We start from the raw sequence: 56,877 nt of genomic DNA on the forward strand, positions 1-56,877 counted from the left end.
AGGATTACCGAGTGGTTCTATTTATTATGCGATAGATGATGATGCGAATTTTTCTTTAATGAGTGAGAGAGATAAAGATGTTAAGACCGAGCTTTTTGCAGGTTATGAATTTAAATATTCGAATGAAAATAGTGAAGAACAGCTGAGTGAATTTGTATTTCAAGCGAACGCTTTGTCAAGGGAATCTTATGAAAAAGAAATTGGAAAGTTTTTGCATGTAGACAAATATTTAAGGTGGTTAGCTGGCGTCATTTTTACGCAAAACTTTGATGGTTTTGTTCATAACTATGCACTATATCATAACGATGAAACGAACTTATTTGAAGTGATACCGTGGGATTATGATGCGACTTGGGGGCGAGATGTACAAGGGAGACCACTTAATCATGAGTATATTCGTATTCAAGGTTATAACACATTAAGTGCAAGATTGTTAGATATACCTATATTTAGAAAACAATACCGAAGTATTTTAGAAGAAATATTAGCAGAACAATTTACCGTTTCATTTATGATGCCGAAAGTAGAAAGTTTGTGTGAATCGATCCGTCCTTATTTACTACAAGATCCATATATGAAAGAAAAATTAGAAACATTTGATCAAGAAGCTGATATGATTGAGGAATATATAAATAAAAGAAGAAAGTATATACACGATCATTTACATGAATTGGATTAATTTTGAAAGAGATTGGAACATTATCAATCTCTTTTTTTGTATAATAAAGATGTATTGGTAGAATTGATGTAATATGTACTTAATAAAGAATGGGGATGTGGAAACATGACAGTAAAATGGATTGAGTGGGCAAAACAAATACAATCTATAGCTCAAGCGGGTTTAACGTATTCTAAGGATGTGTATGATATAGAACGTTTCCAACAATTACGGGATATTTCCATTTCGATGATGTCACATTACACTAAGACAGATTGGGAAGTTGTAGAGAAGTTATTTGCAAGCGAGACAGGCTATCAAACACCTAAAGTTGATATAAGAGCAGTCGTTTTTCAAAATGAAAAGTTATTATTTGTGAAAGAAAAAAGTGATGGGAAATGGGCATTGCCAGGTGGATGGGCTGATATCGGTTATACGCCGACAGAAGTAGCAGCAAAAGAGGTTTTAGAGGAGACAGGATATGAGGTAGATCATTTTAAGTTACTCGCTATATTTGATAAAGAAAAACATCAACCATCGCCTTCAGCAACGCATGTATATAAAATTTTTATTGGCTGTAAAATTATTGGTGGTGAAAAGAAAACTAGTATTGAAACAGATGATGTGGAGTTTTTTGGTGAGGATGAATTGCCTAATTTATCGATTGCTAGAAATACAGAAGAGCAAATTAAACAAATGTTTGCCTACATAAAAGAACCGCAGAAAGAAATAGTAATAGATTAATAATGCTTATGCCGATAATAATGTTGGAATGAAGATATTGGCAGAATGCAACCTTTATGTAATAATGGGATGGTATGTGAAGAAAAAAGGAGATAGAAAATAAAATGTTAGCAAGCATAATAGATCAGTTATTGCAGTTCTTTGCAAGCTTAGGTTATTTTGGGGTAGCGCTCGGTTTAATGATTGAAATTATCCCAAGTGAAATTGTACTTTCATATGCCGGTTTTTTAGTGGCAGAGGAGAAAATTAGTTTTGTTGGTGCTGTTATTGCAGGAACGATCGGTGGTACGCTAGCACAGATTTTTTTATACTGGCTTGGATACTACGGAGGACGTCCAGTTGTAGAGAAATATGGGAAATATCTGCTTATTAATAAACACCATTTAGACATAGCAGAAAATTGGTTTAAGCGTTACGGAGCAGGAGTAATCTTTTCGGCACGTTTTATCCCAGTCGTACGTCATGCAATTTCTATTCCAGCAGGATTAGCTAAGATGCCATTAAAACTATTCACACTGTATACAGTAGTTGCGATTATTCCGTGGTCAATACTATTTATATATTTAGGTGAAAAGCTTGGTGGAAATTGGCGACATATTAAAGAATATGCATCTGATTACACACATTACATAATTATAGGAGCGATTCTCTTTATTGCTCTATACTTCGGTTTAAAGTATTTCAAAAAGAAAAAAGCAGCGCGTTAAAGTCAATGATTTTTCATTGGCTTTTTTTACTTGTTTCGGTTCTAAAAAAAAAGAGTTGTCCATAATGTGTAATAATAAAGTGTAGCGGGGGAATGTGATGAAAGGGTCACCGTTTATACGTGGAACGATATTTTTAACAATGGCAACGATGATATCTAAAATGTTAGGGTTTATATATGTTATACCATTTACAGCTATGGTCGGTACGAGTGGGTACGTTTTATACACGTATGCTTATCGTCCATATACAATTATGCTCAGCATTGCGACGATGGGACTACCACTTGCAGTTTCAAAGATGGTATCAAAATATGATCAACTAAATGATTATCATACGGTTAAGAGAGTGCTGAAAAGTGGAATTGTTTTTATGTTTATAATGGGAATTATTTCGTGTTTTACGTTGTATATGCTAGCTCCGCATTTGGCTAAACTTGTAATCGATGGAAATGATCAAACGGGGAATAGTATAGCGGCGGTCACTACTAATATTCAAATTGTAAGTTTTGCGTTAATACTTGTACCAGTCATGAGTTTATTAAGGGGCTTTTTTCAAGGGTTCCAATCGATGGGGCCTTCTGCTCTAAGTGTAGTTGTAGAGCAATTTTTTCGGGTATTAACCATCTTGATAGGAAGCTTTGTCGTTATATATATTTTAAAAGCTTCTATCTCACTAGCTGTTGGTATTTCAACATTCGGTGCTTTTATGGGAGCGATAGGTGGACTAACTGTTTTAAGTGCGTATTACATAAGGAGGAGAAAGCACTTAAAGAAAAAAGAAATGGCAAGTATACCACAAACAACGAAATCTTTTTTCTCACTCTATAAGGAGCTCTTTACATATTCAATACCATTTGTTGTGGTTGGTTTAGCAATTCCGTTGTATCAGACGATTGACACATTTACAATTAATAAATTGCTTATACAAATGGGATATATGCAAGGAGAAGCAGAGAAGATTAATGCAATAATTGGACTTGTTCAGATGGTTGTACTTATCCCAGTTTCCGTTGCGACTGCTTTTAGTATGTCACTCGTACCTGAGATGACAAAAGCTTATACAGCAGGAAATGTGAAGTTGCTGTACAAACATTTTACGAGGACGAATCTATTAGTAGTAGGTATTACGGTACCAGCGGCGATTGGAATGATGATGTTAGCAAAACCGGTATATACTCTTTTATTCGGCGCCGGAAATGATCCAGAGATGGGAAGTATTATTTTACAGTATTACGCTCCTGCCTGTATACTATTTTCGCTTTTTACAGTAACAGCTGCGATGCTCCAAGGAATCAATCAGCAACAGAAAACGGTGCTAGGGTTAGTGATTGGCATTATTGTAAAGATAGTTTTAAATATTGTATTGCTTCCGTATTTCGATTATGTAAGTTTTATTATTTCAACATACGCTGGTTACACGATTTCAGTTGGCTTTAACTTGTGGATGCTTTCTAAATATGTTATAAAGGCAACATAAGCTTTTTAAGGCAGAGAGCGCTCTGTCTTTTTCTTTGTTTAAAATATTTTTCTTGTAAAAACGTTTTCAAAATAATTTTTCTATTGAAATTTAAACGTATGTTTCATATGCTGAGAATGGCGGTTCAAAAACTGTTATGTAAGAGAGGTAGATTCCTACATGTAAAAAGAATCGGGGTGATAGTATGTTAAATATTTATTTAACAGACCGAAACGGAAAACTACAAGAGATTGAGGAAATGCAAAAGGGTTGCTGGATTAATGTACTTCATCCAACGGAAGAAGAAATTCAATATCTAGTACAAACTTTAAATGTAGACTTAGATTTCATTAAAGACCCTTTAGATGATGAAGAACGTTCTCGTATTGAAAAGGAAGACAGTAATACTTTAATAATCGTGGATATTCCAACAGTTAGACATGATGAAGAAGGAAATTCGATTTATGACACGATTCCAATAGGTATGATTGTTATGCCAGATTGTTTTGTGACAATTTGTTTAGAGGAAAACCCAATATTTGAACGTTTTATTAATCAACGTATTAAAGAATTTTATACGTTTAAAAAGACACGATTTGCACTTCAGCTCTTATATACGATTTCTACTTATTATTTAAGATACTTAAAGCAAATTAACAGAAAAACAATTGATTTAGAGCATCAATTAAATCAGTCGATGAAAAATAAAGAGATTTTCACATTGCTAGGTCTTGAAAAAAGTTTAGTTTACTTTACAACATCATTAAAGGCGAATAAAATCGTAATTCAAAAGTTAATGCGTAACAGTACATTTTTAAAAATGTATGAAGACGATCAAGATTTATTAGAAGATGTATTAATTGAAAATAAACAGGCTATTGAAATGGCGGAAATATATAGTCACATTTTAAGTGGAATGATGAATACTTTTAGTTCCGTTATATCAAATAACTTAAATAGTGTTATGAAACTGTTAACGTCTATTACAATCATTTTATCGTTACCAACGATGGTTTCTAGTTTCTTTGGAATGAACGTAAAGGTTCCGTTTGAAGGGGAAGCGCACGGTTTTGTAATTGTACTTATAATATGTGTAACACTATCTTTCACATTAGCATTTGTTTTTTGGAAGAAACGTTACTTTTAACGATAAGAAAGCTGCTCTAGCATAGTTATATAACTGCGCTAGAGCAGCTTTTTTGCTATGAAATCGAAAGTTTTGAATAGAATATAGCTTATGAAATGTAATGTATATGATAGAGGGGAATTTCGTATAAGTCTTGTTCAATTAATGAAATAGGGTTAAAATTACATATTGTTAATGAAAAGTTGGAGGAAATACATCATGGAATTGTTTCAATTACCGAAAGCATTCCTGCAAATGAATACAATCTTTATCTCCATATTGATCGAAGCACTTCCTTTTGTGCTCATTGGTGTATTTATTTCAGGATTCATTCAAATGTTTGTTACAGAAGATATGGTAGCAAAATGGATGCCGAAAAACCGATTTCTGTCTGTTTTAATGGCTACTTTTTTAGGGATGATGTTTCCAGGCTGTGAATGTGGAATCGTTCCGATTGTAAGGCGATTAATCGGAAAAGGGGTTCCGCCATATGCCGGGATTGCATTTATGTTAACTGGACCAATCATTAATCCAGTCGTATTATTTGCAACATACGTTGCCTTTGGAAGTAGTATGCACATGGTATGGTATCGTTCTATTGTAGCGATTATCGTAGCAATTATCGTTGGAATTATATTATCATTTATGTTTAAAGAACATCAATTACGAGATGATCACTTCCCAGAAGTGAATCATAAGCGTCCATTACGTAAAAAAATGTGGGATGTATGTACGCATGCTGTTGAGGAATTTTTCTCAATGGGGAAATATTTAGTATTAGGTGCGTTAATTGCAGCAGCAGTTCAAACGTTCGTACAAACTTCAACACTTCTTGCTATAGGACAAGGGCCGTTTTCTTCGCCAGCTGTTATGATGGGACTTGCTTACATTTTATCACTTTGTTCAGAAGCAGATGCATTTATTGCTTCGTCATTCCAAAGTACATTTTCAACAGCGTCACTTGTCGCGTTCCTTGTATATGGACCGATGGTGGATATTAAAAATATGTTTATGATGCTTGCGACATTTAAAACAAAATTTGTAATTGTCGTTACAGTTACAGTTACACTTGTTGTTTATGCAAGCTCACTACTCATTTATGCGATGGGGTGGTAGGTTATGTTTCGAGCATATATATTATTAGGTTTTACAATCTTAATCGCGCAGCTTCATATTTCAGGTAATATTACGAAGTATATTAATATGAAGTATGCCTACTTATCAAAAACAGCAGCTATTATATTAGGTTTTTTAACTGTTGTTCAAATTATAATCGTTTTCCAAAAAGAACATCAAAAAGAAAGAGAACAGCATAATTGTGGTTGTGATCATAGCCATTGCGGACATGACCATTCAAAAGATGAAAACACATGGTGGAAAAAAGCATTTTCGTACACATTGTTTTGTTTTCCAATTGTCTCAGGTTTGTTTTTCCCGATTGCAACGTTAGATTCAGATATTGTTAAGGCGAAAGGATTTCATTTTCCTGTTGCGCAAGCAGAAAGTAAAGATCCATTTATGACAAGGCAATTTCTAAGACCTGACACGAGTATATATTACGGAAAAGAAGGATACCGTGGTGTAATGGAAAAAGGAAAGAAAGAGTTTGTTACGAAAGATAGTATTGCTTTAAAAGATGAAGATTTCTTAAAAGGGATGGAAACAATTTATAATTATCCTGGCGAGTTTACTGGGAAGAAATTATCTTTTAAAGGGTTTGTTTTCAAAGATGATTCTTCTAAAAAAGAACAATATTTCTTATTCCGTTTCGGTATTATACATTGTGTAGCGGATTCTGGTGTATATGGTATGTTAGTGAAAAAGCCAGAAGGGGTAGAATGGACCAATGATGATTGGATTCAAGTTGAAGGAGAAATATCAACGGAATTTTATCAGCCATTCCATGCGAATATTCCTGTTTTAGAAGTAACGAAATGGAATAAAGTTGAACAACCGAAAGAGCAATATGTATTTAGAGGAGCCGATTGATAACATCGGTTCTTTTTTATGGACTAAGAGTTCTGAATGTTGTTAATATTAAACGTGTAGTTCATTTAGTATAGTGATTATTGAGATATTAGGGATACATCATTAAAGGGGTGATAACAATGACAGAAGTAAAGGGGAAAACGGCCAATGAATCAAGGGTGTTCAAAACGAGCCGAGTATTTCCAACAGATTTAAATGATCATAATACGTTATTTGGTGGAAAGATATTAGCCGAGATGGATATGGTTGCTTCTATTTCAGCGACGAGGCATGCAAGAAAAGAATGCGTCACAGCATCTATGGATTGGGTAGATTTTTTACATCCTGTTCGTTCTACCGATTGTGTGAGTTATGAATCCTTTGTAATTTGGACGGGTAGAACGTCTATGGAAGTATTTGTGAAGGTAGTAGCAGAAGATTTAATTTCAGGTGAGAAGCGCATCGCAGCAACGTCATTTGTTACTTTTGTTGCACTTAGTAAGGAGAACAATCCAGTTCCAGTTCCTCGAGTAATTCCTGAAACAGAAGAAGAGAAAGAATTACATCGCATTGCTGTATTGCGTGCAGAACAACGTCATATACGTAAGGCGGAGAGTAAGAAAGTAGCCACATTACTAACTTTTTAAGTTGAATATTAAGTCGTTAAAGGTATTATAACGGACTGAAATGTTTTTCATATGAAAAGCGGACACCTAACAATAGGTGTCCGCTTTTATAGTTTTTTCATCCACATATCATATGACTGTAACTACTTAGCAGAAGCAAGCAGCACCGACGATGATTAAGAGGATAAATAATACGACTAATAGCGCGAATCCATTACCATGTGCGAAGCCCATTGTTATTTCCTCCTTTTATTTTAAGATACAACATACAATATGCAAATGAGCTATCGTTTGATATGGACATATATCATGCAATGACATATTTTCTTGAATGATATTGTATTAAAAAAGGGAAGATATAGAAATAACAGTAAGTGGAGAAAGGAAAATATCCATGAAACACTTTTTCGTTGTAATCCTTTGTGTAATAGGTGTATTCATTTGGATGAACATCGATGTGGAAATGGGGAAAAAAATGGCTAGTGAATATGAAGTAGGACAAGTTCGATTAGGTGAATTTCAACTGTATACGAACGGTGAAGAGTTATATACGAATTTATTTGAGGATATACGTAATGCGGAGAAGTACATATATATCCATTTTTATATTGTAGGTAAAGATGAAATAAGCAAAGAGTTTTTGCAGTTGCTCGAGAAAAAGGCATCTAGCGGAGTAGAAGTGAAATTGTCAGTCGATCGAATAGGTGGATATAAGCTGAAGAAAAAGACAATTCGTCAACTACAAAGCAACGGTGTCCAGTTTACGTTTAGTAAAAAACCTAAATTGAAACATTTATTCTATTCGTTGCATCAGCGAAACCATAGACGAATTGTTACGATAGACGGAAAAGTATCATATATCGGCGGCTTTAACATCGGAAAGGAATACCTTGGACAAGATCCGAAATTTGGCCCGTGGCGTGATTATCATGTGCGAGTCATTGGGAATGGTGCCACGGATATGGAAAGACAATTTGCTGCTGACTGGAAAGAAGATACAGGAGAAAAAATGCCTGTACATGAAAGTCTACCTGCAATTGGGAATGTAAAATATCAATATTTATTTTCAGATGGAAAAGGGTTATGGGAAAAATATGGAGCGCTTTTAAAGCAGGCTAAAAAGTCTTTAATTATTGCTACACCATATTTTGTACCAAGTAAAGAAATGATGAAAGAGTTAAAAGGTGCATTAAACCGCGGTGTCAATGTGAAAATTCTCGTACCATTTAAAAGTGATGCAGTATTGTTAAAACAAGCTGCCTACCCGTATTTGAGAGAGATGAACCATGCTGGAGCGGAGATTTATCAATATCGGAATGGTTTTTTTCACGGGAAAGTAACAATCATTGATGGAGAAATTGTTGATATAGGTACAGCGAATTTTGATAATAGAAGTTTTTATTTAAATTGTGAATCTAATTGTGTCGTATATGATAAAACAGTTGTTGCTGACGTATGGGATCGACTAAAAGAAGACTTCCATAAATCAAAAAGATTTTCGGAAGAAGATTTTGAGAAAATTAGTAAATGGGATTGGTTTTTAGCAAGAATAGCAAATGTTATAGCATCATATTTATAGCATATAGACAAAAAGTAGGGAGGCACTTTCATGGATTGTATGAAAGAATTGATGAGGTATAGTTATATGCTTATATATAAGGTTGGGGAGTATACAGGACAGGTAAGAGACGAAGAATTAAAGGAGCTATTACAGCATCATTTACCATATATGTTGCAAGCATATAATGAACAAGTGAATTTTCAAGAAGGAGAGAATGTACAGCATATAACTTGTGAACCAATTCCATTTCATTTTCATGAAATGGAAAAGGAAACTGATAGTAAATATACAGGTGATATTTATATTGCAACTTGTTATATTTCGCATTTGAAACGGTTAGCGTTAAAGTTTGCTCAAGTGGCAGTTGAAGTTGCAAATCCAGAATTTCGCTCGTTTTTAGAAAACTGCTTCCTGAAAATGAATCGTTATGCCTATAGTGTATGGCAATATGTCGTGAAGAAAGAGTATAAGATTAAACATGTATATGAAAAGGAGAAGTTTGCATAAGAAACTAAGGCGGAAAGATAGGCGCCTTAGTTTTTTACTTTTTGTGGAGAAAAAATGACTATATATATTATCAGAAAATTTACAAATATTTACCGTTTATTTACTATTTTTCAATCTTTCCTTTAAAAATAGAGAGTAATATGGGATTGTACATATTCTATCAAAAGGAGGAAACGCAAATGAACAAATGGGTTAAATCATTAACTGCTATGGCACTTGCAAGTTCTTTATTAATGGTAGGTTGTAGTAAAGGTGAGGACAAGAAGAAAGAAGACGATACAACAACACAACAAGAGGATAAAAAGGATAAAGAAACAAGTGGAACTGAGAAGTCTACGGATTCTAAAGAAAAGAAATAATGTAAGAATAGAGTTTCCTCTTTTATGTGAGGAAGCTTTTTTGTTGTAAATTGATTGAGATTATTGAAAAATAGAGAAAGAATGAAAGAGGGGGAAAACAAATGAAAGTATGCATATTGGGAGCAACAGGGCGAGTAGGTTCAAACATAATTAAATTAGCATTAAAAGATTCAGCAGAAGTGACTGCATTAGCGCGTGATTCAAGTAGAGTAGAAATAAACCATGAAAGATTACGAGTTATAGAAGGTAATGTATTAAATGAAAATGATATAAAGAAAGCGATAGAAGGAAGCGATATAGTAATTAGTGCACTTGGAACGGATCAAAATGGGACGTTAGCGAAGAGTATGCCACAAATTATAAAGAAAATGGAAGAAGAAGGAGTTCGTAAAATCATTACAATAGGAACAGCCGGTATTTTACAAGCAAGAACAAATCTAAATTTATATCGTTTTCAATCAACGGAATCAAAGAGAAAGTCGACAACAGCAGCAGAAGATCATTTAGCTGCATATAAGATACTTAGTAGTAGTAATTTATGCTGGACGGTCGTTTGTCCGACGCATTTAATTGACGGTGATGTGACAGGTATATATCGAACTGAAAAAGATGTATTACCAGAAGGAGGAGCAAAAATAACAGTTGGTGATACAGCGCAATTTACGTGGAATCTATGTAGTAAAAACAAATATGAGAATAGCCGAGTAGGTATTTCCTATTAAAAAACCATCCCGCAATTGGGATGGTTAAAAGACGATATAACATACAAATATGATAATCATAATGATTTGGAGAATGGCTTTCGCTACTGTGCTGCTTAAAAAACCAACTACAGTAGCAACTCCTACTAGAAAGGCGTCTTTTGGCGCCTTTTTATGCATGAGTTCTGTAATAAATACAGATAAGAACGGTATGATAATTAAACCGAATGGTGGGAAGAAGAAAGATCCGACAATGATAGAAATCATACCGACACGTTCTCCCCATTTAGAACTTCCATATTTTTTTAAGAAATATCCATTTGCAATAAAATCAGCAACGAAAATGAATAGTGTGAAAATGACTTGAATAATCCAAAAGGAAGTTGTTAGTTCTCCACCATTTATACCGAAATGGTAAATGAAATATCCAGCCCAGACAGCGAGGATGCCTGGAATGATAGGGTAAATAAAGGCAAGAAATGAAACAATAAAACAGGCAATGATACAGATTGTTAATAATACTGTCACTTTATAGCTCCTTCTTCGTGTCTAATTTATGTACCGCAATTTTTTTCACTTGATGTCCATCAAGTTCTAGTGCTTTAAACTGAAAACCGGCAAATTCAATGGAATAACCAGCCTCAATATTTAAGTCCACTGCTTGAGAGAGGAGCCAGCCTCCAATTGTATCTAAATCACTATCATCAATATGTAGGCCAAACATATCATTCACTTCAGAAATGAGCACCTTACCGTCTAAAACAGTAAGCTTCGGCGTACGCTTTTCAATCATAGGTGATTCATCCGCATCAAACTCATCTTGAATTTCTCCAATAATTTCTTCGAGAATATCTTCCATTGTTAAAAGTCCAGCCGTACCACCATATTCATCCATAACGATTGCCATCTGAACGCGATTCTTTTGTAGATGAACTAACGTTTTGCGAATTGGAACAGTTTCAAATACAGTTAGTACTGGATGTATGTAAGATTCAAGTGGCTTATGAATGCCTTTCGTTTGATCATGAAATACTTCTTTCGTATTGATCATACCGATAATATCATCTTTATCTTTTTCGATGATAGGGTAGCGTGTATACTTTTCAGTTGCGACGATATCCATATTTTCTTCTAACGTATTTTCAGTAGATAAGCAAATCATTTCTGTACGAGGGACCATAATTTCTTTCGCAACTCGATCATCAAATTCAAAAATATTATTTACATATTTATATTCGGCTTGATTTATTTCGCCGCTTTTGAAACTTTCACCTAAAATGAGTCGTAGTTCCTCTTCAGAATGGGCCAGTTCATTTTCTTTCGCAGGTTCTAAACCGAGTAGTTTTGTGAAAAAGATAGCCGTACTATTAAGTAACCAAATGAACGGGTACATAATTTTATCAAATAAAATAAGTGGTCGTGCAAACTTAAGTGTGATTGCCTCTGCTTTTTGAATTGCAAAAGACTTTGGAACTAATTCACCTAATACAACATGGAAAAATGTAATCACGCTAAAAGCGATAATAAAGGATAAAGTATTTGCCATTGTTCCAGTAATATTAATCTTTTCAAAGAGCGGTCGTAGTAAATGTTCCACAGTCGGTTCACCAAGCCAACCAAGCCCTAAAGAAGTAATTGTAATCCCGAGCTGACAAGCTGATAAATAAACATCTAAATTAGATATGACACTTCTTGCAGCTAAAGCTTGTTTATTGCCTTCATTTGCAAGCTGGTCAATTCGACTTTTTCGTACTTTTACAACAGCGAATTCTGATGCAACGAAAAAGCCGGAAATAAGGATAAGTACAATGATGAGAAAAATATTTAATATGTCCAAGTGTATTCTCTATTCCGTCGCTTGGAATAAAGATGTCACCTCCTGCAATTATGTTATACTTTTATAATAAATCCAAATGAAAAGAATAGTCAAAGAAAAAGGGTAAATATTGGTATGTTTCTGCAATGGTTTTTGAATTTGCTGTTATTTTGTCCGCTATACAAAAGGAATAACCCTCTACTTTCAGATTCTAGAGGGTTATTTCAAATTAAGGTTTTGGAATACTTCTCGTTAAAGCGTATGATTGTTGTTTAAAGTGGTTTGTCGTCCATAGCGTTTGAAGGAATGAGAGTATACAATACGGGATATACAAAAGTAATAAGCTAATTGTAACAATAATAGGTGCATTTCCGCCGAATTGAACGATAAATTGCAATAGTCCACTTGCGTGAAAAACGCATTCCATAAAAACGAATGAAAGAATAATGGAACCTAAAATAGATTTATGATTCGAAGTAAGCGCTAAAAACAATGTATCTACAAGGAAAGAAGCTTGTTTTATTTCATATTCATTTGTATTACTTAAGAAAGGAATCCATTTTTTTATTGCTTGCATAACGATAATCATGGAAGTACTACAAACGGTGATAAAAGATGAGTAGTAAGGAATCTTTATAAATTTTGTGATGTATAGGAGTAGTAATAAGACTGCGCATTGTAATAATACAGTACATAAAGAATAAGGAATCCATCTTAATAACGAAGCGAACTTTTTAACCGATTGAGGTGCTTTAAAAAATAAATGGCCAATCCCTAAGCTGATGAAGAATCCGATTGCAAGAGTAAAGGTAAAACGAACAATCGATAAAAAATATATTTCCCACATGTAAGGGAATAACGGTGTTGATTGATTAGCAGTATGTACCATCTGATTTGCTGAGAAAAAGATAGATTCGTGCATCCAATCAATCTTTGGAATTGTCATCGAAGAAAGTTGTGCGAAGTTATGGAAAATGCTTATAAAGCCGGTGATGTATGAGTATTTATGTGTAATGAATAAAGCTGGAATAGGACTAATGATAAATATAATGAGAACACCAACGATAAATTTATATATATGTGAGCGCAATAAAGACATGTAACCACCTACTCTTTGAATATTCAGAAAATTCTTATTCTTATTTTAGCTTTTTTCGGAGTAAGTTACAATATATTTTTCTTAAAGAAGTTTAGTATTGTAGTGGATAGAATTGAATGAAACGTGAATAAATTATGACAAGAAAATGAATAATTTTCAGAAAAATAAAATAAATTATTTATTTTTTTCTGAAAATATAATATAGTTATGGCACAGAAAGTATTTTAACATAAGGAGGCTGTTTATGAGGATTAAAGGGAATTATGTGCCGAAAAGGGAAGTTTTATTTTGCTCAAGTTCAATTACGATAGGGGAAGCGCTAGAGCATTTAAATAAAACTGGTTATCGTTGTGTACCAGTTTTAGATGAAAAAAAAGAGAAATATTTAGGGAATATATATAAAGTAGATATTTTAGAATATAAAGGTTCTCTGGAAGAAAATGTATTACGATTATTAAACGATAAAGAAGGATATGTCAGAGAAGATTCTTCGTTCTTTAAAGTATTTTTTACAATAAAAAAATTACCTTATTTATCAGTAGTTGATGAAAAAGGAGCCTTTCTTGGGATTTTAACGCATAAAAAGGTTTTTGAGCTATTAGAAGATGCCTGGGGCGTTCATTCTAGTAAATATTCTGTCATGATTGGGACACAAGATTATAATGGGGCTATTCAAAAATTATCGACAGTATTAAAAAAATATACAGGTATCCAAAGTTTAATGACTTTTGATAATGATGCCTTATTAGTTCGTAGAATTATGTTTACATTAGGAGAAGAGTTTAACGATGGGGAATTAGAGACGTTATTGAAAGATTTAGAAGATCACGGATTTAGAGTGGTTTATGTGGAAGAGATGAAAAATCCACGTGAAGTTGAAACGATAGAATAATATGCAAAAGCCGTCTAATTATGTTGGATGGCTTTTGTTATGTTACGTGTATAAAGTTATTTGAAAATAACGATAGGATAATAAGTGAGTCTGAAACAATATTTGTGCAAAAGAATAAAAAATGTAGATAATTTTGATTTTCAAAAAAGTCAATTTGAAAATATGTTTTTATTTTTCAACTAAATATGTTACTATATGTGTGATAAAAACAAAGAGGTCTGACAACTATACTCCACGCAATACCACTCTAATGATTTAAAAATTCAAAAAAATCAAAAAATAACAATTAGAGTAAAAATAAGGGGACTGGAGAAAATATGGAGAAAGACACTGCTTTGTAAGGGGCATATTTTATTAGCTTGAACAGAGAGGAGGATGCATAGCATATTGTGAAAATAGAGATAAACAATGAAAAAGTGCTATGCAAATGAAAAGCATGAAGGGACGTTTAAGGCCAGGTGATACGGTAGCAATTGGTTTAATGTTATTTGCACTATTTTTAGGAGCAGGAAATTTAATTTTCCCACCAGTTTTAGGACAACAAGCTGGAGAGAATGTTTGGGTTGCTACAATTGGATTCCTTGTAACGGGAGTCGGATTACCTCTATTAGCTGTAACAGCTGTCGCGTTTGTAGAGGGGGACTTGAAAGCGTTATCTTCTAGAGTTCACCCTATATTTGCGTTTGTTTTCCCATTGATTAGTTATTTAGCGATTGGACCTTTTTTCGCGATTCCGCGTACGGGAGCCGTTTCATTTGAAATGGGTATGAAGCCATTTTTATCAGAAGCATTAGTTTCCGAATGGTACATGCTATTTCTTTTCACTATAATTTTCTTCGGAATAACTTGGTATTTATCTTTAAATCCATCAAAATTAGTGGATTGGTTCGGGAAATTTCTTACACCGTTGTTAGTATTAATTGTTGCTGTAATTGTCGGAAAGGCAATTGTTGATCCGATTGGAGAACCAGCTGCACCGCTAGAGGCATACAAGGAAAATGCTTTCTTTGGTGGATTTATTCAAGGATATTTAACGATGGATGCAATTAGTGCGCTTGTATTTGGAATTGTAGTTGTACAAGTTATCCGCTCTAAAGGAATAAAAGAGAGTAATCAAATTGCAAAAATAACAGTAGTATCAGGTATTATCGCTGTACTTGGTTTAACGTTAATCTATTTATCACTTGCTTATCTTGGTTCAACAAGTACATCACTTGGGGTATCAGAGAATGGTGGACTTATTTTAACGAATGTTGTAAATGAGTTATATGGAACAAGTGGTAAAATTTTATTAGGACTTGTTATTGTACTTGCTTGTTTAACAACTTCTGTTGGATTAACATCAGCCTGTGCTGGCTTCTTTACAAACTTATTCCCAAAACTTTCGCATAAAACGATTGTAACAATGGTATGTGTATTTAGTTTAATTGTATCTAACCTAGGTTTAACACAATTAATCGCAGTTACTTTACCAGTATTAATGATCATTTATCCAGTTGCAATCGTATTAATTGTACTTTCTTACTTCCATAAATGGATTGGGAAGCGTAATACCATTTATATTGGAGCTATTTTAGGTGCGTTGTTAATTAGTTTCTTTAACGGTTTAGAAAGTGCGAAGATTAAAATTGACGCGATTTCTAACGTACTACAAATGTTACCATTATATAAAGAAGGAATAGGATGGTTAATCCCATCATGTATTGGCGGGATCCTCGGTTTCTTCTTCTATAAATCAAATGAATCAAGTGAACTACAAAAGAAAGGTGCTTAGGCGCCTTTCTTTTTTTAAAGGGGATTTTTTTGTTTTGTCTAAGTAATAAATGAAAGGAGTGATAAAATGGCTAATTTTGAAGATTTTTTAACTTTGGATTTACGGATTGGGACTGTAACACATGCAGAGGAATTTAAAGAAGCGAGAGTTCCAGCGATTAAACTAGAAATTGATTTTGGAGAGCTTGGAATGAAGCAGTCAAGTGCTCAAATTACGAAGAGATATACCCCAGAAGATTTAATCGGTCAGCAAATCGTTGCTGTTGTAAATTTTCCGCCAAAGCGTGTAGCGGGATTTAAATCAGAAGTGCTTGTTTTAGGAGGAGTACCTGAAGCGGGTGATGTTGTATTACTGCAGCCTAATATGGAATTACCAAATGGAACAAAAATTAGTTAATGTAAAGGCGGGGGAACATGGATATTGGACGCGAATACGTACAGTGTGCCATTTCGAATTTTGAAGCAACAAAGAAACAAGGGGAACGGGTGCTTTCACAATTATCATATGAACAGATTGAATGGTCTTCTCATGAAGCAACAAATAGCATAGCAATTATAATTAAGCATCTGCACGGTAATATGCGTTCTAGATGGACGGATTTTTTAACATCTGACGGTGAAAAAATAGATCGTAACCGAGATGCTGAATTTGAAGGTGGTTATTCTTCTAAGAAAGAGGTACTCGCAGCATGGAATGAAGGTTGGGAATATGTTTTTAAAACGATGAATGCGCTAACGCCAGAACATTTATTGCAGACGGTATATATTCGCGGTGAAGCACATACTGTCATGCAAGCAATTGAAAGACAAATTTCTCATTATGCTTTGCATATTGGACAAATGATTTACATCGGTAAAATGTTAAAAGAAAATGAGTGGGAATGTTTAAGTATTCCTAGAGGAAAGTCTAACTTTCATTTAGAGAAAAAGCGTTCAACATAATAATAGGAAAGAAACCGATATAAAATTGGAAGTAAGAAAACAAGCCAAATGATAGATGGCTCTGCAGTCATAAGAATGCTACCAACAATCAGCCCATATATAATAAGAAAGAAATTAATAAGTGTATTCACAGGGATAAATCGTGAGATAAAAACTTGCTGTCGTTTAAAACAATCACTATGAAATACATAAAAGCGGAAGTACCATGTGGTAGTAATAAGATCTTTCTTTCGCGTAATTCTTTTTTGGCATGTATGACAGATGAACGGTGGTTGCATTTCATTGCGCTCCATTTTTTATATTTGTAATAATGTAGGACAAAAGTAGGTACAAAGTGTATATCCCTATATACGCTCCTGATATAAGAAAAAATGGATTTAGTAAAATCCCATGAATACTTGTCATAAAAACTAAGTCTTGTATTAAAACATCATATATATGAATAGAAATGATTGTACCGAGTACATAAAGTGCTAGATATGCTGAAATATGTAACGCAACACGGATGGTAGGATGCTTAGCAAGCCAATAAAAAATAAATGATAGTACAACGGGTAGTGTTCCTATTAGTAGTTTCAATTCATTTCACCTCATTAACAATATAGCCTGAATTTAGACGGTCTATTCTCTCGAGCTTGTACATAACTTGAAATAGAGAGGTGATAGTATGAATCGAGGCTTTTTTTATGTGAAATTCACGAGTGTACGTAAGTTAGTATTATTTATTATTGCTACAGTACTAGCGACTTTTTTTCTTATTAGTATGATGGTAACCTCTATGAAAGAGACGAAGTCAACGTATTTATATAATTGGTTAAATGAGTTATCAATGAATGGTTACATGTACGTTCTTGGGAAAGAGAATCATTATTTTACACAGGAATATCGAAATTTAAATCAAGATTTTTCAATATCTTCGTTTCTCTTTTCTATGGCTACGAATATTCGTTTTAACGATGTACGCAGTTTTGTCGGCAAAGAGCTACCTGGTTTCGGTAAGTACGATACAGAAATTGTTATTGCGGGTGAAGGAACAAATTATTCTAACTTGCCTATAGAGTCGAGCGTTCCACTTGAAGAAGTAGTAAAAGAACGGACTGGAGAAGGTGGACAGGCTCAAAAGCCGGATGCGAATAAAGAGAAAAAGCAACCAGCTCAAACGACAGGAAAACGACAAGTTGCATTTATTTATCATTCGCATAGCTGGGAATCTTATTTACCATTATTGAATTTAACAAATGATCCAAATCCGAACAAAGCCACAAGTTCCGTAACGAATATTTCAATAGTCGGCGACCGATTTCGTGAACAATTAGCAAATGAAGGAATCGGAGCAACTAACGACAAGACTGATGTTGGTCAAAAGTTGATTAGTAAAGGGTTAAATAGTAATAGTTCTTATAAAATGTCACGGGAAATTGTACAAGAAGCAATGGCCGGCAATAAAGAATTACAATACTTCTTTGATTTACATCGTGATAGTGCTCGGAAAAATGTCACGACAAAAATAATCGGTGATAAATCATATGCGAAGCTTGCGTTTGTAGTAGGGAAAGGTAACAAAAACTATGAAAAAAACTTGCAATTAGCAACGGCTTTACATGAGACGATTAGTAAGAAATATCCAGGCGTTAGTCGTGGTGTCATTCAAAAAGGATTCCAAACAGGAAATGGTGTCTACAATCAAGATTTGTCAGGACAAGCGATATTAATTGAAGTTGGTGGCGTAGATAATACAGAGGAAGAACTAAATCGATCGATTGATGCGCTAGCTAAAGCGTTTGGTGAATATTTCTGGCAGGCAGAAAAAGTGAATGGATAAAGTGAAACAGAAATGAATACGAGAGTCTGAAAAAACGTGAGTGTAATGCTTGCGTTTTTTTGTAATTAATGATGCGTCACAGAATAGACATAATTTGTCGATGTTATAGTAATATCGAAATTTGTCAAATTATACTGGGAGATTTACAAAGGGATTTTCGGGAAAGTAGAGAAAATCTTTTTACAAGGAAAGCTTTTTATTATGAAATTGGTAGGGTGATTGAAGTGATTAGGGAAATCAAAGTAGAAGATGCAGCATCATTTTTGCAATTAAGTAAGCAACTAGATGAAGAAACGAAATTTATGTTGTATGAACCAGGAGAAAGGAAATTCACAGCCGAGCAACAAGAGCAAATGATTCAGCGCTTTGTAGAAAATAAATATGCAACAATATTGGTAGCAGTTGAAGAAGAGAGAATAGTAGGGTTTATTTTAGTGAATGGAAATCATATTCAAAGAAAGAGACATGTAGCAAGTATTGTAATTGGGATTTTGCAAGAGTATAGTGGGCGAGGTATTGGGACTAGATTGTTTAAAGAGGTCGAGAAGTGGGCAAGATTACATGATGTATGGCGTTTAGAATTAACGGTAATGGCCCACAATACAAGAGCTCAGGCACTATATAAAAAAGCTGGATTTGAGAAGGAAGGTGTCAAAAGAGCTGCTCTTATTATCGATGGAGAGAACATCGATGAGTATGAAATGGCCAAATTATTAAAATAAGAGGTCGTTATATGAAAAAAAGATGGATACTACTTGGTATCGTAGCGGCGATACTCATTGTTGGAGTAGCGGGAATCAATTATAAAATGTATAAGGATAAGCAAGCGCGCGAGGTGAATGTAAATAACATATTTCCGAAAGCGAAAGAAACGATTGCGAATATGGATGGAGATATTGCGGTAATTAGTAATCCGAATTCAATGCTTGTGCTTGTGAATAAAAGTAGGCGTTTACCAGATGGGTATAGACCGCCAGATTTAGTTATTCCGAAAGTGCGCTATTCTAGTGAAGGTGATCAAGAAAAGAAAAAAATGAGGAAAGAGGCGGCCGGTGCGCTTGAGGAAATGTTTCAGCAAGCGGATAAGGAGCGTGTTTTCTTATTTGCAGTCTCTGGATTTAGATCTTTTGATCGGCAAAAAGCGTTAAATACAATGTATAAAAAACAAGATGGAGAAGCAAAAACAGCGATGTCGAGTGCAGTTCCTGGAACGAGTGAACATCAAACTGGACTAGCTATGGATATCACATCACAATCTGCTAAGTTTCAGTTAGAGACAATTTTTGGTGAAACGAAAGAAGGGCAGTGGCTTTCTGAAAATGCCCATAAATTTGGTTTTGTCATTCGATATACAAAAGAGAAAGAATCGATTACGGGCTATCGATTTGAACCATGGCACGTGAGGTATGTGGGAAATCCACAAGCTACATATTTATATGAAAATCAACTGACACTTGAAGAAGTAGCGCAGTGAACAATTGAGGGGAGAGAAGGATTATGACGGTGTTATATAAGAAAAAAGTACACGCATATGTGACAAGAGAAAAAGAAGGAGTTATGCAACTGCTTGTTTTTAAACATCGTGATATACCTGAAGCTGGTATACAAGTGCCAGGGGGAACAGTTGACGAAGGGGAAACGCTAGAAGCAGCGATTTTACGTGAAGTACAAGAAGAGTCTGGGTTACGTCATTTATGCATAGAACGATTCCTAGCTGATTACATCATACATGTGAAAGAAAAAAAGGAATATCAAAAACGTCATTTCTTCCACGTAACATTACTAACAGATGTAAAAGATAGTTGGGAACATATTGTCAGTGCCGGTGAGGAAGATGAAGGCTTAGTATTTTGCTACGAATGGATTGATATTGCAAAATGCCCTGAATTAGCGGGGAAACAAGGTGAGTTTTTACATTTGTTAGATGAGGTATATGTAAAATAATAAAAGAGTCTGAAGCGGAAGTTAATTCGTTTCAGACTTTTTTTATTTTTTAGGAAATAAAAGGTTTTTACATCGGTAAGTTGAATTCTTATAGAGGGATTGTAGTTGTATATGTGAGGAGCGGAGAAAATGAAAAAGTAATAGAGACATGCTATCAATAAAGGTTTATAGAAGGAGAATGAAAATGGAGATTCAGTTCAATACACTACTACAAAAAGAATTAACAATTCATGATATACAAAGAGCGATGGAAGATGGAAAGTTAACTTCAAAAGAACTAGTTATGTATTACCTTCATAGAATCGCAAAGTATGATCAAGATGGACCGGAAATTAATTCTATTTTAGAAATCAATCCAGATGCCATCTTTATTGCTGAAGCGTTAGATTATGAAAGAAAGATTAAAGGTATAAGAGGTCTATTACATGGTATACCGGTTTTACTTAAGGATAATATTGAAACGAATGACTCTATGCATACAAGTGCAGGTACGATTGCGTTAGAACAAAATATAAGTAGTGAAGATGCATTTCTCGTTACGAAGCTGCGAGAAGCAGGAGCAGTGATAATAGGGAAAACAAATATGACAGAATTAGCAAATGCAATGTCATTTGAAATGTGGGCTGGATATAGTGCGAGAGGTGGGCAAACAATAAACCCTTACGGTACGGGTGAGGATGATATGTTTGTTGGTGGCTCAAGTACAGGATCTGCCATAGCAGTTGCTGCTAACTTTACAGTAATATCGGTTGGAACAGAAACGGATGGTTCTATTTTGAGTCCAGCTGTTCAAAACTCTGTAGTCGGTATTAAACCGACTGTTGGTTTAATTAGTCGTAGAGGTATTATTCCGTTCACATATTCGCAAGATACAGCCGGCCCATTTGCTAGAACAGTAACAGATGCCGCTATTTTACTAGGGGGGCTAACTGGGGTAGATGAGAAAGACGTAGCTACTTATAAAAGTGAAGGGATAGCAGAGCATGATTATACAAAATACCTTGATGTTAATGGTTTAAATGGAGCGAAAATTGGTGTATATAGCAATGCACCAAAAGATTATTATGAATCTGGTGAGTATGATGAGAAATTGTTTAAGGAAACAATTGAAGTATTACGTAGTAAGGGTGCGACAGTAGTAGAGGATATTAATATTCCGTCTTTTCATAGAGAATGGAGCTGGGGTGTATCACTCTATGAATTAAAGCATAGTTTAGATAACTATCTTTCCAAATTGCCTTCTACTATACCAGTACATTCTATTTCAGAGTTAATGGAGTTTAATGAAAACATAGCAGAAAGAGCTCTGAGATATGGACAAACTAAGTTAGAAAGAAGAAAAGATTTTCCTAATACGTTAAGAAATCCACAATATTTAAATGCAAGATTAGAAGATATATATTTTTCACAAGAACAAGGCATTGATTTTGCACTGGAAAAATATAATCTTGATGCAATTCTGTTCCCTTCTTATATAGGCTCCACTATATGTGCGAAAGCAGGTTATCCGTCTATAGCAATACCTGCGGGATATATGGATAACGACGGGAGACCATTTGGAATTACGCTTGCAAGCACTGCTTTTTCTGAGGGGACTTTAATTAAACTCGCATACGCTTTTGAACAAGCGACAAAGCATCGGAAATCTCCTAACTTATCATAAATAAAATAAATAGGGCAGGAAATCCTGTCCTATTTATTTTGTTCATTAAAGTGACATGTTTTTTTGCTTTGTCTTATCATATTTTAATAAGTTAAATGATAAACAAGCAGAGCACAATATAAGGATTGAAGCGAGAATATAAATCGTACGAACACCGAACAAATCGGTAATAATGCCAACACTCAGCATAGAAAGACCAGAAGCTGTCGAAAGAAGAGCACCATGAGCTGTATACATTTTTGATAGTAAAGAAGGAGCGACACTTGATTGTAGAACTGTTGTTTGAGAAATATCTCTAATTTGATAACATGGTCCCATTAGAACGCACAGAAAAAGCGCAATAAAGCCGCTACTTGTTATACCATATAAAAATGTAAGAATACTAAACAGAAGAGAGCCTACCGCCATAGAGCGTATTAAATTGTTTTGAATGTATGTACTCATTTTCCACGCTAATAGACCGCCAATTAACGTCCCAACATAATAACTTGTATTAATAAATCCCCACCATTCTTCTCTTTTATGAAGGACAGTTGTTACATAAGCCATCGTAATAGCACCCATCCATATCGTCCCTGCAAAAGTTTCAATTAAGTCCATACATGTAACAGTACGGAGAGAAGGGTTTTGAAATAAGAGCTTCCAACCTTCCAATAAAGTATCACCTTTTGAAGAAGAAGGCTCTATTACTCGTTCAGTATGTATGGAACGTAATGAAAAGTGTAGTGCAACACATCCGAAAATCATCAAAATATTATTCATCATGAGTGTAGAAGAAGCACCGATAAGAAGCACAATAACACTTGTAAATGAATAAGCAGCGGCTTGCGCAATTTGTGTGGAAAAGGAAAAAATGCTATTTACTTTTACTAATTTTTCTTTCGGTGTAAGGCGCGGAAGAATACCGTATAGTAATGGAGCGCTCCAGCCACTACATAATGAAATGAAAAAAATGAAAATGAATAGTACTACAATGTTTGTGGAAAGGATCGGGAATAATATCATTAATAAAAATAATAGAGCAGTTTTTATCCACTGCAGTGTAAAAAGTAATGAATAAGATGGAAAACGATTCATTATAAGTGGTGCAGATGTATTTGCTATAAGATTAGTTATGACTTGTAATAATGGAAAAAGAGCAGTTAATGTAGCTGATTTCGTTGTGATATACATATGAGTTGTAATAATCATTACGTATACGATGTCAGCGAGAGTAATGCATATTTTCGATCCTAGATAGTAAGTCAATGAACGTTTTTGCAATAAGCACACAACCTTTCTGGGGAAAATGTGACAGTAGTTATAATAATTATAATTTAAAAAATAAATTTTGAAAGAATTAAATTTTTTGTCATTTTTTGAAAGGGATTTTCATGTATAATGAAGAATATATTAATATAGTATTTTAATAATACTCATTGTAACAGTGAAAATGTACAATAGCGTGTAGTAAGCGCCCACGTATGAGAAAGGGCGGATAAACCATTCTTTTCTTCATATACATATAGAAAATGAGAAAGAAAGTGGGGGTTGCATATGGCTGCTTGGGTAATTTGGTTTATAATAGCTGGTATTTTATTTATTGCGGAAATGCTGTCGATTACATTTTACATGCTTTGGCTTGGAATTGGAGCTGTTGTCGGAGGTCTTATTGCTTTGTTTGTTCCTGAAGCACTACTGTTACAAGTTGTTGCTGGTGCGATTGTAAGTTTAACATTGACTTTCTTTACGAAAAGAATATCAAAAAACTTTCGGGAAGCAAAAGGTTTTACTGATACAGTAGATATGCTTGCAGGTAAAAAAGGGATTGTTATGCAAGCGATTACAAACGAGGCGAACGGCATTGTGAAAGTGGATGGAGATACTTGGACAGCTATTGCAGATGATCCAATTGATGCCGGAGAAAAAGTTATTGTTATAAAGAGGCATAGTACTATATTACAAGTAAAAAAGGAGAGTGAATAAATATGGTAGCATTAACGTTAACGATTATTTTCGCACTAATTGTTGTTACATTTATCGCATTAACAATCAAAATTATTCCACAGCAAAAAGTTGGAGTCGTTGAAAGATTTGGTAAGTTTCAGCGTGTTATGCAGCCGGGATTAAATTTATTAATTCCGATTGTGGATCGCGTTCGCGTATATCACGACTTGCGTATTCAACAAACGAATGTACCACCGCAGAAGGTAATTACGAAAGATAATGTACAAGTGGAAATTGATACAATTATTTTCTATCAAGTCGTTGAACCGGAACTTGCGACATATGGTATTTCGAACTATGAATACGGTGTACGTAACATTACTTCAGCAACGATGCGTCAAATCATTGGTAAAATGGAACTGGATGAAACGTTATCTGGTCGTGAAAAAATTTCAACAGAAATTCGCTTAGCACTTGATGAAGCTACAGAAAAATGGGGCGTTCGCATTGAACGTGTTGAAGTTGTCGATATTAATCCGCCGAAAGATGTGCAAGCATCAATGGAAAAACAAATGAAAGCAGAGCGTAATAAACGTGCGATCATTTTAGAAGCTGAAGCTGCAAAACAAGATAAAGTCCTTCGTGCTGAAGGGGAGAAGCAAAGTAAAATCTTAATGGCTGAAGGGGATAAAGAAGCACGTATTCGAGAAGCTGAAGGTATTAAAGAAGCAAAAGAATTAGAAGCGCAAGGGGAAGCAAGAGCGATTGAGGAAATTGCGAAAGCAGAACAAAATCGAATTGAATTACTTCGTGAAGCAAATTTAGATGAGCGTATACTTGCTTACAAATCATTTGAATCATTAGCTGAAGTTGCGAAAGGGCCAGCAAATAAAGTCTTTATTCCATCTAATGCAATTGAAACACTTGGTACTCTTGGGGCAATTGGTGAAATTTTTAAAGAAAAACAGGCGAAGAGATTACCTTCTTCAGATACACCAAACGAACAATAAGAGTGGAAAGAGAAATGGGAAGCCGTTTCTCTTTTTATTTTTTAGCATGGTTTTATAGATTACATGTGTGTGGGACGGAAAAGCGTTCTTTTGCATATTTACTAAAAAAATTTAAAAATTTCATAATATGAAATCAAAGAGAATTTGTAAGAAATAAAATTGATATAATAATTGAAAATTCAGTCATCTAATGAAGTTTCTAAACTTTTTATTATATTATTATGGGAAATTGGAGGGGAAAGAATGGGCATTAGAACAGGGGAACAGTATATTGAAGGATTGCGAAAAAGAAATCCTGAAATTTGGATTGGCGGGAGAAAAGTAACGGATGTAGTAAATGAAGATGTTTTTCGTGAACCGATTTTACAAATTGCGAACTTATATGATATGCAGCACCATCCAGAATATCAAGATAAAATTACTCATATATGCGAAGAGACAGGGGAAAGAGTATCAAATGCATTTTTAGTTCCTAAAAATTATGAGGACTTAAAGGCACGCCGTGAATTATTTGAAGTATGGGCAAAAGCTACTTTTGGTTTAATGGGCAGAACACCTGATTTTTTAAATGTAACGGTTACCTCGATGGCAAGTAATTCGTGGTTTTTTGAGAAGTTTAATCCAGAATGGGGAGCGAATATAAAAAATTACTATAAACATATAAAGGATAATGATTTGTTTTTAACACATGCAATTATTAATCCACAAAATGATCGGAGTAAGGCTTCCCATCAACAAGAAGATGAAACAATGCATTTAGGGGTAGTAAGTGAAACAGCAGAAGGGATGTACGTGAGTGGTGCTAAAATGTTAGCGACACTGGCGCCGATTACGGATGAGGTAATTATATATTCATATCCGAGTTTTAAACCAGGTGATGAACGTCATGCGATCTCTTTTGCAGTTCCGATTGATGCGCCAGGACTCAGGGTTCTATGTCGTGAGCCGATGCAAGATGGAAAACGTTCTTTATTTGATCATCCTCTTGCATCAAGGTTTGAGGAAATGGATGCATTACTAGTATTTCATAATGTGTTTATCCCGTGGGATAAAGTATTTATTTATCAAAGTGTAGAAGCTGGTAATCAATTGTACCCAAAAACAGGAATTGGTCATCAACCAGCGCATCAATCTGGAGTAAGAGGATTAGTAAAACTATCATTCGCTGCTGAAGTAGCTATGAAAGTAGCAGATTCGATAGGAGTAGATGGGTTTTTAAATGTACAAAATCAGTTAGCAGAGCTGATGCAAGATGTCGAAACGATACGTGCACTCCTGCAAGTAGCTGAATATGAGTATGAAACAAATTCATATGGAGAAGTTATTCCTGCGAGGCTACCGCTTGATACCATTCGTAGTTTATTACCAAAGATGTATCCACGTGCTATTGAGATTATTCAAACCATTGGTGCGGGTGGATTATTAATGTCACCAACAGGTGCAGATTTTATGACCCCCGAGATCCAAGATGATATGCAAAAGTATTATATCGGGCGTGAAGGCGTATCCTCTGAGGAACGAGTTCGTTTGTTTAAATTAGCGTGGGATTTATGCGGTGAAGCTTTTGGGCAACGATTATTACAATATGAGCGTTATTATTCTGGAGATCCGGTGCGTAAAATGGGAATGTTTTATAATGCGTATAAAAAACAACAAACTTTTTCACTTGTGAACAATGCGTTGCAATCGAGTTCATCTGAAGAAGCCTTAAGTTAAACGAAAATGTTTACGCTTACATTTATATTTAAAAAAGGAAGGAGCAATAGATGATAAAAAGAATTTTACTGTTAGGATGTAATTCTTCTTATATTTTTAATAATATCTAGAACTTTGGGATTGTAACTGGAATAGGGGAGGTAAATGATTTGATCGCTTCTATCAGTAAAATTTGTAAAATTCTAAATTGTTTTACTAGTGAGGAGCCGGTACTAGGAAATTCTGAAATAGCTGAAAAGTTAAAGATGAATGCTAGTACAGTTCACCACCTTGTTCGTACGTTGTGTGCAGAAGGAATGCTCATACAAGATGAGCAAAGAAAATATAGATTAGGTTGGAAATTGTTAGAGTGGGGAAATCAAGTCATGTTTCAGCAAGAGATTTATAGTGGAGCAATTCCGCTTGTTGAAGAGCTAGTAAGAAATTTTAGCGGTACTGTGCATATCGGTATGTTTGATCGTGGTGATGTTGTATTTATATTGAAAGTTTCATCGAAGGAGTCCGTTCAAATTTCAACACATGTTGGATCAAGAGAACCTGCATATTGTACAAGCACAGGGAAAGTGCTGCTTTCATTTCATTCATCACCCTTAGAATATACTTCAGAAAAAGGGCTTTTACGACGAGCACCCAATACCATTACATGTGTCAAACAATTCCAAACAGAGTTACAGAAAATTCGTAAGCAAGGTTATTCAATTAGTGATAACGAAAATGAGCATGGACTATATGGAATTGCAGCTCCTATTCGATCTTATACTGGGAGAACTATTGCGGCGCTTAATATTGTTGGACCTATATCGTATATGCAGGGAAGTAATCGTGAAATCATAATTCAAAGTGTGATGAATACAGCAAATTTGATTTCCAAGGAATTTGGTTATTTGGAAATTTAATTTTAGAAGAAAAGAGATGAGTATCATTTATATACATGAGCAGTGTATACCTGAATTAACGAAATCTATTGTTTCAATTGGAGCATTTGATGGTGTGCATAAAGGTCATCAAGCTGTAATTAAAAATGCAGTTGAGAAGGCAAAGGTATTAAGGATAACAAATGTTGTGTATACATTTGATCCACCACCACGCTCATACTTTCAAGGGGCGAAAGTATTAACACCTATTGATGAGAAGGTGAAACGTATTCAAAGTCTTGGTGTTGAACATGTGATTGTAATTCGGTTTGATGAGTCTTATATAACAAAAAGTGCGAGTTGTTTTATTCAAGATATAAAAAGACTAAGCCCTGTAGAAATTTTTGTTGGCCAAGATTTTAAGTTTGGAAAAAATCGGGAGGGCAATATAGATTTGCTAAGAGAGCACTTCAATATTTCTATAGTGAAAGATATTTGCTGTGATGAAGGTGAGCGAATATCTTCAACGAGAATTAGAGATTATGTTTATCAAGGAGATTTACAAAAGTCTAACTCTTTGCTCGGTTGGTCTTTTAAAACAATATAACTAAAAAGGAATTATGAGGAGGAAATAATATGTCTAAAACATTGCAATCTTTTAATTTACTAAAATGGATTGATGAGAATAAGGAGTTATTGAAGCCACCAGTAAATAACAAAGTGATTTGGCAAGATTCAGAGTTTATCGCCATGATATTAGGTGGTCCAAATAGAAGACGTGATTTCCATGTGGATCCTTCAGATGAATTTTTCTATCAAATTAAAGGTGAATGTTATGTGGAATGTATTACAGAGGAAGGTAAGCGAGAAGTTGTCACAGTAAAAGAAGGGGATGTATTCATGCTACCCGCTATGGTGCCACATTCACCACATCGCGTTGCTAACACATATGGGCTCGTAATTGAAAGGAAACGTAACCAAGGAGAGCTTGAAGACTTTGTTTGGTTCTGTGACGAGTGTAATCATGAAATGCATCGTGTACGTGTCCAATTAAGTGATATTGAAAAACAAGTAAAAGAAGCAATTCATAGTTTTAATTCAAATAAAGAAATTCGAGCATGTAAAAACTGCGGTCATATTATGCCAGAAGAAGTGGAGGAATGGAAGTGCGAATAGATTTTCATACACATATTATTCCTGAAACTTTTCCGGATTTTGAAGAGAAGTTTGGCGGAGGACGTTGGCCGATATTAAATCGGACTTGTACATGTGGTGCAAGCATAATGGTTGGAGGTAAAAATTTTCGTGATGTGACAGATCAAGTATGGTGTCCTGAGAAAAGAATTGAAGATATGAATCGTGAAGGTGTTGATATTCAAGTTTTATCACCAATCCCTGTTACATTTTCGTATTGGGCAAAACCAGAGGAAGCCGAAAGTATGGCACGTATTCAAAATGATTTTATTGCAGAAACAGTTTTAGCATATCCAGATCGTTTTGTAGGATTAGGAACGGTTCCGATGCAAGATGGAGAAACTGCGATTCGTGAAATGGAGCGTTGTATAACAGAATTACATTTACACGGTATTGAAATTGGCACAAACGTAAATGGTAAAAATTTAGATGACCCATCGTTTATTGAATTCTTTCGGATGGCTGAAAAGTGGCAAGTTCCAATCTTTATTCATCCATGGGAAACATTAGGACGAGATAGAATGCCACATCATAATTTTATGTACACAGTAGGGATGCCGAGTGAAACGGCACTTGCAGCAGCTACATTAATATGGAGTGGGATAATGGAGAAGTTTCCACAGCTAAAGGTTTGTTTTGCGCATGGTGGGGGATCTTTCCCATATATTTTGCCGAGGTTAGATCAAGGCTGGAAAGTATGGCCGCATTTACGATTGACTACGCATCCTCCTAGTTATTATGCAAAGAAATTTTATTTTGATTCTTTAAATTATGATCCTATTAATTTGAAATATATGATTGAAAGATTTGGACATGAAAAAATTTTCATGGGTTCAGATTATCCGTTTTTATTGCGAGAAGTGGACCCGGGAAAGGTGATTGATGAAACAGCCGGTTTATCAGAGGAACAAAGGGCAGCGATGCTTGGGGGAAATGCAGCGGAATTTTTAAATATTGATATAAGAAAAAGAGGTGTAGCATATGCAGAGAGTACAAACACCTGAGGACAAACTAAGTGAGTTAGGAATCACACTGCCAGCTATTCGTCCGGCAGTTGGAAATTATGTTAGTTGTGTAAAAGTAGGTAATTTACTATTTACTGCTGGACAAGGCGTAGATGAGTATCACGGAAAATTAGGAAAAGATATTTCAATTGATGAAGGATATAAAGCGGCAAGGCAATCAATGTTGAATTTATTAAGTGTTGTGAGGAACGAACTAGGTGATTTAAATAAGGTGAAACGAATTGTAAAGTTGCTTGGTTTTGTAAATAGTACGGAAGATTTCATTAATCAGCCAAAAGTAATGAACGGGGCATCGGATGTATTAGTAGATATTTTTGGGGAAAAAGGAAAACACGCTCGTTCTGCAGTCGGTATGGCTCAGTTACCTAATAACACAACAATTGAAATTGAGATGGTTTTAGAAATTGAAGAATAGGAGGTAAGGAAGGTGAACAAAGAATTATTAGCTGACAAACTGAAAGTAAAAGATGCGAAATTGTTTATTGATGGAAAATATGTGGATTCTGTATGTGGTGAAACGTTTGATACGTTCAATCCGGCGACGAATAGAAAGCTTGCATCTATTGCAAAGGCAAATGAAGAGGATACTAAAAGAGCAATTGATGTGGCAGAACGTACATTTAAAAGTGGCATTTGGAGTAAAATGCCTGTGGAAGAGCGGTCGAATATTTTATGCAAAATGTCGGATTTGATTATGGAAAGAGTGGATGAACTAGCGTATATAGAAACTCTAGATGTTGGAAAACCAATTAAAGAGAGTAAAGGATTCGATATACCACGTTCGGCTCATAATTTTCGCTTCTTTGCTGAAATGGCTAAATATATAGTACATGAGCATTATGATAAACATAATTTTATGTCATATGCAAAGTATGCTCCAGCAGGGGTAACTAGCTTAATCATTCCTTGGAATTTGCCATTTATGCAAATGACGTGGAAAGCATCAGCTGCACTTGCTTCTGGTAATACTGTTGTTGTTAAACCGGCCTCCTATACTCCATTAAGCGCAGTTATGCTTGGTGAAATTGCAAATGATGCAGGATTACCACCAGGTGTACTTAATATTATTACAGGTCCTGGAAGTACTGTCGGGACAAAAATGACAACACATCCAGCTGTTAGAAGAATTTCATTTGTTGGAGAAAGTAATACAGGTAAGACAATTATGCGTAATGCTTCAGAAAACTTAATTCCTGTTTCATTAGAATTAGGAGGTAAATCAGCAAATATTGTATTTGAAGATGCAGATTTAGATGAAGCAGTACAAGGATCAATTGAAGCTATTTATCGAAATCAAGGAGAAATTTGTTTAGCTGGTTCCAGATTACTTGTGCAAGAAAGTGTATATGAACAGTTTTTAGAGAAATTTGTAGCGGCTGTGAAAAGAATAAAGGTTGGAGATCCTCTTTCTGAAGATACAGATATGGGAGCGCTTGTCTCAAAATCTCATTTAGAAACAGTTGATCGCTATGTAGAATTAGGAATTTCAGAAGGGGCAAAATTAGCCTATGGGGGAAAAAGAGTGGAAAGTCTAGTAGAAGGGAATTTTTATGAACCTACTATTTTATACGATGTTGATAACAGTATGCGTGTAGCGCAGGAAGAGATATTTGGTCCAGTTCTAGTTGTTATTCCATTTAAAACGGAGGAGGATGCCATTCGCATTGCAAATGATTCTATTTATGGACTAGCTGGAGTGGTTTGGACAAATGATCTTAGACGAGCACAACGAGTCGTTTCGCAAATTGATTCAGGCTTACTATGGATTAATTGTTGGTATGTCCGAGATTTACGCACTCCATTTGGAGGTTCAAAGGCAAGTGGAATTGGTAGAGAAGGTGGGCGTCATAGTTTTGAATTTTATACAGAAGCTAAGACGGTAACGATGAAATTATAAGGATAATATTTTAACTTAACATACAAAGAGCTCCCATCTGATGTTTATAAAAATAAGTAGATGGATGGGGGCTAGTCTACAATGTAAAGGATTGAGGATATATAAATTAAAAAATGAGGTGAGAGCAATTGTTAATGAAAGAGTTAGCAGATGAACTATTGCAGGCTGAAGATTCACGTATAGGAATACCTCCTTTTACTGAGAGATATGCTAATTTATCAGTTGAGGATGCTTATAATATTCAGCTTGAAGTAGTAGAAAGAAAGTTGGAGAATGGGCGTTGTGTAATCGGGAAAAAAGTTGGACTTACGAGTGTTGCAATGCAGCAGATGCTTGGGGTAAATGAACCAGATTATGGACATTTGTTAGATGACATGAAAATAGAAAATGGAAGTACAATTGCAATAAGTTCTTTTGTATCTCCGAAAGTAGAAGCAGAAATAGGATTTGTTTTAGAAAAAGATTTAAAAGGGCCTAATATTACATACATTGATGTACTGATGGCAACAAAGTATGTTGTACCTACACTTGAAATAATTGATAGTCGTATTGCTGATTGGAAAATTAAATTGGTTGATACAGTAGCGGATAATGGCTCGTCAGCAAAGGTTGTAATTGGTAATACATTCTCTAGCATCGACAAAGTAGATTTACGTACAACTGGAATGACACTGTATAAAAATAATAGTTTAATTGCAACGGGTGCTGGGGCGGCCGCATTAGGGCATCCTGCACAAGCTATTGCCTGGTTAGCTAATAAACTACATGAATTTAATATTGGATTAAAAGCAGGTGAGTTAATTTTACCAGGTGCGTTATCTGGTGCAGTCTCAGTGAATAGTAAAGACAGTATTCAAGCTGACTTCGGATCACTCGGATCAGTTTCTGTTACATTCATATAGGTTAAAGTGTTGAGAAAAGGGGGGATAGATGTGAAGAAAGTAAAGGCGGCTATAATTGGATCAGGTAATATTGGTACGGATTTAATGTATAAATTAAAAAATAGTAAAGTTATAGAGCTAAATGCCATGATTGGAATAGATTCCGAATCGGATGGTTTAAAGAGAGCGAAAGAAGCCGGATATGAGGTTTTTGATAATGGAATACAAGCAATTATTGATAATCCGAGTTTAGCTGATATTGTATTTGACGCAACTTCAGCTAAAGCACATAGTTATCATGCGAAAATATTAGAAGAGCTTGGGAAAATAGTAATTGACTTAACTCCGGCTGCATATGGGCCATTTGTTTGTCCTGCTATTCGAAATAATGATTTTTTAGATAAGCAAAACGTTAATATGATTACGTGCGGGGGACAAGCAACAATTCCGATTGTTCATGCTATTAATGAGGTAGCAAATGTTACATATGCAGAGATAGTTGCTACAATTTCCAGTTTAAGTGCAGGTCCAGGTACAAGGGCAAATATTGATGAATTTACAATTACGACAAAGCGTGGAATTGAAGAAATTGGTGGGGCTGATAAGGGGAAGGCGATAATTATATTAAACCCTGCAGAGCCACCTATATTAATGAGAGATACGATTTATTGTGAAGTTAAGGATATGGATGAGGTTTCTATCTATGAAGCAATTCATAAGATGGTTGAACGGGTTAGGACGTATGTTCCTGGTTACTCTTTGAAACAAGAGCCAATGTTTGATGGGAATCGTGTAACTGTATTTTTAGAAGTTGAAGGAGCTGGAGATTATTTTCCTCCTTATGCCGGTAATTTAGATATTATGACAGCTGCAGCATTAAAAGTAGGTGAAGAATTTGCAACGCAAATCGTTTCAGAGAAGAAAAGAGGTGTAATGAATGAGGCGAAATAGTGAAAGACCAGTGAGAATAACGGAAGTTTGTTTACGTGATGGAAGTCATGTAATGAAACATCAATTCACAGAAGAGCAAGTTCGATCTGTAACAAGGACATTAGATGAGGCAGGTATGCATTATATCGAAGTGAGTCATGGAGATGGTTTAGGTGGCTCTACTTTACAATATGGGAAGTCATTAGTTAACGAAATGAAGCTCATTGAAGCCGCGGTAGATGAGTGTAAGCAAGCTAAAGTAGCTGTCTTGTTAATTCCTGGTATTGGAACGATTCATGAATTAAAGCAAGCTGCAAATATCGGTGCGAAACTTGTTCGTGTAGCAACACATGTAACAGAAGCGGATGTTTCCGCTCAGCATATTCAATTTGCACGTGAGTTAGGTATGGAAGTGTGCGGTTTTTTAATGATGGCACATTCTGCATCGGTTGAAAAGTTAGTAGAGCAAGCAAAGCTTATGGAAAGTTATGGTGCAGAAGCAGTTTATGTAACAGATTCTGCAGGAGCTTTATTGCCTCATGAAGTACGTGAACGTATCCGTGCTTTGCGTCAATCTTTAAATATTGAAATTGGTTTCCATGGTCATAATAATCTTTCGGTTGCAGTAGCAAATACAATTACTGCAATTGAGGAGGGCGCGACACGTATTGATGGAAGTGTACGATGTCTTGGGGCAGGAGCTGGAAATGCCCAAACAGAAGTATTGCTCGCTGTTTTGGATCGTATGGGATATAAGCTGGATATAGATTTATATAAGATGATGGACGTCGCAGAGGAGGGTGTTGCCCCTTTATTACCAGTACCACAAGAAATTCAAAAAGGTAGTCTAGTAATGGGATATGCAGGGGTATACTCTAGCTTTTTATTACACGCTGAAAGGGCGGCACAACGCTTTAATGTAGACGCACGTGATATTTTAATAGAACTGGGAAAAAGAAAAGTAGTTGGAGGACAAGAGGATATGATTTTAGATGTAGCTGCAGAATTAGCAAAGATAAAAATGGAGGTGTAACATATGGCTTTAGTGAAAGGGGCAGATTTGGAAATCGTTGACTATTTACTTCAAGCTGAAAAGGAAAGAAAAGAAGTAGTAAAAGTAACGGATAAGCATCCTGATTTAACAGTAGAGGATGCTTATAAATTGCAAAAACGTTTAATTGAACAAAAAATGAGCGAAGGTTCTAAAAGAGTTGGTGTGAAACTTGGATTAACGAGTAAGGCAAAACAACAAATGATGGGGATTGATGAAGCGATTTACGGATATTTATTGCACGATATGCTTGCATTCGAATGGGAGCCATTGCAATATGAAACGTTGATTCATCCGAAAGTAGAGCCAGAGATTGCTTTTTTAATAGGTGAGGATTTACAGGGAACAAATGTGACAGTTGACGATGTATTAAAGGCAACAAAATATGTTGCGCCAGCTTTAGAGGTGATTGATAGTAGATATTTAAATTTTAAATTTACATTACCTGATGTAATAGCAGATAATTGTTCCTCTTCAAAATTTTTGTTAGGAAGTAAATGGATTGATGTTAAGAATATAGATTTAGCAAATGTAGGAATGGTTATGTCAAAGAACGGTAAGATTGCTACGACTGGGACAGGAGCAGCTGTGCTGGGACATCCAGCAGAGGCAATTGCTTGGGCGGTAAATAAACTTGGTTTACAAAATGAAGGATTTAAAAAAGGTGATATTGTATTAAGTGGAGCATTATCTGAAGCGATTGCATTTAAAGCCGGAGATTCTATCATTGCACAATTTGATGATTTGGGAAGTGTAGCAATGTTTTGTGAATAAATAGTAAAGCGAGAGATAAAAATGCCCATTATACAAATTCAAATAATAGAAGGTAGAAAGCAGGAGCAAATTCAAAATCTAATATTTGATGTTACAGAGGTAGTTGCGAAAAACTTAGATGTAGATGTTAGACGGGTTCGTGTTTTAGTGAATGAAATCCCAAGTTCGCATTGGGGAGTAGGCGGAAGGTCTAAAGAAAGTTAGTTAATAATAAAAGCAATTTTCATTCTTATATGAATGAGGATTGCTTTTATTATTTTGAAATTTTTAAATAATATGTTAAAATTTAGTCTTAGTTTTAAGGAGATGAGGGGGAATATACATGCAAATACTACTAATACGCCATGGAGAATCTAAAGCAGATATTTTACATGTACATGAAGGACGAGCTGACTTTGAATTAACAGAAAAAGGAAGAAGGCAAGTGCAAAGGCTTGTACAGAAAGTGAAAGCAGATTTTCCGCCAGATTTCATTTGGGCAAGTACATTAAAACGTGCTCGTGAAACGGGTGAAACATTAGCGGAAGGAATTGGGTGTCCAATTCAATTAGAAGAGGAATTAATGGAGTTCAATAATGGAGTGCAAGCAGGTCTTTCATTTGAAGAAGCTAAGAAATATCCCGAGCCAAAGTTTCTTCATGACCGATTTGAAAACGGGGAATCATTTATTGAATTTAGAATGAGAATAGAAGGAATCTTTTCTAAAATCGTAACAGAGAATACGTATGACCGAATTGCCATTGTTGCACATGGTGGTGTAATAAATAGTCTATTACGTGCATTTTTCAAAATGCCCATTTCAATGGATTATTATTTTAAAATGGGAGATACGGGAATAAGCTTAATTGAAATGGATGGCGAACAAAAAACGGTACATTTTATTAATGATACGAATCATTTGGATGGGATGTAGAGAATTATGTACAAAGTTGTATTTTTCGATGTTGACGGTACGCTTTTAAGTGAGATTCATAGAAGTATGCACGAAAGTACAAAAGAAGCGATACATAGGTTAATAGATAAAGGGATTCATGTAGTTGTTACGACAGGGAGACCATATAGCTTATGTTCGCAATTTATGGAACTAGGCATAAATACGTTTATTTCTGCAAATGGTGCCCATATAAAATGTGGTGAAAAAGTTATACATAAATCAGTACTTTCACGTGAAATCGTTCATGATATCTCGAGATTTGCTGAATTACATGGTCACGGTATTTCTTATTTTACCGAGGATTTTGCAATGAACGGAATAGCCTCGGATAATGAGCGTGTAATGCAAGCGCTTAGCGAGACGTTGAATTTAGAAAAGTATCCTGAAAAAAGCAGGGATTTGTCAGAAGAAATCTATTGCTTATGTCTGTATTCAGATGAAATAGAAGCTCAAAAATTTCTTGAAAGATATCCTATGCTTACGTTTGAGCGTTTTCATACTTACGTAATAAATGTATTGGAAGATAGTAAAGTATCGAAGCTCACCGCAATTCAAAAAGTATTGGATCATTTAAATATTTGTAAATCAGAAGCAATTGCTTTTGGCGACGGTAGAAATGATATTGAGATGTTGCAGTATGTAGGATTAGGTATTGCAATGGGGAATGGCGGAGAAGAGTTAAAAACAAGAGCTGATTTTGTTACAAAGAAAGCGAGTGAAGGTGGTATTTTATTCGCCTTAGAAAAGTTTCATATCGTCTAACATACCTTTATTGAAATAAAGGTATGTTAGGATCTTTCATATGCTCGCACAATAAAATATGTATTTGTCCACGATGATGATAAAAGTGGGCAACAATTTCCAGCAACCATTCAAAGCGTGAATAAGAAATACCCCAATAAGCAGTCTTTATTTCTGCTAATTGTTCATTGGAATAGGATAAAAAAGTTTTAGAAAGTAAATCGTAGCCCTGTATCATCGTTGTTTGCATTTGCGCAATTGTTTCGGGTGTTTGTTCTTTATAGAAAGTATGCAGCTCTTTTTCCGTACTACCATTTAAAATGAGTAAATCAGCATGGCAAATAAGAGAAAGATGTGCATACATTTCAAATAATGAACGCTTCGATTGAATCGGAGCTATTTTCAAATCAATTTCAGTATATTGATCCAGCATTTGAATAGAAGTATCAACAGCAACTTTAAGTTGATGCAATGCAGATTGTACAAACATTGTAATTCTCCTCGTCTCCGTATATAATAGTTTCTTGAGGGTATTATATCATACTAAAAATTCCGAAAATTCTAGTAGTTTGACTAGCATATTGAAAAGTATTATATTGTAAAAGGTCATATGAAACGTGAAATAGAATGGAATGCAATTATTGAGTTAGGAGTTAGACCAATGAGTTTGAAATATGGAAGAGATACAATTGTTGAAGTTGACTTAAATGCAGTAAAACATAATGTAAAAGAATTTAAAAAACGTGTGAATGATGAAAATATTGCAATGATGGCTGCTGTAAAAGCAAATGGGTATGGCCACGGAGCAGTTGAAGTTGCGAAAGCTGCTATTGAAGCGGGAATAAACCAGCTTGCAGTTGCATTTGTAGATGAAGCGATAGAGTTAAGAGAAGCAGGAATTAACGTGCCGATTTTAATTTTAGGCTATACGTCAGTAGCGGCTGCGGAAGAAGCAATTCAATATGACGTTATGATGACTGTTTATAGAAGTGAAGATTTACAAGGTATAAATGAAATCGCAAACCGTCTTCAAAAGAAAGCGCAAATTCAAGTGAAAATTGATACAGGGATGAGTCGTATCGGTTTACAAGAAGAAGAGGTTAAACCATTTTTAGAAGAATTAAAACGTATGGAGTATGTGGAGGTAGTAGGAATGTTTACACATTACTCTACGGCAGATGAAATCGATAAATCATATACGAATATGCAAACAAGTTTATTTGAGAAAGCTGTCAATGCAGCAAAAGAATTAGGAATTCATATTCCGTATATTCATAGTTCAAATAGTGCAGGTTCAATGGAACTTAGCAATACATTTCAAAATATGGTTCGTGTAGGTATCGGAATTTATGGAATGTATCCTTCAAAAGAGGTAGATCATTCAGTTGTTTCTCTACAGCCTGCGTTGTCGTTAAAATCAAAAGTAGCCCATATTAAGCATGCGAAGAAAAATCGCGGTGTAAGTTATGGGAATACGTATGTAACGACTGGTGAAGAATGGATTGCCACTGTACCGATTGGTTATGCTGATGGCTATAACCGTCAGTTATCTAATAAAGGGTATGCATTAATAAATGGAGTTCGAGTACCTGTTATTGGTCGTGTTTGTATGGATCAGCTTATGTTAGACGTTTCAAAAGCAATGCCAGTACAAGTGGGAGACGAAGTAGTATTCTACGGTAAACAAGGCGAAGAAAACATCGCAGTAGAAGAAATAGCGGATATGTTAGGTACAATTAACTATGAAGTTACATGTATGTTAGACAGAAGAATCCCGCGAGTTTATAAAGAAAATAATGAAACGACTGCTATTGTAAATATACTAAGAAAAAACTGAATCGATATGATTCAGTTTTTTTATTTTTGACAAATGAAAAACGCTCTATTTGTACCGTGTGATTGAATATTCTTAAAACCTACGGATTCTAGCAAATAAATTATTTCTTCATTTGAATAACAAGCTTCTTCAAATGAAAAGTCACTTCTTGTCCAATTATTATCTATGTCATGTTGAAATAGTATAAAGTTCATGACTGCTTTTTTATTTTCATCATCATATGTAGAATCAATCGTACAAACATATTCATCCGCTGTAATATGAAATGAAGCAATCAGATTTTCAAGAAATCCTTTTTCCATATTCATATCAAATACGAATGTACCTTCGCTATGAAATACGGAGTAGACATTATGAAAAACACTTTTTAATTCATCTAATTTCAAAATATGGTTTAAGCTATCGCCAGTAGAGATAACATATTGAAATTGCTCATTTATATTGAAATAGCGAGCATCATCGACGATAAAGGTTGCGTTTGGAGCGTTTTGACGTGCGTATTCAATCATTTGGGCAGAACCATCTATACCAGTTACTACAAAATGATTATCGATTAATTTCTTAGTTAGGTGACCAGTCCCGCAGCAAAGATCTAAAATATGAGAATGTGGTGGTGCATATTGTAAAACAAGTTTTTCCAAAAGTCGATAGGAGTGTTCAGCAAAATGCCCCCAATGTTTATCCCACTTTAATGGGCAGTAAGACCCCCACCTCAAGATTCAGCGAAAGCAAAGAAGTTAGGTGGGGGATCAACTGCCCATAAAAGTCCGATTGGTTCAACTAATAATCAGTGGGGGATGAAGAAAACCCCCACTGATTAAAGTTTCACTTTATTATAAATGGATGCGAAAATATCATAATCAGAATATATTAGTTTTTTAGACACATGCATTCACCTCAAAATTCATTACATTATAGTAGTCATGCTTCGTTTTCATTTCAAAACCACATTGTGTATAGCGTTGTAAAGCATTGTTATTTTTCGTTTCAACGTCTAATTCAATTGTTGAAGCTCCTTTTGTAATAAGGGTATGTACCATGGACATAAGAATATCTTTTCCGTATCCTTTACCTTGATAGGAAGGATGAACGGCGAATCCTGATAGTATAGTAGATTGCTCTTGCTTCGAAACTGTAATCGTTCCTATCACTTTTTCGTTCAATATTCATTTTATAATTCCTCACATTCGTATTTAAAAATAGGATGGATGACTTAGCCACTTCTCTAACTCCACACTGCCCTGAATAGATAATAACCGGTACAAATATCGATAGGGATGTCTACATTCTACAAGATTAGGAATAGGCATAATGGTTTCGTAACCTTGTTTAAAAGCATGAGCTTCCTTTTCTGTAAATACATATTCTAAGCTGATAAAATCAAGTTCTCGGGGAGCAACTGCGTAAGCTTCTGTATCTACTAAACCTGTAATAGTTGTACCATCAGATAAAAACTGAGTAGGGTCCATATCAATTAAAACGAGCGTAGACTCCTTTGGTGTTGGCAAGGAAGAAAGTTGTGATTCAAAAGTAGAAAATGCGTTACGGATGCTCGTATTATCGGAATAAAACCTATTTACAAGTTCTTTACTGACTTTTAATATGTGAGACTTAAATTCTTCTAGTGGAACTTGGAAAGTACCTGATGGATTTCCTATAAACTCTGCTTGAAACGAATGAATTTCTGCTAGTCCTTTTCCAAGGCTGAATAAAATTGAATTAGATTGTCCGACAAAGGATTGCAGCGTACTTCCTGTTAGTTTTTCGACACTAACATACTTTCGGCCATTTAAAACATGTTTTTGCAAAATAGTGGGGATGGGCAAGTTAGTATGCTTTTTCAATAATTCGTGTATATATTCTAAATGATGTACGTTCCTTGGATCGATTCCAAAAAGGTTTTTGCATCCCCACCAAAAATCATTGTTTGGTTCTTCAGTCATTTTTGAGGAACGAACGATGACTTCTTCATCTTTAGTTTGGACGAGAAACACATCGCTTGCATGGTCTTCATAACTTGGATGTAAAGTTTGAACAGATAATATAGGTGAAGCGAAGAGTTGTTGTAGCATGAAGGTGCTCCTTTTCTGTAAATTCGATAAATTCATTATATAACAGAATGTGTACGAAGTGGATAATGATAGGGACAACATAGAACTTAAATAAATTTACGGTGAGAAATCAGTGTGAAAATTATATTTTTCTACTTTTGTATGAATTGTCAAAATAATTTTTGATGATAAATCTGTAAAAATACAAAATATAAATCTCATATTTTTCAGTAAATGAAGAGCTAAGCACACTTTCAATAGGGGTATAAAGTAGGTTATGAAAAATATTTCTCAATAATAAAATGAAGAGAAAAATGTGAAGAAATAGAATAGATTCCTTTATAATAGTTTTAAATTGATTAATATAATTAATTATTAATAATATTAGATAGGAGAGAATATGATGGCAAACGTACTCGTAATAAATTTCCCTGGAGAAGGTCATATAAATCCGACTTTAGCTATTGTAAGTGAGTTAATTCGGCGAGGGGAGACAGTTGTTTCGTATTGTATTGAAGATTATAGAAAGAAGATTGAAGCAACAGGTGCACAATTCCGAGTGTTTGAGAATTTCCTCTCTCAAATTAATATTATGGAGCGAGTAAATGAAGGTGGGAGTCCTTTGACGATGCTGTCTCATATGATGGAAGCATCAGAACGTATTGTTACTCAAATTGTAGAAGAAACAAAAGGGGAAAAGTACGATTATTTGATATATGATAATCACTTTCCAGTAGGACGTATTATAGCCAATGTTTTAAAGTTACCTAGTGTTTCTTCTTGTACAACGTTTGCTTTTAATCAGTACATTACTTTTAACGATGAACATGAATCAAGAGAAGTAGATGAAACGAATCCATTGTATCAATCTTGTTTAGCGGGAATGGAAAAATGGAACAAACAGTATGGAATGAAATGTAATAGTATGTATGATATTATGAACCATCCTGGTGATATTACAATTGTGTATACTTCAAAGGAATATCAGCCGCGTTCAGATGTATTCGATGAATCGTATAAGTTTGTTGGCCCATCAATTGCTACTCGAAAAGAAGTAGGTAGCTTTCCTATGGAAGATTTAAAAGATGAAAAATTGATTTTCATTTCTATGGGAACAGTTTTTAATGAACAACCTGAGTTATATGAAAAATGTTTTGAAGCGTTTAAAGATGTAGAAGCGACAGTCGTATTAGTTGTTGGTAAGAAGATAAATATAAGTCAATTTGAAAACATTCCGAATAACTTTAAGTTGTATAATTATGTGCCGCAATTAGAACTATTACAGTATGCTGATGTATTCGTAACACACGGCGGTATGAATAGTTCAAGTGAAGCACTATATTACGGTGTCCCGTTAGTTGTAATTCCGGTAACAGGAGATCAGCCTTTAGTTGCGAAACGAGTAAATGAAGTAGGGGCTGGAATAAGGCTTAATCGCAAAGAATTAACTTCTGAAATGTTACGTGAGTCTGTAAAGAAAGTGATGGATGATGTAACGTTTAAGGAAAAAAGTCGTAAAGTTGGAGAGTCACTTCGAAATGCTGGTGGTTATAATAGGGCAGTTGATGAAATATTAAAAATGAATTCATACTCAAAACTTAAATAAATGTTTGGAGCACACTTACTGTAATATGTAAGTGTGTTTCTATAAATAAATTACATAAAAAATCATTGTAAAGGTGAAACTTTTGTGTATATAAACTGATATCTTTGAATTAGCATTGAAATTACGTTAAAATAATACTAAGAAAATATATAAGTTTTGGGGGTAATGAATGAAGAAAGTATTTGAATACATATTATTAACAATTGGCTCGATTATTGTAGCGGGTTCATTGGAGCTTATTTTAGCACCTAACGGATTAGTAGATGGCGGGGTAACGGCTATTGCTATTATGGCGAATAAAGTTGCTGGGTTGCCGCTTTATGGGGTGTTCTTAGGAATTAATATCCCGATTTTATTATTTACTGCAAAAGTAATGGGAAAGAAGTTCTTTATCCGTACGTCCTATGCAAATGTTGTGACAACACTCGGATTGATTTATTTAAAACCATTTCCAGCAATTACAACTTCTGAATTGTTAATTGTTCTTTATGGAGGAGTTCTATTTGGTGTTGGTGTAGGGATTGTAGTAAAAATGGGCGGAGCAATTGATGGATCAGAAATGTTAGCTGTTTGGATGAATAAACATTTTAAAGTGCCAATTAGTACATTTTTACTTGCTGTAAATGCAGTTATTTTCATCTTTGTTGCCATTTTGTTTTCAATTGAACAAGCGATGTTCTCATTAGCAATTTTCTATATTGTTACGAAGATGATTGATTTCATATTAGATGGTATTAATCAAGGAAAGAGCGTTATGATTATTTCTGGTAAAAATAAAGAAATAGGCGATCTACTTATGAAAGAACTGCAATTATCCGTTACATATCTACATGGAGAAGGTGGTTTTTTAGGAGAACATAAAAGAATCATCTACTGTATTACAAACCGTTTCATTTATCCGAAAATGAAAGATCTCGTTCTCTCTGTAGATCCAACTGCTATAATTGAAGCGTCTTATTCAACAGAAACAACTGGTGTCAAACGTCCGGGAAGGGCAGCGAGATCAGAAAAATAGTGAATGAAATAGCTCCACGTAAGTTATACTTACGTGGAGCTATTCTTATTTGGGGAACCAGGCCTTTTTCAATAATTGGACAACGGTTTCGATACGATTCTCTGGAATACTACCAAAACCGAGTAATACATATGACTCCTCCCTCACATTATGAACAGAATCGTATGTCGAGAGAGGGTATAACTTAATACGTTGTTTTGCAGCTGCATGAATAAGTTCTTGTTCGTTCATACCATTATGAACGTGAAGTACAATATGAAGTCCAGATTGTTCACCGAGTATATGCACGTTATTCCCCATTTCGTTTGTAATAGATTTAATTAAAGAAATATGCTTTCTTTTATATAACGTACGACTTCGGTTAATATGACGTTCCCAATCCCCACTTTGAATAAAGGTAGCAAAGGTAAGTTGTTGCATTGTAGAAACCGTTTGTTTATACATGCCACCAAGTTCTTTATAGGTTTTTAGCAGATGAGGTGGTAAAACGATATATCCCATTCGTAAAGAAGGTAAAAAAGATTTCGAAAAAGTTCCCATATAAATAACACGTTCATTTGAATCTAGTCCTTGTAAAGAAGGAATAGGTTTTCCAATATAGCGAAATTCTCCATCATAATCATCTTCAACAATATACCCTTTACAATCATTCGCCCATTTTAATAACTCGAGTCTTCTAGATAACGGCATAATGATTCCGAGTGGAAATTGGTGAGATGGAGTGACATATGCCACATTGGAACCTGATTCACGTAAAGCAGAAATATGAATTCCTTTATCATCTAAAGGGATAGGGTGAACAGGAAGTCCAGAACTTTGAATCATAGCAGGTATACGGTGAAATCCAGGGTTTTCGATTCCGTATTCTTTTTTTGAACCAAGTAGTTGAAGGAGTAGCCAAAGAAGAGGCTGCGTACCTGCTCCAATAATAATTTGATCAGGTGAAGAATGTACCCCGCGAGCATGATATAAATATTTTGAAATATGTTCTCGTAGAACGAGCTCACCTTGTGGATCCTCTTTGGAAAATAATTCATTTTCATACTGAAATAAAGTTTCGTGTAATGCTCTTTTCCAGTTTGTTATGGGAAAAGCTTTTTGATCAATAAGTCCTTGACTACAATCATAATCATATTGTTCTTTTTCTTTATTGTTAGCACTGTTTGACGCAATTTGTTGTTTCTTTTGAATGACATCAATATCTACTTCCGCAACAAAAATCCCGCGTTTCGGTTTGCTTTCTACATAACCTTCAGCTAGTAATTGTTGATAAGCGGATTCAACTGTAATACGGCTCACATTAAGCTGCATAGCTAAATTTCTGTGAGAAGGAAGGCGTGTACCAGCACATAGTGATCCATGAGAGATTTCGCGTTTCATATATTCGTAAATTTGTAAGTAAATAGGTGTTTTACTTTGTAACACTAAAGGAATATTCAGATCCATTTGTAGACGCTCCTTTTTATACTGGCCTTATAAAAAAGAATAGAACTGTCACTTAAACTAAGGGCAGTCGCTTTCTATAATGATGATATAACATTTAGAAAATTTTATAAATAGCAAGGGGCGAATCATAATGAATGTTAAAGCAGTAGTAACAGAAGCAGATTTACACGATGTATTTCCCGTATTACAACAATTAAGAACGAAAATTTCAAGAGAAGAGGCAAGTTCTTTATTTCAAAAAATGAAAGAAGAAAATTACAAACTATTTTCGCTACGTAACGAAGAGAATGAAGTTGTTAGTCTAGCTGGTGTAGCGATTTGTACGAATTTTTACAATGAGAAACATGTTTTTGTGTATGACCTTGTAACTGCGGAAGCTCACAGATCAAAAGGGTATGGTAAGGTTCTGCTGTCATATGTAGAAAAATGGGGGGAAGAAAAAGGATGCAGTTCTATCGTTCTTACATCTGCGTTTCCAAGAATTGATGCACATCGTTTTTATGAAAGAGAGGGCTTTAATAAGGTAAGCTATTCTTTTTATAAAGCGTTATAATATTAAGTATGTTCCATATGTACAAATATATGGAACCTATTTTCTTTTTCAGATTTGAGCTAGGAACAGGTCTAGCAATATAATTTGTCGAATATTAGAAATTAAAAATGGAATCTTGAATTTAGAGAATGTTAGGAGCGTTTAAACTTGGAAAAAATAAAGAAATTATCTATACCAAATGATGTAAGAGTCATCATTATTTCTGATATTCATGGAGAATTAGATCTTTTTAAGGAACTATTATATAAAGTTAATTTTAACGATGAGGATTATTTAATTATTAATGGTGATCTTTGTGAGAAAGGAAGAAATAGTATTGGCGTCGTAAACTATGTCATGAATCTTGTAAAGAACAATTCAAATGTTCATGTTGTTGAAGGGAATTGTGAAGTTATAGTTGAAGCGCTTGTAAATGAAAATCCTGCTTTAATAAATTATTTGTGTACGCGGAAAAATACAATTTTTAATGAATGGCTAGCGCAATTGAATATTAACGTTCATGAAGAAAGTGATATCCGTGAATTGAAAACAAAATTAATGAGCCATTTCTCAAAAGAAATAAAGTGGCTAACAGAGTTACCAACAGCGATTGAAACGGAAGATTATATATTTGTACATGCTGGCCTTGAAGATAGAGAGGATTGGAAAGAAACAGAACGAAAAAATGCGATAGCAATGCCGGAGTTTTTCAATCAATCACATAAAGTAAATAAGTATGTAGTTGTTGGACATTGGCCTGTTGTAAACTATTCAGAGAAGGCACCATCTAACAATCCTGTTATTGATAAGGAAAAAAAGATTATTGCAATTGACGGCGGAAATACGATTAAAGAGGCAGGGCAATTAAATGCATTTATCATTCATAGGAAACCAACAGGTGATAAGTTTTCTTATACATATGTAGACTGTTTTCCAGAGTATGAAGTAATAGCAGATTTTCATGCCGATGCAACAATGCAGGGCGGGGTTACCTATCCACATTATTACATAGAGCCTATTGAGAAGAAGCAAGATTACACAATATGTAGGCAAAAGGAAACGAATACATTACTTTCTGTGAAAGATGAATACATTAGGCAACTTGATTCAGGTGAATACACAGTGAAAACGGATATATCTTGTGCGCAAATAAGCGTAAAAAAAGGGGATATTGTTTCTCTCATTGATGGTAGCTGCTCAGGATATGATTTAATTAAAAAAGATGGAGTAGAAGGCTGGATAGAGAAAGGGATTTTAGTTGAGATAGAAAAGACGAAAAAGAAAATATTTAGCTGAAATAGGAGGGATGTAACCTCCTATTTTTTTTAAGAAGTAGATTGCTTGCTATCTTTAATAAGTAAATAAATCGTACTCGGTAAAATGACAAGCGTCATTCCTAAAATAATCGCTAGTATGGCATAACCTCTATATGGAGCAGAAACGATAAATGGAAGCCCCGCTAGGAAAATACCTGCTATCATCATTGAAATACTACAAATATTTGAAGCTCTTTTTTCAAGGTGCTTATCATTCCATTCCAATGAAACGGTTGATTTAGTCGTATCAATTTTGGAACTGAAATAACCTATTAATATAAATAAAAGCCCTAATGCTAAAAATATGAAATAATCAAGAGGAAGTGAAAAGCCAAGGGCGATAAGGGCAATGACAATATCAACAAAAAATAAGAATAGTAACATTGTGTTGCCGATCCAATGGAGAAATTTCTCGTTACTCGCTGCTTTAGATAAAGCTAAAAATAAAAAGAATAAGAAGGAACATATAATTATATTTACGATCACAAAAGTACTTTTATCCATCATTGACGTAGGTGTTCCATTGAAGTCCCATTTCGTAACAATACGTAATGGTAAGAAGAAATAGAGAATAATATTTGTCGTAATAATAGTGAGAAACAAAGTGATACTAAATCGATTATTCATTGAATCACCAGCTTTCTACATGAATAATTGGTATCTTATAACAAAATTATACAATATAATAAACGATATTTGTTTTGATTTTTCAGAAAAAACATTATAATTATATATGAAATAAAGAGGAACGTAGGAGGAAATTATGAAAAGCGTAATCGTAAAAGGGGATAGAGTAACAATTCGTACAATTGAAGAATCAGATATAAAAACATTATGGAATCTCGTGTTTAAAGAAGAAAATCCAGAATGGAAAAAATGGGATGCACCGTATTTTCCGTTTTCAATGCAAGAATACTCATCCTATAAGGAGAAGATGCAAACTCGTTTAAAAGAAGAACCTCTATCCAATTTAATTATAGAACATAACGGTCAAGTTATAGGGACGGTCGGATTTTATTGGGAGTATAAACCGACGCGTTGGTTGGAGATGGGAATTGTTATTTATAATCCGGCTTACTGGAATGGAGGCTACGGTACAGAAGCGTTAACGTTATATCGGGATTTACTATTTGAAAAGATGGAGATTGGTAGAGTAGGGCTCACGACTTGGTCTGGTAATGGACGAATGATGAAAGTAGCGGAGAAAATAGGAATGAGTTTAGAAGGTAGAATGCGCAAATGTCGTTATTATAACGGAACGTACTATGATTCTATTCGAATGGGGATGATTCGTGAAGAATGGGAAGCACTATGTGTAACAAAGGGGTGAAGGGATATGTACGCTATTATTGCTACATTTGATCGTGTGTTTACTAATAAAATTACAGAATTGCAAAATGAATTAACAAATATCATTGGCGTAAATCAATTAGCAGGAGGAGAACCTCATATTACATTAGCTGATTATAATGAGTTAAATGTTCATTTATATAAGGAGAAATTAGGGGAGTTTGTAGCTATGCAAGAAAATATGGACCCAGTAACTTTTCCTTCTGTTGGAGTTTTTCCTACTAACGGAACGGTCTTTCTAGCACCGACTGTTACCGATGAATTGTTAAAACTTCATCATTCTTTTCATGATTATTTAAAAATTTTTCATGACAACCCAAATTCATATTACGTACCGGGAAAATGGGTTCCGCATTGTACGATTGCAAATAGATTATATACAAAGCAGCTTTTACGTGTAATGGAATATATTTATGAAAAATTTGATCATGCAACAGCTTCAATTGAGAAATTAAAATTAATAAAGGTGAATTATGAAAATGGCTCTGCCATTTCTTCTCGTATATTAGCAGAATATAATTTAAAAAGAATGGAGACATCGAGATGACATATGTAATTAGAGAAATGAAGCAGGAAGATATTCATGCTGTACAATCAGTAGCGAAAATAGCTTGGCATGATACATACGAAGGCATTATTCCGAGAGAGATTCAAGACAGTTTTTTAGACGAGGCTTATTCTGATGAAAAAATGAAATATCGTCTTGAGAATACACATTTATTCGTTGCAGAAGAAGAGGGAGAAGTAATTGGCTTTGCAAATTTTTCACCTGTTAGGCTGCAAAACGAAGCAGAATTAGGAGCGATTTATTTGTTACCAGATCAACAAGGAAAAGGGATAGGAAGTGCTTTATTACAAAAAGGGTTAACGGTATTAAAAGGAATTCGGAAACTATACATTCATGTGGAAGCAGCGAATGAAAAAGGAAAGCGGTTTTATGAAGCGAAAGGTTTTGCACAATTAGAGGAATTTGAAGAAGATTTTGAAGGACATATGATGCAGACAGTAAGGATGGTTTTATACATATAAGGAGGACTAGAAATGAAAATTTTTGATTTTAATGAAAAAGTAGGAAAGCAAATCACAGCATTTCAATCTAATTTCATAATGTCGAAAATAGTAAATCATCAAGGGAATATACATATCGGTGCTATGCATTTAAAAGAGAATGGAATAATTGGGTATCATGAAGCAGTTGTATCGCAACTGCTTCTTATTGTGGACGGCGAAGGATATGTATGCGGGACAGATAAAGAAAAAGTGAAGGTGGAAGCGGGACAAGCTGTGTTTTGGGAGAAGGGTGAGTTTCATGAGACAAGTACAGATCATGGATTAACGGCAATTGTTATGGAAGCGGAGGATCTTGAACGAGCGATATTAATGCCTATTAAAGAGGAGAGTTGTGAAAAATGATAGAAAAGGCAAACCGGGAAGAAACGGACGAAATAATACAATATGCAGCTCAATCGCTTTTTGAAGGTACGAGGGGAAATTGTCAGTTAAATACAGAGAAAGCAATTGAAATTACAAGGCCGATTGTAGAAAAAGGAGCATATTATTTAGTCGTTAAAGAAGAAAACAGTGTAATGGGATGGATATTAATAGGGGAAAATACGGACTATTTTTCTCGTGAAAAACTAGGGTTTATTTACGAATTATATGTTTTTCCAGAGTACCGTGGGAAAGGGTTATCAAGAAAATTAATGGAGGCTGGTATTAAGGAATTACAAAAGAATTATTCAGAAATTCGTTTGAATGTATTTGCTGGAAATTTTGCAAAAGAGATGTATGAACAGTTTGGTTTTGTTGAAAGGCAGGTAATTATGACTTTGAAGTGAGAATAATAGTTTAAACGGGAGAAGTGAAAGCATGAGAAAAGAAAATGAGTATGTTACGTATTTACAAAGGTTGTATCCGGATTTACAAATAAATTCCGTTTATATAAATGAAATAGGTCAAAATAATGATGTGTTAATTGTAAATGATAATATAGTATTTCGGTTTCCGAAATATGAAAAAGGTATTCAGAAACTTCGAATAGAAACACAGTTGCTAGAGAAAATAAGGCCCTTCATTACGCTTCAAATTCCCAATCCAAGTTATCAAGGGTTTCAAAATGAAGTACCAGGGAAAGTATTTGCAGGTTATGAGATGATTGAAGGAGACCCGTTTTGGAAAAATGTTTTTACGGAAATAAATGATGAAAAGCGATTACAGAAACTTGCGTTCACATTGGCGAGATTTTTAAAAGAGTTGCATGAAATTCCGTTATCTACATTCGAAGGTATTATGCAATGTGATAGTACTGATATGTATTCAGAAATAAATAGTTTATATAGCCAGTTAAAAGAACATGTTTATCCATTCATGAGAAATGTAGCGAGAAAAGAGGTCTCAACATCGTTTGAGTGATATTTAAATGAAAGTAGTCATTTTAACTTTACTCCTAGTCTTGTTCATGGGGACTTTGGCATGACAAACATTTTATATAGTGCAACAAAAAAGAATATTTCAGGGGTCATAGATTTTGGCGGGGCGAGCATTGGAGATCCAGCTTATGATTTTGCTGGCATATTAGCTAGTTATGGAGAAGAGTTTTTACAACTATTTGAAGCCTATTATCCTAATTTAGAAGCAGTAAAGGAGCGAATGTATTTTTATAAGAGTACATTTGCGCTTCAAGAAGCATTATTTGGCGTACTAAATAATGATAAGAAAGCTTTTGAAGCTGGTATAGCACAGTATGTATAAAAAGCCGATTTTAAATCGGCTTTTTATTATTATCGATACATCGTCCACATCCCAATGTCTTTAAACCCTAGTCGTTTATAAATTCGTCCAGCAGCTGGATTGTTATAAAATAAACAAAGTGTTCGGCCTTCTTTCGTAAAGTCCTGAATCATTTTTTGCAATATGAGCGAAGCATATCCGCTCCCGCGATAATTCGGATGTGTACATACGCCAATTACCATAGCAGATAATGAATTTTCAGCAGATGTAGAGGCGGATGCAATAATAGCACCGTCTTTTTCAATATAATACGTACGTCCTGTATTTGTTTGGAGAGCTTGTCTTAATATTTTCTCTGATTCATTAGCAGTTGGGAATTCAGCGATGTTACTTCGTAATTGCATAATTCGCTCTACATCATCCAGTGTGGCAAGTTTAATGGTTTCTTGGGCAGGCGTACTAGGTAAGTTGTCGGCATCTATACATTCACAAAAATACATTTCATTTTTAGTACCTAGTTGTATACTTGAAACGGTTTCAAATCGTTCAACAATAGTTGACTTACCAGAGAGTTTCAGTGGCGTATATGCGGAAAGAAGTGCCTCATAGTCAGTTACTATAAACTCTTCTTTACTATATGGTATAAATGAATCGTGAAATCGAAGTAAAATCGATTGTAATGTTCCATTCTCTTTAAATACTCCCCATAGTTCTTGAAAATCTGTATCATAACCGAAAGCTTCAATATCTCCAATAATAAATAAGTTAAGGGCTGCTTCTTCTTTTAGGTAAGCGAATACTTGTTCATGATCTTTCTTTGTTAATTTTCGCATCATAACGAATTGACCTCTTTTTCATTTTTCTAAATATTACAACTTAAGTTTTTTGAAATCAATATAAAATTTTATGTTTAGTTCACAAACTTTCGGAAAAACTAGGAAAGATATGACAAAGGAGGTTATGAACGGTGGATCATCCAATTCAAGGATTAATGAAAGCAGCAATGGAAAATTTAAAAGAAATGGTCGATGTAAATACGATTGTTGGAGAGCCTGTTCAAACGGCTGACGGTGGTGTAGTGTTAACGGTTTCTAAAGTAGCGTTCGGGTTTGGAGCAGGAGGTTCTGATTTCCAAACGAATGATGGACAAAGAGCGAACGGTAACCCTGCATTTGGTGGCGGTAGCGCGGGTGGTGTTTCTATTACACCAGTAGCATTTCTTGTGGTGAATAAAGATGGAGTAAATATTCTTCATTTACAAAATGCGACACATTTAGCAGAGAAAATGATTGAATTAGCTCCACAAACAATTGATAAAATTCAATCGATGTTCCAAAAAGATGAAAAGAAAGAGGGAAATCATCATCCTCAAAACCCAGATGAAATCCTTTAAAAACGCCTGCTTACGAGCAGGTGTTTTTTCTTGTAATCACTATGTAATAAAACACATGAAATTGTAAATAGTTTTTGAAGTTTTTTCTATGTTTCTAAAATTTTTCATGTTAAAATATGCTATAGAATTGAAACATATAAAACGAAGGTGGCTAGGTGCTTTGTCTGGAGGATCTGACCAAGTAAAGAATATGATATATATTAATGGTAATCGTCGGGGTCATTGTTTTATTACATCAGGAATTACGTTTAAAGAGTTTGCAAGTAACATCCCTTCACCGCTTCATCAAGTGTTGCTTTTGAAGCATAACTTTGAATGGACAGATTTTCATTATCATACTTTATTTGAATATGTTGAGGAAGAAAATATACATAAGTTAATTCAAGCAGAGATTGATGAATTTGATGAATTTTGTTGGGTAGATTTTGATGATGCAAGCGATTTAGATGAACTTGAGCCAAAAGAAATTGCAGAGCTTTTATATTTGGCTCACAAAAAAGAACCACTTGCAAGAACGTTCTTTCCGTTATTGAAAAATAGATTTGTTTATTTTTCACATGATGACGGATGGTACAACAAAGTGTATTATCGTAGAATTGCTGATTTTGTAGGAATGTTAAGTAAAGTCATTCCTTATAAACTCGGTGCTTTCGGTAAGAAACGTTTTTCTTTCTTCCAAAAATCAAAAATTTTCCCAGCAATTTCAAAAGAAGTGATTATGGGGCTTATTCCATTAATGGAAGATGGTCTTTATATTGATCTGGCAGGAAAAATTGAGTCAAGAAGAGGTCTTGAAATTCCGGTATATGTAGTGGGTTCGTATGAAAGTACGGATGAGGTACTAGATAATATCGATGAATTGAAAGAAGAAGCAACAGAGACTGGTTGGCTTATTTTTGATAAGAAAGAACAAGAGTGGCAATGGGTTGTAGACTAAGAAAACTTGGCGCATGCAGTCAAGTTTTCTTGTCTTTTGAAAGGAGTACAAATGAAGAAGTATTATACAATTGTGGGTATTGTAAGTATTATTCTTGTGGCAATTTTACTTATCACTTGTCCGAAAGAATCAGATTTTAAATTGTATCTAGAAGATAAGTATGCATTGAAATGTGATGAGAGTAGTTTTGAATGCACACAAAATGTAGATGGTAAAAAAGAAAAACTAAAATTTGAAAGTACAGATGCACGAAATGGTGTATTCTTTATGACTGTAAAGCAAACATTTAAAACAGAAGCTGGTGTTACGAAAGAATATAGCGGAGTAGGAATGTTTGGTACATTTCTTTTTGTTTCAGAGAAGACTTTCTAGTAATAGAAGGTCTTTTTCTTATGCTTATGTTCATATAGATGAAGTAAGACAAGCATAGGAGGGGTATTGATGAAGAACACATGTATTGTTTGTGGCGGTGAGGAGTTTTTCTCTTCTACATTATACGCACGTACGAAACAAGATTGGGCGTATGCGCCAAATATGTACCGTTTTGAAAAGGTGTTTATTGAGCATCGGGATGAAGAAAATTATCCAGTGTTTCAAGAAATTACAGCGAAACATTGTTGTGGATGCGGTCATATTATGTTGTATCACGAATGAACACACCAAGTATAACTTGGTGTGTTTTTTTAAAACGCTGACAAAGCAAGCGGATAAAGTAAAGTAAATAAAACAGAAAAACTACCAAAACCAATTGCGGTATATCCAAGTGTTCTTGCTCCAAAATTGACAGCTAATAAGCCGACTAAAATCGCAAGAGAACCGAGTGTAACTGGATAAAATGCAATGGAGAAAAGCGAAAGAAATAAAGCGACATAGCCTATCATTGCACCGGTATTTGTACCTTCTATTTCATTTGCAATTTCTTTACGCTTATGTCTAATTGGTATGCCAGCTGGTGATATTTCAGCTGCATACTCTTCGTTTTTTTCACCACTTTTAAAATGATGATTTCTCTTTCTTCGCATGTACATCCCTCTCTTTCAATTGGGTGTATCTATAGTATCTTTCAAAATGAGAAGAGCATGAGTATGAGTTAAACCCAAGTAAAGCAAAAATTGGAGAATAAAGATTCCTTCATTAGCATGTACATCTCCTTATGAAGATAAAACAGGGATTTTGGAAAATGATGTAGAATGAAATGAGTGACAAAACGTGAAGGTAGGGGATTGCATGAAAAAATTTAATTGGCATGAGTCAGCAGAGAAAAAATGGGATAGTAGTGCAGAATTTTGGAACCAAAATAGTCAGGAGATGTGGGATAGTGGGAGTAGGAGTACGATTATTCCATTTTTTGAACAATACGTGAAGAAAGAAGCCAAGGTGCTTGACGTTGGTTGTGGTGATGGATACGGTACATATAAATTAAGTCGCGCAGGATATAAAGCAGTTGGTGTAGATTTATCGGAAGTGATGATTCAAAAAGGGAAGGAGCGCGGAGAAGGACCAAATTTATCTTTTATAAAAGGAGATCTTTCTTCCTTACCATTTGAAAATGAACAATTTGAAGCAATTATGGCAATTAATTCTTTAGAATGGACCGAGGAGCCATTACGAGCATTAAATGAGATTAAGCGTGTTTTACAAAGAGATGGATATGCATGTATTGCAATTTTAGGACCGACAGCAAAGCCACGAGAGAACAGTTATCCTCGTTTATATGGCAAGGATGTTGTTTGTAATACGATGATGCCTTGGGAATTTGAACAGTTAGCGCAAGAACAAGGTTTTGAAGTTGTAGATGGTATCGGTGTATATAAGCGCGGAGTAAATGAGCAGATGTTAGGTCAACTACCTACAGAATTACAACAATCGTTAACATTCTTATGGGTATTTATGTTAAAAAACGTATAAAGAAATGAAAGAATTTTTAGGAGGTAAATAAGTGCAGAAAATACAAAAAACTGATACAATATCATCAGAACCAATTAAAGGGGGACTAGGGTATATGACAACTACTACAACAGTTAAATCCGACATTGAAATCGCACAAGAAGCGAGTATGAAGAAGATTCAAGAAATTGCAGCTGATTTAAATATTTTAGAAGATGAATTAGAGCCATACGGGCATTATAAAGGTAAGCTATCTCTTGATATTTTTAAGCGCTTACAGAATGAGAAAGACGGTAAAGTTGTTTTAGTAACAGCGATTAACCCAACTCCAGCTGGAGAAGGTAAATCAACAGTAACAGTTGGTTTAGGTCAAGCTTTTAATAAAATTGGTAAGAAAACAGTAATTGCACTTCGCGAACCATCTCTTGGGCCAACGATGGGACTAAAAGGCGGAGCAGCAGGCGGTGGTTTTTCACAGGTTGTACCTATGGAAGACATTAACCTTCACTTTACTGGAGATATCCATGCGATCACAACTGCTAATAACGCGTTAGCGGCGTTTATTGATAATCATATCCAACAAGGAAATACACTTGGAATTGATACGCGTAAAATCGTTTGGAAACGCTGTGTTGACTTAAATGATCGTGCCCTACGTAACGTAGTAATTGGTCTTGGTGGACCCGTTCAAGGTGTACCACGTGAAGATGGTTTTGATATTACAGTAGCATCTGAAATTATGGCCGTATTCTGCCTTGCGACAGATATTCAAGATTTAAAAGCACGTCTATCACGCATCGTAGTTGCTTATAATTTTGCAAATCAACCTGTAACGGTTAAAGATTTAGGTGTAGAAGGTGCGTTAACATTATTATTAAAAGACGCATTAAAACCAAACTTAGTACAAACGCTAGAAAATACACCAGCTATCATTCATGGCGGACCATTTGCGAATATCGCTCACGGTTGTAACAGTGTTATCGCTACAACAATGGCAGCAAAATTAGGTGATTATGTTATTACAGAAGCTGGATTTGGTGCTGATTTAGGTGCAGAGAAGTTTTTAGATATTAAAGCTCGTGCAGCTGGTATTAAACCAGAAGCAGTTGTTATTGTTGCGACGATTCGTGCGCTTAAAATGCATGGCGGCGTAGCAAAAGATCAATTAAAAGAAGAAAATGTAGACGCATTAGCAAAAGGTATGGAAAACTTACAGAAGCATGTTGAAACAATTCAAAGCTTCGGTGTGCCTTTCGTAATTGCAATTAATAAATTTATTACAGATACAGATGCAGAAGTTGCTTACTTACAAGAATGGTGTAATGAGCGTGGCTATGCAGTATCCTTAACGGAAGTTTGGGAGAAAGGTGGCCAAGGTGGAGTTGACCTTGCTGAAAAAGTGTTAAAAGAAATTGAAAAAGGCGAAAACAACTACGCACCACTTTATGAGTTAGAATTACCATTAGAAGAAAAAATTCGT

67 protein-coding genes and 2 pseudogenes (2 of these 69 only partly in view) are annotated in these 56,877 nt (G+C 34.8%); 54 read left to right on the forward strand and 15 right to left on the reverse strand.

The window, feature by feature from the left end; genetic code table 11:
- The 8 genes from cotH to MR083_RS00895 form a co-directional block, all read left to right on the forward strand.
- A protein-coding gene (cotH, locus tag MR083_RS00860; protein WP_242268255.1) for a spore coat protein CotH crosses the window boundary here: on the forward strand, positions 1 to 679 show its 3' portion. It extends 398 nt beyond the left edge of the window; 679 of the gene's 1,077 nt are visible here — the last part of the coding sequence; its start codon lies off the left edge, out of view; it ends in the stop codon at positions 677 to 679.
- Between the two features lie 105 nt (positions 680 to 784).
- Positions 785 to 1,402: an NUDIX hydrolase N-terminal domain-containing protein gene (locus tag MR083_RS00865; protein WP_061182985.1), complete on the forward strand. Its 618-nt coding sequence runs from the start codon at positions 785 to 787 to the stop codon at positions 1,400 to 1,402.
- A gap of 104 nt (positions 1,403 to 1,506) precedes the next feature.
- Entirely contained in the window at positions 1,507 to 2,109 is a 603-nt protein-coding gene (uptA, locus tag MR083_RS00870) for an undecaprenyl phosphate transporter UptA (RefSeq protein ID WP_000881210.1), read from the forward strand.
- A gap of 97 nt (positions 2,110 to 2,206) precedes the next feature.
- A complete protein-coding gene (locus MR083_RS00875; protein ID WP_011040245.1) occupies positions 2,207 to 3,586 on the forward strand; it encodes a putative polysaccharide biosynthesis protein in 1,380 nt (459 codons plus the stop codon).
- 184 nt (positions 3,587 to 3,770) lie between these two features.
- Complete coding sequence (locus tag MR083_RS00880; protein WP_000932390.1) at positions 3,771 to 4,712, forward strand: magnesium transporter CorA family protein; 942 nt, start codon at positions 3,771 to 3,773, stop codon at positions 4,710 to 4,712.
- A 198-nt stretch (positions 4,713 to 4,910) separates the two neighbouring features.
- On the forward strand, positions 4,911 to 5,807 hold the full coding sequence (locus MR083_RS00885) for a permease (protein WP_000418724.1): 897 nt from the start codon (positions 4,911 to 4,913) through the stop codon (positions 5,805 to 5,807).
- A gap of 3 nt (positions 5,808 to 5,810) precedes the next feature.
- Positions 5,811 to 6,680 (forward strand): TIGR03943 family putative permease subunit, encoded by an 870-nt coding sequence (locus tag MR083_RS00890; RefSeq protein WP_000488036.1) that lies wholly within the window; start codon positions 5,811 to 5,813, stop codon positions 6,678 to 6,680.
- A gap of 119 nt (positions 6,681 to 6,799) precedes the next feature.
- Positions 6,800 to 7,306: an acyl-CoA thioesterase gene (locus tag MR083_RS00895; protein ID WP_000141171.1), complete on the forward strand. Its 507-nt coding sequence runs from the start codon at positions 6,800 to 6,802 to the stop codon at positions 7,304 to 7,306.
- Positions 7,307 to 7,432: 126 nt separating this feature from the next.
- Here the strand turns inward: MR083_RS00895 and MR083_RS00900 are convergent, their stop codons facing one another.
- Positions 7,433 to 7,519, reverse strand: a complete 87-nt coding sequence (locus tag MR083_RS00900) for a YjcZ family sporulation protein (protein ID WP_000505094.1) — start codon at positions 7,517 to 7,519, stop codon at positions 7,433 to 7,435.
- A gap of 160 nt (positions 7,520 to 7,679) precedes the next feature.
- Here MR083_RS00900 and cls point away from each other — a divergent pair, with 160 nt between their 5' ends.
- From cls to MR083_RS00920, 4 genes are all read left to right on the forward strand, one after another.
- Positions 7,680 to 8,864, forward strand: coding sequence for a cardiolipin synthase (gene cls, locus MR083_RS00905; protein ID WP_000680138.1), 1,185 nt, complete (start codon positions 7,680 to 7,682; stop codon positions 8,862 to 8,864).
- Between the two features lie 30 nt (positions 8,865 to 8,894).
- Positions 8,895 to 9,353, forward strand: a complete 459-nt coding sequence (locus tag MR083_RS00910) for a spore coat protein (RefSeq protein WP_242268256.1) — start codon at positions 8,895 to 8,897, stop codon at positions 9,351 to 9,353.
- A 179-nt stretch (positions 9,354 to 9,532) separates the two neighbouring features.
- Entirely contained in the window at positions 9,533 to 9,712 is a 180-nt protein-coding gene (locus tag MR083_RS00915) for a hypothetical protein (RefSeq protein ID WP_001045960.1), read from the forward strand.
- Between the two features lie 101 nt (positions 9,713 to 9,813).
- A complete protein-coding gene (locus tag MR083_RS00920) occupies positions 9,814 to 10,434 on the forward strand; it encodes an NAD(P)-dependent oxidoreductase (RefSeq protein ID WP_062822317.1) in 621 nt (206 codons plus the stop codon).
- Positions 10,435 to 10,458: 24 nt separating this feature from the next.
- Here the strand turns inward: MR083_RS00920 and MR083_RS00925 are convergent, their stop codons facing one another.
- The 3 genes from MR083_RS00925 to MR083_RS00935 form a co-directional block, all read right to left on the reverse strand.
- Entirely contained in the window at positions 10,459 to 10,941 is a 483-nt protein-coding gene (locus MR083_RS00925; RefSeq protein WP_000217327.1) for a DUF456 domain-containing protein, read from the reverse strand.
- A gap of 1 nt (position 10,942) precedes the next feature.
- Complete coding sequence (locus tag MR083_RS00930) at positions 10,943 to 12,250, reverse strand: hemolysin family protein (RefSeq protein ID WP_000353746.1); 1,308 nt, start codon at positions 12,248 to 12,250, stop codon at positions 10,943 to 10,945.
- Positions 12,251 to 12,458: 208 nt separating this feature from the next.
- Entirely contained in the window at positions 12,459 to 13,328 is an 870-nt protein-coding gene (locus MR083_RS00935; protein ID WP_242268257.1) for a hypothetical protein, read from the reverse strand.
- 244 nt (positions 13,329 to 13,572) lie between these two features.
- On the opposite strand from MR083_RS00935, the gene cbpA reads away from it, so the two are divergent.
- From cbpA to MR083_RS00955, 4 genes are all read left to right on the forward strand, one after another.
- Positions 13,573 to 14,220 (forward strand): cyclic di-AMP binding protein CbpA, encoded by a 648-nt coding sequence (gene cbpA, locus MR083_RS00940; RefSeq protein WP_001220507.1) that lies wholly within the window; start codon positions 13,573 to 13,575, stop codon positions 14,218 to 14,220.
- Positions 14,221 to 14,656: 436 nt separating this feature from the next.
- On the forward strand, positions 14,657 to 15,994 hold the full coding sequence (gene brnQ4, locus MR083_RS00945; RefSeq protein ID WP_073569329.1) for a branched-chain amino acid transport system II carrier protein BrnQ4: 1,338 nt from the start codon (positions 14,657 to 14,659) through the stop codon (positions 15,992 to 15,994).
- A 66-nt stretch (positions 15,995 to 16,060) separates the two neighbouring features.
- Positions 16,061 to 16,390 carry a chaperone CsaA gene (gene csaA, locus MR083_RS00950; protein ID WP_001263035.1) on the forward strand — a complete coding sequence of 110 codons (330 nt, stop codon included), beginning with the start codon at positions 16,061 to 16,063 and terminating at the stop codon, positions 16,388 to 16,390.
- Between the two features lie 17 nt (positions 16,391 to 16,407).
- Entirely contained in the window at positions 16,408 to 16,935 is a 528-nt protein-coding gene (locus tag MR083_RS00955) for a DUF1572 domain-containing protein (RefSeq protein WP_242268259.1), read from the forward strand.
- Here the strand turns inward: MR083_RS00955 and MR083_RS00960 are convergent.
- Both MR083_RS00960 and MR083_RS00965 read right to left on the reverse strand, forming a co-directional pair.
- The gene (locus tag MR083_RS00960) at positions 16,908 to 17,213 is read right to left on the reverse strand and encodes a hypothetical protein (protein ID WP_011040252.1); all 306 of its coding nucleotides are present in this window, start codon (positions 17,211 to 17,213) and stop codon (positions 16,908 to 16,910) included. The genes MR083_RS00955 and MR083_RS00960 overlap by 28 nt on opposite strands.
- A gap of 1 nt (position 17,214) precedes the next feature.
- Complete coding sequence (locus MR083_RS00965) at positions 17,215 to 17,514, reverse strand: hypothetical protein (protein ID WP_242268260.1); 300 nt, start codon at positions 17,512 to 17,514, stop codon at positions 17,215 to 17,217.
- A gap of 88 nt (positions 17,515 to 17,602) precedes the next feature.
- On the opposite strand from MR083_RS00965, the gene spoIIP reads away from it, so the two are divergent.
- The 5 genes from spoIIP (at position 17,603) to MR083_RS00990 (ending at position 22,364) form a co-directional block, all read left to right on the forward strand.
- Entirely contained in the window at positions 17,603 to 18,757 is a 1,155-nt protein-coding gene (gene spoIIP / locus MR083_RS00970; protein WP_242268261.1) for a stage II sporulation protein SpoIIP, read from the forward strand.
- 224 nt (positions 18,758 to 18,981) lie between these two features.
- On the forward strand, positions 18,982 to 19,479 hold the full coding sequence (locus MR083_RS00975; RefSeq protein ID WP_000617586.1) for a GNAT family N-acetyltransferase: 498 nt from the start codon (positions 18,982 to 18,984) through the stop codon (positions 19,477 to 19,479).
- 11 nt (positions 19,480 to 19,490) lie between these two features.
- The gene (locus MR083_RS00980; protein ID WP_000747655.1) at positions 19,491 to 20,231 is read left to right on the forward strand and encodes a M15 family metallopeptidase; all 741 of its coding nucleotides are present in this window, start codon (positions 19,491 to 19,493) and stop codon (positions 20,229 to 20,231) included.
- A gap of 23 nt (positions 20,232 to 20,254) precedes the next feature.
- The gene (locus MR083_RS00985; RefSeq protein WP_000217585.1) at positions 20,255 to 20,701 is read left to right on the forward strand and encodes an NUDIX hydrolase; all 447 of its coding nucleotides are present in this window, start codon (positions 20,255 to 20,257) and stop codon (positions 20,699 to 20,701) included.
- Between the two features lie 184 nt (positions 20,702 to 20,885).
- The gene (locus MR083_RS00990; protein ID WP_242268262.1) at positions 20,886 to 22,364 is read left to right on the forward strand and encodes an amidase family protein; all 1,479 of its coding nucleotides are present in this window, start codon (positions 20,886 to 20,888) and stop codon (positions 22,362 to 22,364) included.
- Between the two features lie 45 nt (positions 22,365 to 22,409).
- Here the strand turns inward: MR083_RS00990 and MR083_RS00995 are convergent, their stop codons facing one another.
- On the reverse strand, positions 22,410 to 23,636 hold the full coding sequence (locus MR083_RS00995) for an MFS transporter (RefSeq protein ID WP_242268263.1): 1,227 nt from the start codon (positions 23,634 to 23,636) through the stop codon (positions 22,410 to 22,412).
- A 264-nt stretch (positions 23,637 to 23,900) separates the two neighbouring features.
- Here MR083_RS00995 and MR083_RS01000 point away from each other — a divergent pair, with 264 nt between their 5' ends.
- The 16 genes from MR083_RS01000 (at position 23,901) to MR083_RS01075 (ending at position 37,318) form a co-directional block, all read left to right on the forward strand.
- A complete protein-coding gene (locus tag MR083_RS01000) occupies positions 23,901 to 24,329 on the forward strand; it encodes an NfeD family protein (RefSeq protein WP_000741991.1) in 429 nt (142 codons plus the stop codon).
- Between the two features lie 2 nt (positions 24,330 to 24,331).
- Positions 24,332 to 25,300: an SPFH domain-containing protein gene (locus MR083_RS01005; protein ID WP_000226264.1), complete on the forward strand. Its 969-nt coding sequence runs from the start codon at positions 24,332 to 24,334 to the stop codon at positions 25,298 to 25,300.
- 243 nt (positions 25,301 to 25,543) lie between these two features.
- Complete coding sequence (locus tag MR083_RS01010) at positions 25,544 to 27,016, forward strand: 4-hydroxyphenylacetate 3-hydroxylase family protein (protein ID WP_046646903.1); 1,473 nt, start codon at positions 25,544 to 25,546, stop codon at positions 27,014 to 27,016.
- A gap of 149 nt (positions 27,017 to 27,165) precedes the next feature.
- Positions 27,166 to 27,912, forward strand: a complete 747-nt coding sequence (locus MR083_RS01015) for an IclR family transcriptional regulator (protein ID WP_000561978.1) — start codon at positions 27,166 to 27,168, stop codon at positions 27,910 to 27,912.
- A gap of 16 nt (positions 27,913 to 27,928) precedes the next feature.
- A complete protein-coding gene (locus MR083_RS01020; protein ID WP_000022932.1) occupies positions 27,929 to 28,477 on the forward strand; it encodes an FAD synthetase family protein in 549 nt (182 codons plus the stop codon).
- A 29-nt stretch (positions 28,478 to 28,506) separates the two neighbouring features.
- The gene (nbaC, locus tag MR083_RS01025) at positions 28,507 to 29,046 is read left to right on the forward strand and encodes a 3-hydroxyanthranilate 3,4-dioxygenase (protein ID WP_000047732.1); all 540 of its coding nucleotides are present in this window, start codon (positions 28,507 to 28,509) and stop codon (positions 29,044 to 29,046) included.
- The gene (locus tag MR083_RS01030; protein ID WP_011040255.1) at positions 29,031 to 30,068 is read left to right on the forward strand and encodes an amidohydrolase family protein; all 1,038 of its coding nucleotides are present in this window, start codon (positions 29,031 to 29,033) and stop codon (positions 30,066 to 30,068) included. The genes nbaC and MR083_RS01030 overlap by 16 nt, the downstream gene beginning before the upstream one ends.
- Complete coding sequence (locus MR083_RS01035) at positions 30,046 to 30,504, forward strand: RidA family protein (protein WP_001190047.1); 459 nt, start codon at positions 30,046 to 30,048, stop codon at positions 30,502 to 30,504. Before MR083_RS01030 ends, MR083_RS01035 begins: the two co-directional genes overlap by 23 nt.
- Before the next feature lie 12 nt (positions 30,505 to 30,516).
- Positions 30,517 to 31,986 (forward strand): aldehyde dehydrogenase, encoded by a 1,470-nt coding sequence (locus tag MR083_RS01040; protein ID WP_001031166.1) that lies wholly within the window; start codon positions 30,517 to 30,519, stop codon positions 31,984 to 31,986.
- Positions 31,987 to 32,114: 128 nt separating this feature from the next.
- Positions 32,115 to 32,888, forward strand: coding sequence for a 2-keto-4-pentenoate hydratase (locus tag MR083_RS01045; RefSeq protein WP_172656210.1), 774 nt, complete (start codon positions 32,115 to 32,117; stop codon positions 32,886 to 32,888).
- 30 nt (positions 32,889 to 32,918) lie between these two features.
- A complete protein-coding gene (locus MR083_RS01050; RefSeq protein ID WP_000756050.1) occupies positions 32,919 to 33,818 on the forward strand; it encodes an acetaldehyde dehydrogenase (acetylating) in 900 nt (299 codons plus the stop codon).
- Positions 33,805 to 34,830, forward strand: coding sequence for a 4-hydroxy-2-oxovalerate aldolase (gene dmpG / locus MR083_RS01055; RefSeq protein ID WP_001254091.1), 1,026 nt, complete (start codon positions 33,805 to 33,807; stop codon positions 34,828 to 34,830). Before MR083_RS01050 ends, dmpG begins: the two co-directional genes overlap by 14 nt.
- Before the next feature lie 3 nt (positions 34,831 to 34,833).
- The gene (locus tag MR083_RS01060; protein ID WP_001229807.1) at positions 34,834 to 35,622 is read left to right on the forward strand and encodes a 2-keto-4-pentenoate hydratase; all 789 of its coding nucleotides are present in this window, start codon (positions 34,834 to 34,836) and stop codon (positions 35,620 to 35,622) included.
- Positions 35,623 to 35,637: 15 nt separating this feature from the next.
- A complete protein-coding gene (locus tag MR083_RS01065) occupies positions 35,638 to 35,826 on the forward strand; it encodes a 4-oxalocrotonate tautomerase (RefSeq protein WP_313954462.1) in 189 nt (62 codons plus the stop codon).
- Between the two features lie 118 nt (positions 35,827 to 35,944).
- The gene (locus MR083_RS01070; RefSeq protein ID WP_001166478.1) at positions 35,945 to 36,535 is read left to right on the forward strand and encodes a histidine phosphatase family protein; all 591 of its coding nucleotides are present in this window, start codon (positions 35,945 to 35,947) and stop codon (positions 36,533 to 36,535) included.
- 6 nt (positions 36,536 to 36,541) lie between these two features.
- On the forward strand, positions 36,542 to 37,318 hold the full coding sequence (locus MR083_RS01075; RefSeq protein ID WP_242268265.1) for a Cof-type HAD-IIB family hydrolase: 777 nt from the start codon (positions 36,542 to 36,544) through the stop codon (positions 37,316 to 37,318).
- A gap of 7 nt (positions 37,319 to 37,325) precedes the next feature.
- On the opposite strand, the gene MR083_RS01080 is transcribed toward MR083_RS01075, so the two are convergent.
- A complete protein-coding gene (locus tag MR083_RS01080; RefSeq protein ID WP_242268266.1) occupies positions 37,326 to 37,787 on the reverse strand; it encodes a DinB family protein in 462 nt (153 codons plus the stop codon).
- A gap of 171 nt (positions 37,788 to 37,958) precedes the next feature.
- Here MR083_RS01080 and alr point away from each other — a divergent pair, with 171 nt between their 5' ends.
- On the forward strand, positions 37,959 to 39,134 hold the full coding sequence (gene alr, locus MR083_RS01085) for an alanine racemase (protein WP_011040256.1): 1,176 nt from the start codon (positions 37,959 to 37,961) through the stop codon (positions 39,132 to 39,134).
- Between the two features lie 20 nt (positions 39,135 to 39,154).
- On the opposite strand, the gene MR083_RS01090 is transcribed toward alr, so the two are convergent.
- The 3 genes and pseudogenes from MR083_RS01090 to MR083_RS01100 all read right to left on the reverse strand — a co-directional run bounded on the left by MR083_RS01090 (position 39,155) and on the right by MR083_RS01100 (position 41,206).
- Positions 39,155 to 39,850, reverse strand: coding sequence for a class I SAM-dependent methyltransferase (locus MR083_RS01090; RefSeq protein WP_396022290.1), 696 nt, complete (start codon positions 39,848 to 39,850; stop codon positions 39,155 to 39,157).
- Between the two features lie 162 nt (positions 39,851 to 40,012).
- Positions 40,013 to 40,300: pseudogene (locus MR083_RS01095) on the reverse strand (GNAT family N-acetyltransferase); the annotation flags it as partial.
- A 27-nt stretch (positions 40,301 to 40,327) separates the two neighbouring features.
- Positions 40,328 to 41,206 (reverse strand): nitrate reductase, encoded by an 879-nt coding sequence (locus MR083_RS01100; RefSeq protein ID WP_242268267.1) that lies wholly within the window; start codon positions 41,204 to 41,206, stop codon positions 40,328 to 40,330.
- A 382-nt stretch (positions 41,207 to 41,588) separates the two neighbouring features.
- Here MR083_RS01100 and MR083_RS01105 point away from each other — a divergent pair, with 382 nt between their 5' ends.
- Positions 41,589 to 42,791 (forward strand): macrolide family glycosyltransferase, encoded by a 1,203-nt coding sequence (locus tag MR083_RS01105; RefSeq protein ID WP_000024485.1) that lies wholly within the window; start codon positions 41,589 to 41,591, stop codon positions 42,789 to 42,791.
- A gap of 169 nt (positions 42,792 to 42,960) precedes the next feature.
- On the forward strand, positions 42,961 to 43,806 hold the full coding sequence (locus MR083_RS01110) for a YitT family protein (RefSeq protein WP_000755119.1): 846 nt from the start codon (positions 42,961 to 42,963) through the stop codon (positions 43,804 to 43,806).
- A gap of 45 nt (positions 43,807 to 43,851) precedes the next feature.
- On the opposite strand, the gene pdxR is transcribed toward MR083_RS01110, so the two are convergent.
- On the reverse strand, positions 43,852 to 45,252 hold the full coding sequence (gene pdxR / locus MR083_RS01115; protein WP_242268269.1) for a MocR-like pyridoxine biosynthesis transcription factor PdxR: 1,401 nt from the start codon (positions 45,250 to 45,252) through the stop codon (positions 43,852 to 43,854).
- Between the two features lie 130 nt (positions 45,253 to 45,382).
- Between pdxR and MR083_RS01120 the strand changes: the two genes are divergently transcribed.
- Both MR083_RS01120 and MR083_RS01125 read left to right on the forward strand, forming a co-directional pair.
- Positions 45,383 to 45,805, forward strand: coding sequence for a GNAT family N-acetyltransferase (locus tag MR083_RS01120; RefSeq protein WP_016717300.1), 423 nt, complete (start codon positions 45,383 to 45,385; stop codon positions 45,803 to 45,805).
- A 147-nt stretch (positions 45,806 to 45,952) separates the two neighbouring features.
- Positions 45,953 to 47,080 (forward strand): metallophosphoesterase, encoded by a 1,128-nt coding sequence (locus tag MR083_RS01125; RefSeq protein WP_242268270.1) that lies wholly within the window; start codon positions 45,953 to 45,955, stop codon positions 47,078 to 47,080.
- A 29-nt stretch (positions 47,081 to 47,109) separates the two neighbouring features.
- Here the strand turns inward: MR083_RS01125 and MR083_RS01130 are convergent, their stop codons facing one another.
- Complete coding sequence (locus MR083_RS01130; protein ID WP_001065179.1) at positions 47,110 to 47,727, reverse strand: DUF1648 domain-containing protein; 618 nt, start codon at positions 47,725 to 47,727, stop codon at positions 47,110 to 47,112.
- A gap of 136 nt (positions 47,728 to 47,863) precedes the next feature.
- Here MR083_RS01130 and MR083_RS01135 point away from each other — a divergent pair, with 136 nt between their 5' ends.
- From MR083_RS01135 to MR083_RS01160, 6 genes and pseudogenes are all read left to right on the forward strand, one after another.
- The gene (locus tag MR083_RS01135) at positions 47,864 to 48,430 is read left to right on the forward strand and encodes a GNAT family N-acetyltransferase (RefSeq protein ID WP_242268271.1); all 567 of its coding nucleotides are present in this window, start codon (positions 47,864 to 47,866) and stop codon (positions 48,428 to 48,430) included.
- Between the two features lie 6 nt (positions 48,431 to 48,436).
- Positions 48,437 to 48,997 carry a 2'-5' RNA ligase family protein gene (locus MR083_RS01140; protein ID WP_242268272.1) on the forward strand — a complete coding sequence of 187 codons (561 nt, stop codon included), beginning with the start codon at positions 48,437 to 48,439 and terminating at the stop codon, positions 48,995 to 48,997.
- Complete coding sequence (locus MR083_RS01145) at positions 48,994 to 49,479, forward strand: GNAT family N-acetyltransferase (RefSeq protein ID WP_000222822.1); 486 nt, start codon at positions 48,994 to 48,996, stop codon at positions 49,477 to 49,479. The genes MR083_RS01140 and MR083_RS01145 overlap by 4 nt, the downstream gene beginning before the upstream one ends.
- 12 nt (positions 49,480 to 49,491) lie before the next feature.
- A complete protein-coding gene (locus tag MR083_RS01150; RefSeq protein WP_242268273.1) occupies positions 49,492 to 49,863 on the forward strand; it encodes a cupin domain-containing protein in 372 nt (123 codons plus the stop codon).
- The gene (locus MR083_RS01155; RefSeq protein ID WP_242268274.1) at positions 49,860 to 50,288 is read left to right on the forward strand and encodes a GNAT family N-acetyltransferase; all 429 of its coding nucleotides are present in this window, start codon (positions 49,860 to 49,862) and stop codon (positions 50,286 to 50,288) included. The genes MR083_RS01150 and MR083_RS01155 overlap by 4 nt, the downstream gene beginning before the upstream one ends.
- A gap of 31 nt (positions 50,289 to 50,319) precedes the next feature.
- Positions 50,320 to 51,201: pseudogene (locus tag MR083_RS01160) on the forward strand (phosphotransferase family protein).
- A 29-nt stretch (positions 51,202 to 51,230) separates the two neighbouring features.
- Here the strand turns inward: MR083_RS01160 and MR083_RS01165 are convergent.
- Positions 51,231 to 52,016 (reverse strand): GNAT family N-acetyltransferase, encoded by a 786-nt coding sequence (locus tag MR083_RS01165; protein ID WP_242268275.1) that lies wholly within the window; start codon positions 52,014 to 52,016, stop codon positions 51,231 to 51,233.
- Positions 52,017 to 52,147: 131 nt separating this feature from the next.
- On the opposite strand from MR083_RS01165, the gene ytfJ reads away from it, so the two are divergent.
- The 4 genes from ytfJ to MR083_RS01185 all read left to right on the forward strand — a co-directional run bounded on the left by ytfJ (position 52,148) and on the right by MR083_RS01185 (position 54,164).
- Positions 52,148 to 52,573, forward strand: a complete 426-nt coding sequence (ytfJ, locus tag MR083_RS01170) for a GerW family sporulation protein (protein ID WP_000349987.1) — start codon at positions 52,148 to 52,150, stop codon at positions 52,571 to 52,573.
- Between the two features lie 160 nt (positions 52,574 to 52,733).
- Positions 52,734 to 53,510, forward strand: a complete 777-nt coding sequence (locus MR083_RS01175) for an oxalate:formate antiporter (protein ID WP_000014090.1) — start codon at positions 52,734 to 52,736, stop codon at positions 53,508 to 53,510.
- Positions 53,511 to 53,561: 51 nt separating this feature from the next.
- Positions 53,562 to 53,882, forward strand: coding sequence for a hypothetical protein (locus MR083_RS01180; protein WP_000761181.1), 321 nt, complete (start codon positions 53,562 to 53,564; stop codon positions 53,880 to 53,882).
- Between the two features lie 69 nt (positions 53,883 to 53,951).
- On the forward strand, positions 53,952 to 54,164 hold the full coding sequence (locus MR083_RS01185) for a hypothetical protein (RefSeq protein WP_000798747.1): 213 nt from the start codon (positions 53,952 to 53,954) through the stop codon (positions 54,162 to 54,164).
- Between the two features lie 29 nt (positions 54,165 to 54,193).
- Here the strand turns inward: MR083_RS01185 and MR083_RS01190 are convergent, their stop codons facing one another.
- Positions 54,194 to 54,532 (reverse strand): hypothetical protein, encoded by a 339-nt coding sequence (locus MR083_RS01190; protein WP_001253199.1) that lies wholly within the window; start codon positions 54,530 to 54,532, stop codon positions 54,194 to 54,196.
- Between the two features lie 205 nt (positions 54,533 to 54,737).
- Here MR083_RS01190 and MR083_RS01195 point away from each other — a divergent pair, with 205 nt between their 5' ends.
- On the forward strand, positions 54,738 to 55,418 hold the full coding sequence (locus MR083_RS01195) for a class I SAM-dependent methyltransferase (RefSeq protein ID WP_242268276.1): 681 nt from the start codon (positions 54,738 to 54,740) through the stop codon (positions 55,416 to 55,418).
- Positions 55,419 to 55,512: 94 nt separating this feature from the next.
- Positions 55,513 to 56,877 carry the 5' portion of a formate--tetrahydrofolate ligase gene (locus MR083_RS01200; protein ID WP_011040261.1) on the forward strand. 324 nt of this gene lie beyond the right edge of the window, so 1,365 of the gene's 1,689 nt are visible here — the first part of the coding sequence; it begins with the start codon at positions 55,513 to 55,515; its stop codon lies off the right edge, out of view.

The organism is Bacillus cereus group sp. BfR-BA-01408 (assembly GCF_022663305.1).
Taxonomy (GTDB): domain Bacteria; phylum Bacillota; class Bacilli; order Bacillales; family Bacillaceae_G; genus Bacillus_A; species Bacillus_A pacificus.

Bases quoted from the DNA above. Each gene is read 5' to 3' on its own strand.
- MR083_RS00865 (WP_061182985.1), top strand. From the start codon at position 785: ATGACAGTAAAATGGATTGAGTGGGCAAAACAAATACAATCTATAGCT.
- uptA (WP_000881210.1), top strand. From the start codon at position 1,507: ATGTTAGCAAGCATAATAGATCAGTTATTGCAGTTCTTTGCAAGCTTA.
- MR083_RS00875 (WP_011040245.1), top strand. From the start codon at position 2,207: ATGAAAGGGTCACCGTTTATACGTGGAACGATATTTTTAACAATGGCA.
- MR083_RS00880 (WP_000932390.1), top strand. From the start codon at position 3,771: ATGTTAAATATTTATTTAACAGACCGAAACGGAAAACTACAAGAGATT.
- MR083_RS00885 (WP_000418724.1), top strand. From the start codon at position 4,911: ATGGAATTGTTTCAATTACCGAAAGCATTCCTGCAAATGAATACAATC.
- MR083_RS00890 (WP_000488036.1), top strand. From the start codon at position 5,811: ATGTTTCGAGCATATATATTATTAGGTTTTACAATCTTAATCGCGCAG.
- MR083_RS00895 (WP_000141171.1), top strand. From the start codon at position 6,800: ATGACAGAAGTAAAGGGGAAAACGGCCAATGAATCAAGGGTGTTCAAA.
- MR083_RS00900 (WP_000505094.1), bottom strand. From the start codon at position 7,519: ATGGGCTTCGCACATGGTAATGGATTCGCGCTATTAGTCGTATTATTT.
- cls (WP_000680138.1), top strand. From the start codon at position 7,680: ATGAAACACTTTTTCGTTGTAATCCTTTGTGTAATAGGTGTATTCATT.
- MR083_RS00910 (WP_242268256.1), top strand. From the start codon at position 8,895: ATGGATTGTATGAAAGAATTGATGAGGTATAGTTATATGCTTATATAT.
- MR083_RS00915 (WP_001045960.1), top strand. From the start codon at position 9,533: ATGAACAAATGGGTTAAATCATTAACTGCTATGGCACTTGCAAGTTCT.
- MR083_RS00920 (WP_062822317.1), top strand. From the start codon at position 9,814: ATGAAAGTATGCATATTGGGAGCAACAGGGCGAGTAGGTTCAAACATA.
- MR083_RS00935 (WP_242268257.1), bottom strand. From the start codon at position 13,328: ATGTCTTTATTGCGCTCACATATATATAAATTTATCGTTGGTGTTCTC.
- cbpA (WP_001220507.1), top strand. From the start codon at position 13,573: ATGAGGATTAAAGGGAATTATGTGCCGAAAAGGGAAGTTTTATTTTGC.
- brnQ4 (WP_073569329.1), top strand. From the start codon at position 14,657: ATGAAGGGACGTTTAAGGCCAGGTGATACGGTAGCAATTGGTTTAATG.
- csaA (WP_001263035.1), top strand. From the start codon at position 16,061: ATGGCTAATTTTGAAGATTTTTTAACTTTGGATTTACGGATTGGGACT.
- MR083_RS00955 (WP_242268259.1), top strand. From the start codon at position 16,408: ATGGATATTGGACGCGAATACGTACAGTGTGCCATTTCGAATTTTGAA.
- MR083_RS00960 (WP_011040252.1), bottom strand. From the start codon at position 17,213: ATGCAACCACCGTTCATCTGTCATACATGCCAAAAAAGAATTACGCGA.
- spoIIP (WP_242268261.1), top strand. From the start codon at position 17,603: ATGAATCGAGGCTTTTTTTATGTGAAATTCACGAGTGTACGTAAGTTA.
- MR083_RS00980 (WP_000747655.1), top strand. From the start codon at position 19,491: ATGAAAAAAAGATGGATACTACTTGGTATCGTAGCGGCGATACTCATT.
- MR083_RS00985 (WP_000217585.1), top strand. From the start codon at position 20,255: ATGACGGTGTTATATAAGAAAAAAGTACACGCATATGTGACAAGAGAA.
- MR083_RS00990 (WP_242268262.1), top strand. From the start codon at position 20,886: ATGGAGATTCAGTTCAATACACTACTACAAAAAGAATTAACAATTCAT.
- MR083_RS01000 (WP_000741991.1), top strand. From the start codon at position 23,901: ATGGCTGCTTGGGTAATTTGGTTTATAATAGCTGGTATTTTATTTATT.
- MR083_RS01005 (WP_000226264.1), top strand. From the start codon at position 24,332: ATGGTAGCATTAACGTTAACGATTATTTTCGCACTAATTGTTGTTACA.
- MR083_RS01010 (WP_046646903.1), top strand. From the start codon at position 25,544: ATGGGCATTAGAACAGGGGAACAGTATATTGAAGGATTGCGAAAAAGA.
- MR083_RS01020 (WP_000022932.1), top strand. From the start codon at position 27,929: ATGAGTATCATTTATATACATGAGCAGTGTATACCTGAATTAACGAAA.
- nbaC (WP_000047732.1), top strand. From the start codon at position 28,507: ATGTCTAAAACATTGCAATCTTTTAATTTACTAAAATGGATTGATGAG.
- MR083_RS01030 (WP_011040255.1), top strand. From the start codon at position 29,031: ATGGAAGTGCGAATAGATTTTCATACACATATTATTCCTGAAACTTTT.
- MR083_RS01035 (WP_001190047.1), top strand. From the start codon at position 30,046: ATGCAGAGAGTACAAACACCTGAGGACAAACTAAGTGAGTTAGGAATC.
- dmpG (WP_001254091.1), top strand. From the start codon at position 33,805: ATGAGGCGAAATAGTGAAAGACCAGTGAGAATAACGGAAGTTTGTTTA.
- MR083_RS01060 (WP_001229807.1), top strand. From the start codon at position 34,834: ATGGCTTTAGTGAAAGGGGCAGATTTGGAAATCGTTGACTATTTACTT.
- MR083_RS01070 (WP_001166478.1), top strand. From the start codon at position 35,945: ATGCAAATACTACTAATACGCCATGGAGAATCTAAAGCAGATATTTTA.
- MR083_RS01075 (WP_242268265.1), top strand. From the start codon at position 36,542: ATGTACAAAGTTGTATTTTTCGATGTTGACGGTACGCTTTTAAGTGAG.
- MR083_RS01080 (WP_242268266.1), bottom strand. From the start codon at position 37,787: ATGTTTGTACAATCTGCATTGCATCAACTTAAAGTTGCTGTTGATACT.
- alr (WP_011040256.1), top strand. From the start codon at position 37,959: ATGAGTTTGAAATATGGAAGAGATACAATTGTTGAAGTTGACTTAAAT.
- MR083_RS01100 (WP_242268267.1), bottom strand. From the start codon at position 41,206: ATGCTACAACAACTCTTCGCTTCACCTATATTATCTGTTCAAACTTTA.
- MR083_RS01105 (WP_000024485.1), top strand. From the start codon at position 41,589: ATGGCAAACGTACTCGTAATAAATTTCCCTGGAGAAGGTCATATAAAT.
- MR083_RS01110 (WP_000755119.1), top strand. From the start codon at position 42,961: ATGAAGAAAGTATTTGAATACATATTATTAACAATTGGCTCGATTATT.
- pdxR (WP_242268269.1), bottom strand. From the start codon at position 45,252: ATGGATCTGAATATTCCTTTAGTGTTACAAAGTAAAACACCTATTTAC.
- MR083_RS01120 (WP_016717300.1), top strand. From the start codon at position 45,383: ATGAATGTTAAAGCAGTAGTAACAGAAGCAGATTTACACGATGTATTT.
- MR083_RS01130 (WP_001065179.1), bottom strand. From the start codon at position 47,727: ATGAATAATCGATTTAGTATCACTTTGTTTCTCACTATTATTACGACA.
- MR083_RS01135 (WP_242268271.1), top strand. From the start codon at position 47,864: ATGAAAAGCGTAATCGTAAAAGGGGATAGAGTAACAATTCGTACAATT.
- MR083_RS01140 (WP_242268272.1), top strand. From the start codon at position 48,437: ATGTACGCTATTATTGCTACATTTGATCGTGTGTTTACTAATAAAATT.
- MR083_RS01145 (WP_000222822.1), top strand. From the start codon at position 48,994: ATGACATATGTAATTAGAGAAATGAAGCAGGAAGATATTCATGCTGTA.
- MR083_RS01150 (WP_242268273.1), top strand. From the start codon at position 49,492: ATGAAAATTTTTGATTTTAATGAAAAAGTAGGAAAGCAAATCACAGCA.
- MR083_RS01155 (WP_242268274.1), top strand. From the start codon at position 49,860: ATGATAGAAAAGGCAAACCGGGAAGAAACGGACGAAATAATACAATAT.
- MR083_RS01165 (WP_242268275.1), bottom strand. From the start codon at position 52,016: ATGATGCGAAAATTAACAAAGAAAGATCATGAACAAGTATTCGCTTAC.
- MR083_RS01180 (WP_000761181.1), top strand. From the start codon at position 53,562: ATGAAGAAGTATTATACAATTGTGGGTATTGTAAGTATTATTCTTGTG.
- MR083_RS01185 (WP_000798747.1), top strand. From the start codon at position 53,952: ATGAAGAACACATGTATTGTTTGTGGCGGTGAGGAGTTTTTCTCTTCT.
- MR083_RS01190 (WP_001253199.1), bottom strand. From the start codon at position 54,532: ATGCGAAGAAAGAGAAATCATCATTTTAAAAGTGGTGAAAAAAACGAA.
- MR083_RS01195 (WP_242268276.1), top strand. From the start codon at position 54,738: ATGAAAAAATTTAATTGGCATGAGTCAGCAGAGAAAAAATGGGATAGT.